Annotated in this window: 66 protein-coding genes (2 of these 66 running past the window's edge); 16 read left to right on the plus strand and 50 right to left on the minus strand. The window is 57.1% G+C overall.

Annotated features, from left to right (window positions below; translation table 11 throughout):
- From QBL02_RS12895 to QBL02_RS12915, 5 genes are all read right to left on the minus strand, one after another.
- Nucleotides 1-158, minus strand: the beginning of a protein-coding gene (locus tag QBL02_RS12895; RefSeq protein WP_282726831.1) for a YebC/PmpR family DNA-binding transcriptional regulator. It extends 607 nt beyond the left edge of the window; only the first 158 of its 765 coding nucleotides appear in the window; the start codon lies at nt 156-158; the stop codon falls past the left edge of the window.
- A gap of 49 nt (nt 159-207) precedes the next feature.
- Nucleotides 208-711 carry an HIT domain-containing protein gene (locus QBL02_RS12900; protein ID WP_282726940.1) on the minus strand — a complete coding sequence of 168 codons (504 nt, stop codon included), beginning with the start codon at nt 709-711 and terminating at the stop codon, nt 208-210.
- A gap of 41 nt (nt 712-752) precedes the next feature.
- Nucleotides 753-2,681, minus strand: a complete 1,929-nt coding sequence (gene thrS, locus QBL02_RS12905) for a threonine--tRNA ligase (protein ID WP_282726941.1) — start codon at nt 2,679-2,681, stop codon at nt 753-755.
- Nucleotides 2,682-2,886: 205 nt separating this feature from the next.
- Nucleotides 2,887-4,530: an AMP-binding protein gene (locus QBL02_RS12910; RefSeq protein ID WP_282726832.1), complete on the minus strand. Its 1,644-nt coding sequence runs from the start codon at nt 4,528-4,530 to the stop codon at nt 2,887-2,889.
- A 61-nt stretch (nt 4,531-4,591) separates the two neighbouring features.
- A complete protein-coding gene (locus QBL02_RS12915; protein WP_282726833.1) occupies nt 4,592-5,731 on the minus strand; it encodes an acyl-CoA dehydrogenase family protein in 1,140 nt (379 codons plus the stop codon).
- Nucleotides 5,732-5,883: 152 nt separating this feature from the next.
- Between QBL02_RS12915 and QBL02_RS12920 the strand changes: the two genes are divergently transcribed.
- The 5 genes from QBL02_RS12920 to QBL02_RS12940 are packed head-to-tail and all read left to right on the plus strand — an operon-like array spanning nt 5,884 to nt 13,060.
- Nucleotides 5,884-7,842 carry an acyclic terpene utilization AtuA family protein gene (locus QBL02_RS12920; protein ID WP_282726834.1) on the plus strand — a complete coding sequence of 653 codons (1,959 nt, stop codon included), beginning with the start codon at nt 5,884-5,886 and terminating at the stop codon, nt 7,840-7,842.
- The gene (locus tag QBL02_RS12925; protein WP_282726835.1) at nt 7,839-9,434 is read left to right on the plus strand and encodes a carboxyl transferase domain-containing protein; all 1,596 of its coding nucleotides are present in this window, start codon (nt 7,839-7,841) and stop codon (nt 9,432-9,434) included. Before QBL02_RS12920 ends, QBL02_RS12925 begins: the two co-directional genes overlap by 4 nt.
- 7 nt (nt 9,435-9,441) lie before the next feature.
- Nucleotides 9,442-11,619, plus strand: coding sequence for a biotin carboxylase N-terminal domain-containing protein (locus tag QBL02_RS12930; RefSeq protein ID WP_282726836.1), 2,178 nt, complete (start codon nt 9,442-9,444; stop codon nt 11,617-11,619).
- A complete protein-coding gene (locus tag QBL02_RS12935) occupies nt 11,616-12,404 on the plus strand; it encodes an enoyl-CoA hydratase-related protein (protein WP_282726837.1) in 789 nt (262 codons plus the stop codon). Before QBL02_RS12930 ends, QBL02_RS12935 begins: the two co-directional genes overlap by 4 nt.
- A 32-nt stretch (nt 12,405-12,436) precedes the next feature.
- Nucleotides 12,437-13,060: a TetR/AcrR family transcriptional regulator gene (locus tag QBL02_RS12940; protein ID WP_282726838.1), complete on the plus strand. Its 624-nt coding sequence runs from the start codon at nt 12,437-12,439 to the stop codon at nt 13,058-13,060.
- Nucleotides 13,061-13,184: 124 nt separating this feature from the next.
- On the opposite strand, the gene QBL02_RS12945 is transcribed toward QBL02_RS12940, so the two are convergent.
- Nucleotides 13,185-14,714, minus strand: coding sequence for a BspA family leucine-rich repeat surface protein (locus QBL02_RS12945; RefSeq protein WP_282726839.1), 1,530 nt, complete (start codon nt 14,712-14,714; stop codon nt 13,185-13,187).
- A 307-nt stretch (nt 14,715-15,021) separates the two neighbouring features.
- Nucleotides 15,022-15,558, minus strand: coding sequence for a hypothetical protein (locus QBL02_RS12950; RefSeq protein ID WP_282726840.1), 537 nt, complete (start codon nt 15,556-15,558; stop codon nt 15,022-15,024).
- 476 nt (nt 15,559-16,034) lie between these two features.
- Between QBL02_RS12950 and QBL02_RS12955 the strand changes: the two genes are divergently transcribed.
- From QBL02_RS12955 to QBL02_RS12970, 4 genes are all read left to right on the plus strand, one after another.
- Nucleotides 16,035-16,334 (plus strand): hypothetical protein, encoded by a 300-nt coding sequence (locus QBL02_RS12955; RefSeq protein ID WP_282726841.1) that lies wholly within the window; start codon nt 16,035-16,037, stop codon nt 16,332-16,334.
- Between the two features lie 132 nt (nt 16,335-16,466).
- A complete protein-coding gene (locus tag QBL02_RS12960; protein ID WP_282726842.1) occupies nt 16,467-16,682 on the plus strand; it encodes a hypothetical protein in 216 nt (71 codons plus the stop codon).
- A gap of 363 nt (nt 16,683-17,045) precedes the next feature.
- Complete coding sequence (locus QBL02_RS12965; RefSeq protein WP_282726843.1) at nt 17,046-17,360, plus strand: helix-turn-helix transcriptional regulator; 315 nt, start codon at nt 17,046-17,048, stop codon at nt 17,358-17,360.
- A 141-nt stretch (nt 17,361-17,501) separates the two neighbouring features.
- Nucleotides 17,502-18,722, plus strand: a complete 1,221-nt coding sequence (locus tag QBL02_RS12970) for an Ig-like domain repeat protein (RefSeq protein ID WP_282726844.1) — start codon at nt 17,502-17,504, stop codon at nt 18,720-18,722.
- A gap of 361 nt (nt 18,723-19,083) precedes the next feature.
- On the opposite strand, the gene QBL02_RS12975 is transcribed toward QBL02_RS12970, so the two are convergent.
- The 20 genes from QBL02_RS12975 to QBL02_RS13070 form a co-directional block, all read right to left on the minus strand.
- Nucleotides 19,084-19,620: a hypothetical protein gene (locus tag QBL02_RS12975; protein WP_282726845.1), complete on the minus strand. Its 537-nt coding sequence runs from the start codon at nt 19,618-19,620 to the stop codon at nt 19,084-19,086.
- 94 nt (nt 19,621-19,714) lie between these two features.
- Nucleotides 19,715-19,960, minus strand: coding sequence for a hypothetical protein (locus tag QBL02_RS12980; RefSeq protein ID WP_282726846.1), 246 nt, complete (start codon nt 19,958-19,960; stop codon nt 19,715-19,717).
- Nucleotides 19,961-19,970: 10 nt separating this feature from the next.
- Entirely contained in the window at nt 19,971-20,267 is a 297-nt protein-coding gene (locus QBL02_RS12985) for a hypothetical protein (RefSeq protein WP_282726847.1), read from the minus strand.
- Nucleotides 20,264-21,031, minus strand: a complete 768-nt coding sequence (locus QBL02_RS12990) for a M23 family metallopeptidase (protein WP_282726848.1) — start codon at nt 21,029-21,031, stop codon at nt 20,264-20,266. Before QBL02_RS12990 ends, QBL02_RS12985 begins: the two co-directional genes overlap by 4 nt.
- An 8-nt stretch (nt 21,032-21,039) precedes the next feature.
- Nucleotides 21,040-22,026: a hypothetical protein gene (locus QBL02_RS12995; protein ID WP_282726849.1), complete on the minus strand. Its 987-nt coding sequence runs from the start codon at nt 22,024-22,026 to the stop codon at nt 21,040-21,042.
- A 3-nt stretch (nt 22,027-22,029) separates the two neighbouring features.
- Nucleotides 22,030-23,511: a hypothetical protein gene (locus tag QBL02_RS13000; RefSeq protein ID WP_282726850.1), complete on the minus strand. Its 1,482-nt coding sequence runs from the start codon at nt 23,509-23,511 to the stop codon at nt 22,030-22,032.
- A complete protein-coding gene (locus QBL02_RS13005) occupies nt 23,511-24,452 on the minus strand; it encodes a hypothetical protein (protein WP_282726851.1) in 942 nt (313 codons plus the stop codon). The genes QBL02_RS13000 and QBL02_RS13005 overlap by 1 nt, the downstream gene beginning before the upstream one ends.
- On the minus strand, nt 24,449-26,767 hold the full coding sequence (locus QBL02_RS13010) for a tape measure protein (RefSeq protein ID WP_282726852.1): 2,319 nt from the start codon (nt 26,765-26,767) through the stop codon (nt 24,449-24,451). The genes QBL02_RS13005 and QBL02_RS13010 overlap by 4 nt, the downstream gene beginning before the upstream one ends.
- A 423-nt stretch (nt 26,768-27,190) precedes the next feature.
- On the minus strand, nt 27,191-27,529 hold the full coding sequence (locus QBL02_RS13015) for a hypothetical protein (protein WP_282726853.1): 339 nt from the start codon (nt 27,527-27,529) through the stop codon (nt 27,191-27,193).
- Between the two features lie 75 nt (nt 27,530-27,604).
- The gene (locus QBL02_RS13020; protein WP_282726854.1) at nt 27,605-28,459 is read right to left on the minus strand and encodes a hypothetical protein; all 855 of its coding nucleotides are present in this window, start codon (nt 28,457-28,459) and stop codon (nt 27,605-27,607) included.
- A gap of 61 nt (nt 28,460-28,520) precedes the next feature.
- Nucleotides 28,521-28,910, minus strand: a complete 390-nt coding sequence (locus QBL02_RS13025; protein WP_282726855.1) for a hypothetical protein — start codon at nt 28,908-28,910, stop codon at nt 28,521-28,523.
- A gap of 310 nt (nt 28,911-29,220) precedes the next feature.
- Nucleotides 29,221-29,550: a hypothetical protein gene (locus QBL02_RS13030; protein WP_282726856.1), complete on the minus strand. Its 330-nt coding sequence runs from the start codon at nt 29,548-29,550 to the stop codon at nt 29,221-29,223.
- Complete coding sequence (locus tag QBL02_RS13035) at nt 29,547-30,116, minus strand: hypothetical protein (protein WP_282726857.1); 570 nt, start codon at nt 30,114-30,116, stop codon at nt 29,547-29,549. The genes QBL02_RS13030 and QBL02_RS13035 overlap by 4 nt, the downstream gene beginning before the upstream one ends.
- Before the next feature lie 14 nt (nt 30,117-30,130).
- On the minus strand, nt 30,131-30,361 hold the full coding sequence (locus QBL02_RS13040) for a hypothetical protein (protein ID WP_282726858.1): 231 nt from the start codon (nt 30,359-30,361) through the stop codon (nt 30,131-30,133).
- Nucleotides 30,362-30,363: 2 nt separating this feature from the next.
- Nucleotides 30,364-31,320 carry a major capsid protein gene (locus QBL02_RS13045; protein ID WP_282726859.1) on the minus strand — a complete coding sequence of 319 codons (957 nt, stop codon included), beginning with the start codon at nt 31,318-31,320 and terminating at the stop codon, nt 30,364-30,366.
- 3 nt (nt 31,321-31,323) lie between these two features.
- Nucleotides 31,324-31,818 carry a hypothetical protein gene (locus tag QBL02_RS13050; protein WP_282726860.1) on the minus strand — a complete coding sequence of 165 codons (495 nt, stop codon included), beginning with the start codon at nt 31,816-31,818 and terminating at the stop codon, nt 31,324-31,326.
- 74 nt (nt 31,819-31,892) lie between these two features.
- Nucleotides 31,893-32,714, minus strand: coding sequence for a hypothetical protein (locus QBL02_RS13055; protein ID WP_282726861.1), 822 nt, complete (start codon nt 32,712-32,714; stop codon nt 31,893-31,895).
- Nucleotides 32,714-34,210: a phage portal protein gene (locus tag QBL02_RS13060; RefSeq protein ID WP_282726862.1), complete on the minus strand. Its 1,497-nt coding sequence runs from the start codon at nt 34,208-34,210 to the stop codon at nt 32,714-32,716. Before QBL02_RS13060 ends, QBL02_RS13055 begins: the two co-directional genes overlap by 1 nt.
- A gap of 10 nt (nt 34,211-34,220) precedes the next feature.
- Nucleotides 34,221-35,891 carry a hypothetical protein gene (locus QBL02_RS13065; RefSeq protein ID WP_282726863.1) on the minus strand — a complete coding sequence of 557 codons (1,671 nt, stop codon included), beginning with the start codon at nt 35,889-35,891 and terminating at the stop codon, nt 34,221-34,223.
- Nucleotides 35,891-36,370 carry a hypothetical protein gene (locus QBL02_RS13070; RefSeq protein ID WP_282726864.1) on the minus strand — a complete coding sequence of 160 codons (480 nt, stop codon included), beginning with the start codon at nt 36,368-36,370 and terminating at the stop codon, nt 35,891-35,893. The genes QBL02_RS13065 and QBL02_RS13070 overlap by 1 nt, the downstream gene beginning before the upstream one ends.
- Nucleotides 36,371-36,455: 85 nt before the next feature.
- Here QBL02_RS13070 and QBL02_RS13075 point away from each other — a divergent pair, with 85 nt between their 5' ends.
- A complete protein-coding gene (locus QBL02_RS13075) occupies nt 36,456-36,995 on the plus strand; it encodes a hypothetical protein (RefSeq protein WP_282726865.1) in 540 nt (179 codons plus the stop codon).
- Between the two features lie 593 nt (nt 36,996-37,588).
- Here QBL02_RS13075 and QBL02_RS13080 read toward each other — a convergent pair.
- The gene (locus QBL02_RS13080; protein WP_282726866.1) at nt 37,589-38,032 is read right to left on the minus strand and encodes a hypothetical protein; all 444 of its coding nucleotides are present in this window, start codon (nt 38,030-38,032) and stop codon (nt 37,589-37,591) included.
- 235 nt (nt 38,033-38,267) lie between these two features.
- On the opposite strand from QBL02_RS13080, the gene QBL02_RS13085 reads away from it, so the two are divergent.
- Together QBL02_RS13085 and QBL02_RS13090 are read left to right on the plus strand one after the other, a co-directional pair.
- Nucleotides 38,268-38,459: a helix-hairpin-helix domain-containing protein gene (locus QBL02_RS13085; protein WP_282726867.1), complete on the plus strand. Its 192-nt coding sequence runs from the start codon at nt 38,268-38,270 to the stop codon at nt 38,457-38,459.
- Between the two features lie 194 nt (nt 38,460-38,653).
- Nucleotides 38,654-39,460 (plus strand): hypothetical protein, encoded by an 807-nt coding sequence (locus QBL02_RS13090; RefSeq protein WP_282726868.1) that lies wholly within the window; start codon nt 38,654-38,656, stop codon nt 39,458-39,460.
- A 350-nt stretch (nt 39,461-39,810) separates the two neighbouring features.
- On the opposite strand, the gene QBL02_RS13095 is transcribed toward QBL02_RS13090, so the two are convergent.
- The 10 genes from QBL02_RS13095 to QBL02_RS13140 all read right to left on the minus strand — a co-directional run bounded on the left by QBL02_RS13095 (nt 39,811) and on the right by QBL02_RS13140 (nt 44,151).
- The gene (locus QBL02_RS13095; RefSeq protein WP_282726869.1) at nt 39,811-40,494 is read right to left on the minus strand and encodes a hypothetical protein; all 684 of its coding nucleotides are present in this window, start codon (nt 40,492-40,494) and stop codon (nt 39,811-39,813) included.
- Nucleotides 40,481-40,639: a hypothetical protein gene (locus tag QBL02_RS13100; RefSeq protein ID WP_282726870.1), complete on the minus strand. Its 159-nt coding sequence runs from the start codon at nt 40,637-40,639 to the stop codon at nt 40,481-40,483. Before QBL02_RS13100 ends, QBL02_RS13095 begins: the two co-directional genes overlap by 14 nt.
- The gene (locus QBL02_RS13105; RefSeq protein WP_282726871.1) at nt 40,636-40,893 is read right to left on the minus strand and encodes a hypothetical protein; all 258 of its coding nucleotides are present in this window, start codon (nt 40,891-40,893) and stop codon (nt 40,636-40,638) included. Before QBL02_RS13105 ends, QBL02_RS13100 begins: the two co-directional genes overlap by 4 nt.
- Before the next feature lie 275 nt (nt 40,894-41,168).
- Complete coding sequence (locus QBL02_RS13110) at nt 41,169-41,348, minus strand: hypothetical protein (protein WP_282726872.1); 180 nt, start codon at nt 41,346-41,348, stop codon at nt 41,169-41,171.
- Complete coding sequence (locus tag QBL02_RS13115; protein WP_282726873.1) at nt 41,345-41,515, minus strand: hypothetical protein; 171 nt, start codon at nt 41,513-41,515, stop codon at nt 41,345-41,347. Before QBL02_RS13115 ends, QBL02_RS13110 begins: the two co-directional genes overlap by 4 nt.
- Complete coding sequence (locus QBL02_RS13120) at nt 41,512-41,811, minus strand: hypothetical protein (RefSeq protein WP_282726874.1); 300 nt, start codon at nt 41,809-41,811, stop codon at nt 41,512-41,514. The genes QBL02_RS13115 and QBL02_RS13120 overlap by 4 nt, the downstream gene beginning before the upstream one ends.
- A 193-nt stretch (nt 41,812-42,004) precedes the next feature.
- Entirely contained in the window at nt 42,005-42,454 is a 450-nt protein-coding gene (locus QBL02_RS13125; RefSeq protein WP_282726875.1) for a hypothetical protein, read from the minus strand.
- A complete protein-coding gene (locus tag QBL02_RS13130; RefSeq protein ID WP_282726876.1) occupies nt 42,451-42,840 on the minus strand; it encodes a hypothetical protein in 390 nt (129 codons plus the stop codon). Before QBL02_RS13130 ends, QBL02_RS13125 begins: the two co-directional genes overlap by 4 nt.
- Nucleotides 42,837-43,601, minus strand: a complete 765-nt coding sequence (locus tag QBL02_RS13135) for a hypothetical protein (protein ID WP_282726877.1) — start codon at nt 43,599-43,601, stop codon at nt 42,837-42,839. Before QBL02_RS13135 ends, QBL02_RS13130 begins: the two co-directional genes overlap by 4 nt.
- On the minus strand, nt 43,516-44,151 hold the full coding sequence (locus tag QBL02_RS13140) for a DNA cytosine methyltransferase (RefSeq protein WP_282726878.1): 636 nt from the start codon (nt 44,149-44,151) through the stop codon (nt 43,516-43,518). Before QBL02_RS13140 ends, QBL02_RS13135 begins: the two co-directional genes overlap by 86 nt.
- A 31-nt stretch (nt 44,152-44,182) precedes the next feature.
- Here QBL02_RS13140 and QBL02_RS13145 point away from each other — a divergent pair, with 31 nt between their 5' ends.
- Nucleotides 44,183-44,776, plus strand: a complete 594-nt coding sequence (locus QBL02_RS13145; protein WP_282726879.1) for a hypothetical protein — start codon at nt 44,183-44,185, stop codon at nt 44,774-44,776.
- A 116-nt stretch (nt 44,777-44,892) separates the two neighbouring features.
- On the opposite strand, the gene QBL02_RS13150 is transcribed toward QBL02_RS13145, so the two are convergent.
- The 10 genes from QBL02_RS13150 to QBL02_RS13195 all read right to left on the minus strand — a co-directional run bounded on the left by QBL02_RS13150 (nt 44,893) and on the right by QBL02_RS13195 (nt 51,812).
- Nucleotides 44,893-45,585, minus strand: coding sequence for a hypothetical protein (locus QBL02_RS13150; protein ID WP_282726880.1), 693 nt, complete (start codon nt 45,583-45,585; stop codon nt 44,893-44,895).
- 7 nt (nt 45,586-45,592) lie between these two features.
- A complete protein-coding gene (locus tag QBL02_RS13155; RefSeq protein WP_282726881.1) occupies nt 45,593-46,087 on the minus strand; it encodes a single-stranded DNA-binding protein in 495 nt (164 codons plus the stop codon).
- Entirely contained in the window at nt 46,087-46,368 is a 282-nt protein-coding gene (locus QBL02_RS13160; protein WP_282726882.1) for a hypothetical protein, read from the minus strand. The genes QBL02_RS13155 and QBL02_RS13160 overlap by 1 nt, the downstream gene beginning before the upstream one ends.
- Nucleotides 46,368-46,733, minus strand: a complete 366-nt coding sequence (locus tag QBL02_RS13165; protein WP_282726883.1) for a hypothetical protein — start codon at nt 46,731-46,733, stop codon at nt 46,368-46,370. The genes QBL02_RS13160 and QBL02_RS13165 overlap by 1 nt, the downstream gene beginning before the upstream one ends.
- The gene (locus QBL02_RS13170; RefSeq protein ID WP_282726884.1) at nt 46,730-47,053 is read right to left on the minus strand and encodes a hypothetical protein; all 324 of its coding nucleotides are present in this window, start codon (nt 47,051-47,053) and stop codon (nt 46,730-46,732) included. Before QBL02_RS13170 ends, QBL02_RS13165 begins: the two co-directional genes overlap by 4 nt.
- Before the next feature lie 1,231 nt (nt 47,054-48,284).
- Nucleotides 48,285-48,812 (minus strand): hypothetical protein, encoded by a 528-nt coding sequence (locus QBL02_RS13175; RefSeq protein WP_282726885.1) that lies wholly within the window; start codon nt 48,810-48,812, stop codon nt 48,285-48,287.
- Between the two features lie 108 nt (nt 48,813-48,920).
- Nucleotides 48,921-49,685, minus strand: coding sequence for a hypothetical protein (locus QBL02_RS13180; protein ID WP_282726886.1), 765 nt, complete (start codon nt 49,683-49,685; stop codon nt 48,921-48,923).
- Entirely contained in the window at nt 49,682-50,536 is an 855-nt protein-coding gene (locus QBL02_RS13185; protein WP_349238645.1) for a PD-(D/E)XK nuclease-like domain-containing protein, read from the minus strand. The genes QBL02_RS13180 and QBL02_RS13185 overlap by 4 nt, the downstream gene beginning before the upstream one ends.
- A 517-nt stretch (nt 50,537-51,053) precedes the next feature.
- Entirely contained in the window at nt 51,054-51,215 is a 162-nt protein-coding gene (locus QBL02_RS13190; protein WP_282726887.1) for a hypothetical protein, read from the minus strand.
- 201 nt (nt 51,216-51,416) lie between these two features.
- Nucleotides 51,417-51,812, minus strand: a complete 396-nt coding sequence (locus QBL02_RS13195) for a hypothetical protein (protein ID WP_282726888.1) — start codon at nt 51,810-51,812, stop codon at nt 51,417-51,419.
- Between the two features lie 469 nt (nt 51,813-52,281).
- Here QBL02_RS13195 and QBL02_RS13200 point away from each other — a divergent pair, with 469 nt between their 5' ends.
- Nucleotides 52,282-52,722 carry a hypothetical protein gene (locus QBL02_RS13200; RefSeq protein WP_282726889.1) on the plus strand — a complete coding sequence of 147 codons (441 nt, stop codon included), beginning with the start codon at nt 52,282-52,284 and terminating at the stop codon, nt 52,720-52,722.
- Nucleotides 52,723-52,794: 72 nt separating this feature from the next.
- Here QBL02_RS13200 and QBL02_RS13205 read toward each other — a convergent pair whose 3' ends face one another.
- Together QBL02_RS13205 and QBL02_RS13210 are read right to left on the minus strand one after the other, a co-directional pair.
- Complete coding sequence (locus QBL02_RS13205) at nt 52,795-53,580, minus strand: Rha family transcriptional regulator (protein ID WP_282726890.1); 786 nt, start codon at nt 53,578-53,580, stop codon at nt 52,795-52,797.
- A 302-nt stretch (nt 53,581-53,882) separates the two neighbouring features.
- Complete coding sequence (locus QBL02_RS13210; RefSeq protein WP_282726891.1) at nt 53,883-54,143, minus strand: helix-turn-helix transcriptional regulator; 261 nt, start codon at nt 54,141-54,143, stop codon at nt 53,883-53,885.
- A 96-nt stretch (nt 54,144-54,239) separates the two neighbouring features.
- Here QBL02_RS13210 and QBL02_RS13215 point away from each other — a divergent pair, with 96 nt between their 5' ends.
- Together QBL02_RS13215 and QBL02_RS13220 are read left to right on the plus strand one after the other, a co-directional pair.
- The gene (locus QBL02_RS13215; protein ID WP_282726892.1) at nt 54,240-54,578 is read left to right on the plus strand and encodes a helix-turn-helix transcriptional regulator; all 339 of its coding nucleotides are present in this window, start codon (nt 54,240-54,242) and stop codon (nt 54,576-54,578) included.
- Between the two features lie 3 nt (nt 54,579-54,581).
- Nucleotides 54,582-55,514, plus strand: partial view of a tyrosine-type recombinase/integrase gene (locus QBL02_RS13220; RefSeq protein WP_282726893.1) — the 5' portion only. The gene runs 261 nt beyond the window's last position; 933 of the gene's 1,194 nt are visible here — the first part of the coding sequence; it begins with the start codon at nt 54,582-54,584; the stop codon falls past the right edge of the window.

Here is a 55,514-nt window from a genome sequence, read left to right on the forward strand (position 1 = left end):
ACGGCATCGGCGAGAGCCGGGTTGCCTGCGAGGTCGGGTCCACCGATACGGGCGGCGACCTCAATCACCTTGATGTACTTCGCAAATGCCTTTGCACGACGCGAGTCGAGAATTGCCTTCTTGTGCTTAGTGGTTGCCCACTTGGAGTGTCCGGCCACGGGTGCTCCTCTTTCTTCTGTCTCTTGTGTAGATAAGTATGCGTGTCTGTCAGCTTGCTGGTCCAGGATCAACCGGCCAGGCGGCCGCGACCCTTTCACGAACATCACCAAGCAGCTGCGGCATTGACTTCGTCTTCGCAATAATCGGGAAGAAATTGGCGTCGGCCCGCCAACGTGGCACAACGTGCTGATGCAAGTGCGCAGCAATGCCGGCGCCCGCAACCTCACCCTGATTCATACCAATGTTAAATCCATGACAACCCATCACATCTTTCAGAACCCGCATCGCGGTCTGAGTGATCTCACCGATTTCGGCCACCTCTTCGGCGCTGGCTTCATCGTAGGTAGAGATGTGGCGGTAGGGGCACACCAGCAGGTGGCCGTTGTTGTAAGGAAAAAGATTCAACAGCGCGTATGCCGTTTTGCCACGGTAAACAATGAGTGCTTTCTCGTCACTCAGTTCTGGTGCATGGCAAAACGGGCAGTCGTGCTCGTCAGGCTGATGCGTATCGGCGACGTAGACCATGCGGTGCGGAGTCCACAACCGCTGCATCTCGTCTGGATCGCCGACCAGCCCGCTCTCGGCGAGGTGCTCTACTCGGTCCACGCGCTCAGCACCTGCTCGTGCGTTTCAATCGAGTTGAGAATGCGCTGGATCGCTTCAGCAACGGGCACACCGTTCATCTGGGTGCCATCGCGGAAGCGGAAGCTCACCGCACCAGCCTCTCGGTCTTCCTCCCCAGCGATCAGCTGGAACGGAACCTTTGCCTTCGTGTGCGTACGAATCTTCTTCGGCATACGATCATCGCTGTGATCAACCTCGGCACGAACGCCCTTGGCACGAAGCTGATCAATCACGCCATCAAGGTACTCACCGTACTGCTCGGCGACGGGGATGCCGACCACCTGCACCGGTGAAAGCCACACTGGGAACACACCCGCGTAATGCTCAAGCAGAATAGCGAAGAATCGCTCGATCGAGCCGAAGAGTGCGCGGTGAATCATAATCGGGCGGTGTTTTTCACCGTCTGCACCAGTGAATTCAAGACCAAAGCGCTCTGGCAAGTTTGGATCAACCTGCACCGTCGAAAGCTGCCAGACACGACCGATCGCGTCGCGAGTCTTCAGATCGATCTTCGGTCCGTAGAAAGCAGCCTCGCCGGGTACTTCGGTGAGCTTGAGACCGGAAGCAAGCGCTACCTGACGCAGTGCGTCGGTCGAACTCTCCCAGAACTCGTCTGAGCCGATCCACTTGTCTTTCTCGTTGTCTTTCATCGAAAGTTCAAGCTCGAAGTCTTCGAGACCAAAGTCACGAAGCATCGAAATAATGAATTCGAGCACCTTACCGGCTTCGGCCTGAAGCTGATCCGGGGCGACAAAGAGGTGCGAGTCGTCTTGGGTGAAGCCGCGAACTCGGGTGAGACCGTGAAGAGCTCCCGATAGTTCGTATCGGTAGACGGTGCCGTTCTCTGCAAAACGCAGTGGTAGGTCACGGTAGCTGCGTGCGCGCTCCTTGTAGATAAGGATGTGCATTGGGCAGTTCATTGGCTTGAGGTAGTAATCAACACCCTTTTTGGTGATGTTGCCCTCGGCGTCTACCTCTTCGTCGATACGAATCGGAGGGAACATGTCGTCTTTATAGTTGACGAGGTGATTCGACTGCCAGAACAGGTCTTCTTTTGAAATATGCGGGGTGTACACATAGGTGTATCCACCCTCAATATGGCGGCGCCGAGCGTGCTGCTCCATCTCGCCACGGATAATGCCGCCCTTTGGGTGCCAGACAGACATGCCTGAGCCGATCTCTTCTGGGAAAGAGAACAGGTCAAGCTCTTTGCCGAGCTTGCGGTGATCACGCTTTGCCGCTTCTTCAAGTCGAACCTGGTACTCGCGCAGCTCATCTTTGCTTGGCCAAGCGGTGCCATAGATGCGTTGCAGCATCGGGTTCTTCTCGCTCCCACGCCAGTAAGCACCCGAGGCGCGAGTAAGCGCCCAGCCGTTACCGATCATGCGGGTACTTGGCACGTGAGGGCCACGGCACAGGTCTTTCCAGCACAGCTCGCCGGTTTTTGGGTCGACATTGTCGTAGATAGTGAGCTCAGCGCCGCCAACCTCAACGTTTTCGTTGTCGTTACCCGAGTCTGCCCCACCCTTGAGGCCGATCAGTTCAAGCTTGTACGGCTCGTTCGCAAGCTCGGCGCGTGCCTCTTCTTCGGTCACGACGCGGCGAACAAACCGCTGCCCCTGCTTCACAATCTTCTGCATCTCAGATGAGATTGCCTTCAGATCTTCTGGCGTGAACGGCTCAGCAGGATCAAAGTCGTAGTAAAAACCGTCGGTGATCGGCGGGCCAATGCCCAGCTTCGCCTCTGGATTGATGCGCTGCACGGCCTGCGCGAGCACGTGAGCTGCCGAGTGACGCAGAATGTTCAGGCCGTCGACACTGTCAATCGAAACGGCCTCGACAGTATCTGTCTCTGTCACCTCTGCTGCAAGATCGCGCAATTCGCCGTTCACGCGCATTGCGACGATAGAACGGTCGGTGAACAGGCTGAAACCATCTGCCACGGTTCGACTCCTTATGAGCTAATAGACCCATTTATCCTACCGGGTATAGGTGAGGAGAGCGTCGGTAGCGCTAACCGCGCGCCTCAAAAGAAGTGGCGGTCGCGCCCATCACCAGGTCATGATGGGCACGACCGCCACTGATCAGCTCGAGCTGGGGTCGTTAAATCATTTCTCTCAGCACGTTCTTCCGAACCTTCCCGGTTGAAGTTTTTGGCAGTTCGACGACAAACTCAACTCGTTTCGGCACCTCAAATTTGCCGAGTGATCCTCGTGCATATTCAAGAATCTCGACCTCGAATTCGCTACGCAGCCGCTGATGCTCCTCCGCACCAATCTCTTCGAGGCCGGGAAGGTGCTCGGTGACGACCACAACGGTCACTGCTTCGCCCCAGTGCTCGTGAGGTGTGCCGATCACTGAGCATTCTTTGACGCGAGGAGCCCCAGACATGATTCGCTCGACCTTCATGGAAGAGACGTTTTCGCCGCCACTCTTGATGACGTCTTTCGCGCGATCAGAGAACCAGAGCACGCCTTCATCGTCCATGTACCCTATGTCACCGCTATGGAACCAACCGTACTTAAACGCCTCTTCGTTTGCGTCGGGGCGATTCCAATACCCAGCTGTGACGTGTGAACCGCGATAAACGATTTCGCCGATTTCGCCCCGCGGTAATAGTTCGCCGTTCTCACCCATAATCGCGGTGCGCACTGTGGTAGCCGGTAGACCCCAGGCAGGATTCTTCGTAAAGCGGTGTTCTGGCAGTTGCACGGTGGTTGCTGGCACGACTTCGGTTTGGCCGGAGCCCATTACTTTGCGCGCGTTTGGCATCATTTCGTCAAGGCTTTCAAGCACCCGCTCGGGCATTTGGGCCATTGCATAGAGGGCAGTTTCAATTGAACTCAGGTCACGGGGTTTCGCCTTGAACTCAGCACTCATGGCTGCCCACATCATCGGCAGGCCGGTGAAAAGAGTGACACGTTCACGTTCAATAGTGTCTAGAACCGCAGCGGGGTTGAATCCGTTATGCAAAATCGCGGTGCCGCTCGCGAGAATAATCGGGTTCGCGAGCGCGTTGAGCGCGGTCACGTGAAAAAGCGGCAACACGATCAACACTTTGCCTGGTGTGCGACGCCAGGTTTCACCGATCAAGATGGTGTTTGAAAGCGCTCCCGTCACGACCGCTGAATGGGTGGTGAGCGCGCCCTTTGGCATTGCGGTCGTGCCTGAGGTGTACAGGCACTGTGCAATATCCTCGCTGTGAATAATGAGACGCAATTCTTCACCGACTGCCGTAGCCGCCAGATCACTGAGCCTGTGAACCCTTGCGCCTGGAATCTCAATCTCAGCATCGCTTCGGCGGTGAATAATGACGTGGTCAAGAGTTGCGCCTGCGGCCAGAGCGGCCTGAAGCACCGGCAGCAGCCCCTCGTCGACGATGGCCGTGCGTGCGTTTGCGTCGCCAAGCATCCAGGCAATATCCGCTGGCGCAAAACCATAGTTGATGGGCATGACGATCCGCCCGGACTTTGCGATACCAAAATAGGCCGGCATGAACTCATAACAGTTGGGCATGATCAGTGCGATCGGTTCGGCCTGTGCAGCCCCGCCCTCGATTGCGATGATTCCTCTAGCAATTGCTTCAGCTTCGTGCTCAAGCGTGGTGTAACTTATACGACGATCGCCATCAACAACGGCAATATTGTCGGGTGCGCGTTCGGCCGCTCTGGTGAGTGCATCACCGAGCGTGTTGCGCCTGGCAAGGTTCAGGTCGAATGGATCGACCAAACTGGTGTCCGCTTTCACGGTTCCTCCTATTGGTGTGGGTACCGGTCATGCCTCATTGCGCGACCGGGCTGGGGTCTAGTTAGACGTCAAAACCGTCAAGCCGCGCGAGAACCTGCAGCATGACTTCATCGGCGCCGCCGCCGATCGAGCCAAGGCGCACGTCGCGTGAGAATCGGCCTGTCCAGTTCTCTTCGAGATAGCCGAGGCCACCATGAAACTGCACAACAGCGTCTGCAACCTCTCGGGCGAGTCTGCCCGACGCAAGCTTTGCCACGGTGGCCTCACGGGTGATGTCCTCGCCGTCTTCGATCATGCGGCACATCTTCTCGTTGAGAGCGCGCAGCATGTCGGCTTGGGCCGAGAGCTCGGTCAACCGAAAGACCGGGTACTGCCGTTCTGAAAGCGGCGTGCCGAATACGGTACGAATGCGCAGGTAATCTCGGGTTTTTTGCAGAGCCCAGTCAATCGAGCCGAGCATACTGAAGGCCGCGGAAAGCCGTTCTACGACAAACTGCTGCATCTGCTGCTGGAAGCCTTTGCCTGCTTGTCCGATCGTGTTACTTACTGGCACTCGCACATTTTCAAGCCGAAGTTCTGCCGTGTCTGAAGATCGCTGGCCGAGCTTGTCGAGTGTGCGGACAATTTCAAAGCCGGGAAGCCCGCGCGGCACAATGATCTGTGACATGCCGCGGTAACCGCCCTCATCGGAAGTTCGAACGAGCATGCAGTACCAATCGGCCTGTGTGCCATTGGTTATAAACGTCTTCGTGCCAGAGATGACCCAATCGTCGCCGTCTTGATAGGCGCTGGTGGTGAGTCCGGCGACGTCCGATCCAGCGTCTGGCTCTGTTACCGCGATTGCGGCGACCTGGGTGCCCTGAAGTGCGGGGCGTAAGTACCGTTCTTTCAGCTCTGCGCTCCCGAAGCGCGCGAGTGAGGGGGTGGCCATGTGCATCTGCACGTTGATCGCAAGCGCGACTCCCCCGATGTTTGGCCGCCCGAGTTCTTCGGCAAACACCATCTGATATTCAAGCGGTGCCCCCTCGCCGCCGTCTTCGACTGGGTATGCCAGGCCAAGCAGCCCCTCTGCCGCGAGCTTTGGAAACAGCTCGTGTGCATCAAAGAACCCAGCTCGCTCCCACTCATCAATGTAGGGAGTGATCACTCGCTCAATGCAGGCCCGGGCACTGGCACGAAACTGTTCGATCTCGGTCGTCATCGTTGACTCCTTGCGCTTTTCACGGAGGGAAACCACCACTGCTGTGTGCGGCCTTGTAATGACTGTAGGCATGAAATCAGAAACAAGCAAGCATGATTGTTTTATTTTTAGATTCGTGCCATAGTTACCGATACATCGAGCCAACACCACGCTTGCAACAGCAAACGAGCGACAACAAGCAGCGCAAAGGCAACGACCCACTGAATACGCAACGCGGCGTATTCAGCGAGACACAACGAGGGAAGGGAAGCGACATTTTGCAGACCACCACCCCAAGCCCGAACACATCGGCCTCTCCCGCGGCGCCCTCCGCCGCTCGGCCAGTGCGAATCGGAAACGCTTCTGGCTTTTACGGCGACAGACTCTCAGCGTTCGCCGAGATGCTCGACGCCGGCGTCGACGTCATCACTGGCGACTACCTCGCAGAGCTCACCATGCTGATCCTCGCAAAACAACAGCAGAAAGACCCTGCCGCAGGCTACGCTCGAACTTTTCTACAGCAAGTGCGAGGATCACTCACCCAGCTAGCAGCAAGTAAAACAAGGGTGGTAGTAAACGCCGGAGGAATGAACCCCGAAGCGCTCGCCGCCGAAATCAATACAGCCTGCAAAGAGACTGGAGTGAGTCTCAACATTGCCCACATCGATGGCGACGACCTCACCGCACAATCCGCAGAGCTAGGTTTCGGCAACGCAATCGCGGCAAACGCCTATCTCGGCGGGCATGGAATCACCGAAGCATTGCGCCGAAACGCGCAGATAGTGGTCACCGGCCGGGTCACAGATGCAGCCCTCACCACCGGTGCGGCGGCCTGGTATCACGGCTGGACAGAAACCCAATACGACGAATTGGCCGGCGCCATGGCAGCCGGACACGTGATCGAATGCGGCATGCAAGCTACCGGCGGCAACTTCTCGTTTTTCGAAGAAATCAAAGACCTCACACGACCCGGATTTCCGATTGCCGAAATCAGCGCTGACGGCAGCAGTGTCATCACCAAACAAGCGGGAACCGGCGGTGCAGTCACCGCGGAGACAGTGCTCTCACAACTCCTGTACGAAGTGAATGGCGCCCGCTATGCCGGACCAGACGCCACACTACGCCTCGACTCCATCACTCTGCACGACCTTGGCGATGATCGGGTACAGATCAGCGGGGTGAAGGGCGAAGCCCCTCCCCCAGAGTTGAAAGTCTCTGTCACGAAGTTCGGCGGGTTTCGTCAGGAACTCGTCTTTCTACTCACCGGCCTCAACGCCGCGGCAAAGGCCGAGCTGATCCAGCGTCAATTCGAACAGGGAATGAAGCTTTCAGGGCTTCCCGCACCACAAGAAATCACCTGGACACTCGCCAGAACCGACCGAGCAAACGCACACAGCCAAGAAGAAGCCACGTCCCGGCTCACACTTGTCGCAAAAGACAGCAATCCAAAACTCGTCGGTCGCGCGTTTGTAGGCACCGCTATCGAGCTTGCACTCGGATCGGCGCCCGGCCTCTTTCTCGATGCCCCTCCGGCCGAAGCAGTGCCCTTTGCACGCTACCAACCCCAATATGTTGAACAAGAAGTACCAACGCAGACCGTGCATCTCGCAGACGGCACCAATGTGGTCATCGAATCGCCAAACAACTATCAAACCCTTGAAGCAACACCATTCGACAGCTTCGACGACCCAACGGGGAAAAACGATGCACAAGCGGCCGAAGTAATCACTGGCGGCAAAGAAATCGCGCTGGGCACGCTCTTTGGTGCGCGCAGCGGCGATAAAGGCGGAAACGCGAACATCGGGCTCTGGGCCCGAAACGAAACAAGCTGGCAATGGCTTCGTGACGAACTGACCACTGAGACACTGCGCACGCTCCTGCCAGAAATCACAGCACTCACAATTGATCGCACCGAACTGCCAAAACTGCGTGCCATCAACTTTGTGGTGCATCGCATGCTGGGAGAGGGCGTCGCATCAGGCTCACGATATGACGCCCAAGCAAAGGGTGTTGCCGAATGGCTACGCAGCAAAACGATCACTGTGCCCGCGAAGCTCGCCAACGCAAGCAAACTTGACGACCACTTCACCGCCACGGCAGCAGCAGACACAAGCGAAGGAATCGAATCATGACCGTACTCACCACCTCGCTCGATCCGGCTTCGACAGATTTCGCCCTCGCAGTGAACGCCATGAACGAACGACTCAGCGAGCTTGACGAAGTCTTCGCAGAACTCGCCGCTGCCGGTGGAGAATCGGCCGTCGCGCGCCACAAAAAACGCGGCAAACTGACCGCTCGCGAGCGGATCGAGCTACTTCTTGACCGCGACACTGCATTTCTTGAACTCTGCCCATTTGCCGGATGGGGCGGAAAGTTCAATGTCGGCGGCAGCATCGTTGGCGGAATCGGAGTGATCAGCGGAGTCGAGTGCATGATCGTCGCAAACGATCCAACGATTCAGGGCGGCACAATCAACCCCGCCTCCCTCAAAAAACAACTACGACTGATGGACATCGCCGAGAAAAATCGGCTTCCCCTAGTTACCCTCGCCGAATCCGGTGGCGCAAACCTCCCCACCCAAAGCCAAATCTTCATTCCAGGCGGCGAGACATTTAGGCGCCTCGCTGAGCTTTCAAAAGCTGGAATCCCAACCGTGACCGTGGTATTTGGCAACTCAACAGCCGGCGGCGCATACCTGCCCGGTATGAGCGACCACGTGATCATGATCGAGCGCCAATCGCAGGTGTTTCTTGGCGGTCCACCGCTCGTAAAAGCAGCAACCGGAGAGATAAGCGATGAGGAATCACTCGGTGGCGCAGACATGCACGCACGAGTAAGCGGCCTCGCCGATCATTTTGCCCGCGACGAACAAGACGCCCTAAGAATCTGCCGTCGAGTTGTTGCCCGTTTGAACCACGAAAAGCTTGGCGCCGCGCCCTGCGAAAGCATCGAACCCCGTTACCCCAACAATGAACTGCTCGGCGTAGTGCCACACGACCTAAAGTACGCATTCGACCCGCGCGAAGTCATCGCCCGAGTGGTCGACGACTCCGACTTTGACGAGTTCAAACCGCTCTACGGACGCAGCATCGCAACAGGCTGGGCGCGAATACACGGATACCCGGTAGGCATTATCGCCAACTCAAACGGAATCATCTTTAGCGAAGAAGCGCAAAAAGTCACCCAATTCATACAGATCGCAAACCGGCAACAAACACCCCTGATCTTCCTGCACAACACCACCGGATACATGGTCGGCCGCAGATACGAAGAGGGCGGCATCATCAAACACGGATCAATGATGGTCAATGCCGTCTCGACCTCGACCGTGCCCCACATTTCCCTACTCATCGGAGCCTCCTACGGCGCCGGCCACTACGGCATGTGTGGGCGTGCGTTCAACCCGCGCTTTCTTTTCGCTTGGCCATCGGCGAAATCAGCCGTGATGGGGGGTGCACAGCTCGCAGACGTCGTCACCTCGGTCGCTCAAGCCTCTGCAGAGGCACGAGGCTTGCCCTTTGACGAAGACGCCAACCAATTGCGCCGAGCCGCAATAGAACAACAGATCGAAGCTGAATCGCTGCCGCTATTTCTCTCGGGAATGGTGTACGACGATGGCATCATCGATCCTCGCGATAGTCGTACCGTGCTCGGCCTTGCACTCTCGGCCATCGCTTCGCAAACAATCGACTCAGACCGCGCCTACGGCATTTTCAGAATGTGAGACGAGCATGATGAACAACACTGAAACCTCTCCCGACGCACGGATCAAAAGTGTGCTCGTCGCAAATCGTGGCGAAATCGCACGACGAGTCTTCGCAACCTGCCGAGAACGCGGCATCGACACGGTAGCCGTCTACTCAGACGCCGATGCCAACGCAGCATTCGTGCACGAAGCAGACTCAGCCGTGCACCTGCCAGGCGTGCATCCTGGTGACACCTACCTTCGCGGAGACCTCATCATCGATGCTGCACTGCGCGCAGGAGCAAATGCGATTCACCCCGGATACGGATTTCTCTCGGAAAACGCAGACTTTGCCCAAGCAGTAAACGACGCAGGCCTCATCTGGATCGGCCCCAGCCCCGACTCAATCGCCCAAATGGGCTCAAAAGTTGAGTCAAAAGCACTCATGAGAGCCGCAGGCGTGCCCGTGCTTGAACAACTCGACCCCGCAGAAATCACCGAGGCCGAGCTACCGGTGCTCGTAAAAGCATCGGCAGGCGGCGGCGGGCGTGGCATGCGAGTAGTACACGCGCTTGATCAGCTTGAAGATACGATCGCTGCGGCTGCACGCGAGGCAGCAAGCGCGTTCGGCGATCCAACGGTATTTTGCGAACGTTATATTCCAACCGGGCATCACATTGAAGTGCAGGTCTTTGGCGACAGCCACGGAAACGTTTGGGCAATTGGCGAACGCGAATGCTCGCTCCAGCGCCGCCACCAAAAGGTGATTGAAGAGGCCCCATCGCCACTTGTCGAACGCCACGGTGAAGCCATGCGCGCGCGACTTTATGAAGCAGCTCGCGCCGCGGCAGCGCAGATAGGCTACCTCGGCGCAGGCACGGTGGAATTTCTTGCCGATGACAGCGGTGAGTTCTTCTTTCTCGAAATGAACACCCGGCTTCAGGTCGAGCACCCAGTGACCGAGTGCACCAGCGGACTCGACCTAGTAGCGCTGCAACTTGATATCGCCAGCGGAAAGGCACTCACCGGTGCCGCCCCCAGCACTGTGGGTCACGCAATCGAGGTGCGGCTCTACGCCGAGGACCCAGTCGCTGATTGGCAGCCACAATCTGGGCCCGTACGTGAATTCAGCATGCCGAGCGCAAACGTCGAGTTCGCAGTCGCACAGCCAGGAACAGCACAGTTGCGCCTCGACTCTGGCATCTCGGCCGGCGAACAAATCAGCACCTTCTACGACCCCATGATCGCCAAAGTCATCGGTGTTGGTGCGAACAGAAGCGAGGCAGCAGCAGTGCTCGCGGATGGTCTCGATGAAATGCGCTGGGACGGTCCGCGGACAAACGCCGCGCTGCTCGTGCAAACACTCCGAGAGCCCGCGTTTCTTGAAGGCGACACCACAACCGCGTACTTCGACGAGCATCCCGAGGTATTTGCGCCCGCCTTTAACCAAATCGAAGTGCGAGTCGCTGCAATCGCTGCAGCCATCGCAAGCGCCTCTGCCGTCGCAACAGGCGCTGCCGCCGGACCAAACGATGTCCTGGTACATGCAAACAAGATGGGCACGTTGGATCGCGCCGTAGCTCACGACGCCGATACCGCTTTAGGGCTGGCAAATGCTGCAGCACACCCCCGCCCCAAAATCGGCGGGTGGCGGCTATTTCAAGCAGACTGGCGACTGCGCAGCTTTATTCACGACGGAATTGAGCACCATATCGAATACCGCAGCACTCGCGACGGCTGGGAAATCTCCGCCGGCACACTCAGCATTGGGCTCGACAGCCCGATCGACCTCAGCATTGTTACCGCAGATGCCTACAGCGTACGAGTGCGCGTAGCTGGTGTAGAGCGCAACATCGCAGTCACGCGGGCAGCGCAGCGTGCCATCGTTACAACACGCAAACGCACGCTCACTCTGCTCGAAGCACCAAGATATCTCGACCCGAGCACCGTCGCAGCGCCCGGCAGCCTACTCGCGCCAATGCCAGGAGCCGTCATCAGAGTAGGCGCAAAACTCAGCGAAACCGTTGCCGCAGGTCAACCCATTATTTGGCTCGAAGCGATGAAAATGGAGCACGTGATTCAAGCACCCGCCGACGGAGTACTCGCCGAGCTTCGGGTCAACCTGGGCGACCAGGTGGAGTTCGGTGCAGCCCTCGCAGTAATTGCGGAGGCAGCAAAACCCGGCGATCCAGCGCAGAAAAGCACAGAAGGAGCGGTCGCGTGAACGCAATCAACTACGAAGTCATCGGCTCGACAGCCTGGATCACACTCGATTCCCCCGAGCGGCGAAACGCCATCACCGCAGAGCTGCTCGAACAATTTGCCGCTGCCCTAGGCACGGCAAATGCCGACCAAGGTGTACGCGCGATCGTGCTGGGCCATACCGGCTCAACTTTCTGCGCCGGAGCAGACCTGAGCGGAGCACCCAACGAAGGAACAGACCCCCGCGAACGACAAATGCAACTCAGCAAAATGGCCTCCGCGGCATTTTGCTCACTACTCGAATCACCCAAACCCGTGATCGGCGCCATTAACGGGCACGTGCGCGCCGGAGGTATGGGCTTCGCAGCAGGCTGCGATTTTGTGGTCGCCGGGCCGCAGGCAACCTTCGGTCTCAGCGAAGTACGCCTCGGCCTCGTCGCCGCCATGATCGCACCACCCGTGCTCGCCAGACTTAACGATCGACATGCCGCCGACTGGATGTTGCGCGGGCGGACTGTGAGCGCAAAAGAGGCAGCAGCAGCCGGATTCATTACCCAAGCAGTCGATGGCGTCGACACAACGGTTGAGCAAGCAGTAGCCGCGATCCTCGCCGATCTCAGATTGAGTGCGCCCGCAGCACTCGCCGCGTCGAAACAGCTACTCAATGCCCGAGTGCTCAGACGTTGGGAGCGCGAAGCCGACAACATGATCGAGCTCTCAGCCCACTTCTTTACAGCACCCGATGCGGCGGCCGGTATGCGAGCATTTCGCGAAAAAACTGCCGCACCTTGGGTTCTAGATGCTTGATCAAGAACAAAAGCGTCGTAGCATCGATAATTATGACCCTGCCCGCACCGGCGCGTGAGCCGAAACAAGATCGCAGCCGTGAAACCCGAGCCCGGATTCTCGAGTCAACCGTGGACTGCCTCGCCGAGCGCGGCTGGCAAGGCACCACAATGGCCGTTGTCGCAGCACGCAGCGGAGTGAGTCGCGGAGCGCTGCAACACCACTTCCCGACCAGAGAAGACCTCGTACTCGCCGCAATGAGCGAGATGTTCGAGCAGCGAATCAGCGCCGAAGAGCTGATCGACTCTGCACCGGCGAGTGCGAGTGAAGGCGATCAATTTGACCACCTCGTCGAGCGAGTGCTTGATTTCTACGCCTCACCACTCTTCGCAGCCGCCCTGCACATCTGGACAGCGGCGGCCACCGATCCAGCGTTGCGCGATCGGCTACTCGTGCAAGAAGATGTCTTTGCACGCGGAACCTACGATCGCGCAGTGCGGGCGCTGCACGCCGACGTCAGCGATGAACGCACACACCGTCTGATTCAGACAACTCTCGATTTGGCTCGCGGACTTGGCCTGGCGCAAGTGCTCAGTGACGACTCGAAACGGCGCAAATCAATTGCGAAATTCTGGGCCAGCGAATTGCGGTCCATTCGAACGATACCGGCAAGCTAGCGCGAGGATTACTCGCCGCGCTAACTCTTGTTCGCTTGGAGTTGTGCGCACGTCGCCTTGCGCTGATGATGTAGCCGCTGCTGGCGCTGTTCTAGCGAAGCTTACGCACTAATTCATTGCGGGCCTAGGCGCGCTTCTGGCGGCGTGAGGCAGCAGTCGCGGCAGCCCCAGCTCCGAGCAGAGCAAGTGCCGCGCCAGCGACAATTCCAACCATCGGGCCTGATTCGCTGCCTGTGTTGGCAAGTTTGCCGCCGGTCACGGGAGGCTTCACCGGTGGGGTCACCCCACCGTCATCGTTTTTCTTCCACTGCGCAAAAAGCGTGGATACACCGTTTGCGAGGTACGCTTCGGTGCTTGCCTCGTAGCTGACGCCAGAACCGTCGGCAGCGGTATTCCAAGCAACAAAGGTGTAACCGGGGCGAGTGAAGCCGTTTGCGGGCAGCGCCAATAGCTCACCGGTGGAACCGGCAACTCCGCCGACAGCGCCCGTGACGTCGCCACCGTTGCCGTCAAAAGCCACACTGAGCTGCTGCTGGAAGACGTAGCTCCCGGCGGCGCTACCATTGCGTGAATGCGCGACGAGTTCGCTCGCCGAACCCGACCACGGCCCCTGCGGAGCCACCGCGGTACCGTCGCCAATCAGCACCCATTTACCCGTGTACGGAGCGGTCTGCGGAGCCTCACCTAAACCACTATCGTCGGCAAGATTCGTATTCGAACCAATGGTGAATTGGCTGAGTGCCAAGGTGCCAGCCAACATGTCAATGGTTCGAGTAGCGTTGCTGGTATTCCAGTGAGTAAGGTCAAGCGATTCAAGAGCGCTCACGTTTACGAAGGTTGCCGCGAAGTCAGTGCCAGCGCTGGTATCCCAATTAGAAACTTTGAGCTCTGTAAGCGAACTTGCTCCCTGAAACACTGCGACAAAGCCCTGTACCTTCGAGGTATCCCAGGCGTTCAAGTCGAGAGAAGACAAACTTGAGGCATCAGCAAACATGCCATCGAGCCTTGTCGCGTTGCCGGTATCCCAGGTGCTCGGGTCGAGGCTCGTTAAGGCACTTGCACCGAAGAACATACCCTCAAAGTTTTGCACTTTGGTGGTGTTCCATCCGCTCACGTCAATTGACTCAAGAGCCTCGTTACCCTGCATGAATCGGGCAAAGTTGGTGACCTGACTGGTGTCTACTTCTCCTGCATTCTCTACAGTTCGAAGATTTGGAAGATCTCGAAACAGCCCCGAAGAGTTCGCTGGGAATACGGTAGCCGCTGGATCAAGGAACACAATCTTCGAGACGCTCTGGCTCAGAAACCGCCAATATGCAAATGATCCTTCGGGAGAGAGCGTGCCAGGGCCGAACTCAAGTGTGCCGTCTTCGTAGAGGATCCACTGTGCGGTGCCATCGACGCCCGTGACGCCGCCGGGTGCTGCGGGTGGCTCCGAGTCTTCTGCAGGCGTGGCCGTTGCAAGCGAAGCTTGGTTCGGCGAATGCGTCGGGCCCGATGGAACAGTCTGCTCTTGCCCGTCTTTCGCGATTGTATTCGTGTCTGTTGGGGTGGGAATACCGAATGGGCCCTCTGTCGAATCGGTCGCAGCAGCGGCGCCGACCCCGGCTCCGCACAGCATGGTCACCGAAAGCACTGCACCTGAAACTGTCAATACCGCTTTTTTACGCACCGCGAACCCTCCCCGATTCAGCGTTTTGGGCGCAGCGTTGAGATTCCAACGCTGATCGCCCACAACCGTCGATAATTTTCACACGGAGATATATCTCTGCGCAATGCAATAGGTGACAGTTGTTGATAATTGAGTGCGTTGCCCGCGCTCCCCTAGCCCTCTGCGACGCGGCGATACTTCTCCACGCGAGTCACTGAACCCTGCCGCCAGGCACCAAGCACCAAGCACCAAGCACCGCTGAGATCATCTGCTGGCTCGGCGCTCGCAGTTGCAGTTGCTATTGCTATTGCTATTGCTCGAATGAGTCGAGAGCAATGCCCATGTCGACCAGGCGGCCGAGCGCCTCATCACGATGCCGCCAGGATGGGTACAGACCCTCGTCAGCAGTGAGAAGCTGCCAAACACGGAGGCCTCGCCGCCCCTCAGCCAAAACGCCGGGCGAAAGCCTGCCAGTGATTTTCACTTGACCGAGCGCCGTGGCTACCCGCGTGCAAGCTTCGAAGAGAAGAGCCGACTCGTTCATGTCATCAGCACGAGCCCAGACCAATAGTTCCTCATCGGGCGCATCGGTGAGGCCCTCTGGAATAGAAAATCCAGATTCGGCAAGGGATTGAATCAGATAGTCGAGAGGGTCGGCGGTTGACCCGTGTTCGTTGAGCCAGTCTTCAAGACCACGGAGCGCATCGCTACCGTCGTCGCTCCCGAACGGTGCAAAGTCGTACATCTCTTCGTAAAACCAGTCAGGGGCGACGGCCACAAATCGAGGGTGGCTTGTGCTCGGCGACGTGCCTTCCCCATCCATGTCGTCAATGTAAAGCGATGTCATGAGGTTCTCCCATAGTCGTGACCGGCAGAGACATCGAACAACTCAAGCAAGACTTTCATCCGTTCGAAAAGCTCCGTGAAGCCTATTATCTCGACGCTCGTCCATTTATATCCTGAACGATAGAAACACTGCGATCAAAGCATCACCGAAATATCAAATGTAAAACACCACGTTGCCAAGCAAGGTCACGTCACTGGCCCCAAACAAACAGCACAAAAACAAAAATCCCCAGCGCTGCTGGGGATTTATCTAGAGTGCGCGATACTGGGATCGAACCAGTGACCTCTTCCGTGTCAGGGAGTTAACGGGGTGAAACGCCGCGAACAAGGTGAAACAATTTGGCGTAATTTCAACGATTTTGCGAACACTGCGAACGTGATGAAACACCGTAAAACACAAGTTTGCCAAGCATTTGCCAAGCAAGACTGTCAGTGGGCTGGCGTATCCTCTCCCCCATATAGAGGAAGGATCGACCGATGCCCAAGGACAACGAGCGTGAACGCATGCCCTACGTTCAGATCGACTCCGACCTATGGGCCATCATGCGCGAAGACGTAACCAAACCGCGCGCGATGATCAAACGCGTCACCGCATACGACGGCGTCGAACAATACTTCCTCATGACCTGGCACCCCGACCCCACACAACGGAGACTCGTGCGCATCCACGCCAGTCTCGAAGAGGCGAACCGTTCAGTGAAATGGCGGACTGCCAAACCAAAGATCCCAGGCAGACCGACGCCAGCGAACATGCGCGAAAACAAAGATGGCCCGTAACCGGCGAGGATTACGGGCCAGAACATAACCAATAGGGGTTGAAAATGTTCACGACGAAAATAACACCACCACACAGCCTCCGCTAAGGGCTGTTTTTTACAGTGATCCTGTGTTAGCGAAAGGACCCAGGTTTTGAAGATCCGTGAGAACAGCGACTTCAACCGAGCACAAGGCTCCTACGATGCCGACCACGCTGCCGCAGCAATCGAAGAACTCGACCAGCAACGAGCAGCCGGCGAAATCGAACCACACGCCTACCTCATCAAAAAGCGATCCCTCGTGCGCTTGTATTTGAAAGCCACCACGACACCACGCCGCAAGCAATACGACGAGGGTTTCGACTTGTAAATCACTTGTTCGTCAAACAAAAAGAAATGCCCGCAACCGGGGGGTTGCGGGCCGGCGTCTGGACCTTGGGGATCAATACGCCACGAAGAACGATACCGGCTCTGGTCGGCACAACGCAATTCTGCTCGGCGAGAATGCCCCTGCCCCCCAGGGCAGGGACACGGCCACATTTAAGGGGATGCGGCCTCGCCAATCAGATGGCCCAAAACAGGGAAGCTTCTTCCGGCAAGAATGAGCGGGTGAATCTCCCTTATCGAAGCTTATACGGGTGTCCAAAAAATGCAAAGCAAAGCTACTCGCCCAAACCAACGACCGGATTTAAACTAGACCCCACCAGAAAGAAAGGCCACCGTGAAGCCCACAATGACCGCGGCACAAATCGCTGCAACGCTCCACCTTACCGGCCTCACGCAACGAGCGTTTGGCGACGCAATCGGGGTATCAAAAATGTCGGTAAGTAACTGGTTAAGCGGTACATACGCGGCAAGCGCAAATGCAGTAGCTAACATTCATCGACTGCGCGCCGAACACGATGCCGACCTTGCACGAATAATCCAACTCGCAAACGATGGCGCGCCAATGATTCTCGGTGCCCATGCTCGCGGACGCGACTGGTCAATCGGATTGGCAGCAAGACTGATCGACAGACTGCCAGACGCCGAAATCGTGTGGGATTAACTCACCGCGCCACGAGAATGCCCCCGCCCGACTCCTTTGCTGAGCGAACGGGTGCATCTTGGTATACACAATTCGCGCACCATCTATTTCAGTTCGCGCAAAGAGTCTTGCACCCGCCCGTGGTTCACTATTTTTGGATTCATGCGTCTTCCTTTCAAGAGTGCCCTCACAGTCGTAGCACTCGCAGCAGCCAGCCTGCTCTTCGCCACACCAGCACACGCCAACGTCACAGTCGCAGTGGACTACACGCTCACCAGCCAAAGCCCAAGGCTGACTTCCTTCCCAGGGACCGGGACATGCAATACCCCAGCCAATTGGTATCCGGTTACATCTTCCTATGCGCAAGCTGAGCTAATCGTCCCCGTCTCCGGTGAGTATCGTTTCACTGACAAAGCATCCCTGAACATGTTTTTAGTTCCAGACGGGCGTCTTGTCATCATGGATGGCGCCCTTGACGTAAACGATGTCAGCAACTGTGTCGAGAGCGTGGACGACCAGTCAGATATCACGCTCGCGGCTGGCACCTACCAGATGTATCTCACCAGCTATGCTTGGACTCCCTTGTATGGGAATTTCGGGTATGAGATTTCGGGGCCAGGTGAGGTAACAGTCAACCTACTGGGTTCTTCCACAGTGTCTGTCGATGCCCCGACAGTAGATACAGACACTGCCGCAACAATCACCGCAACTCCAGCAAGTGACACCCCTGGCGCTGACCTCTCTGGCACAGTCACGTTCCTGCTCGACGGTTCTGAGCTTGTCACAGCCTCTATCGATCCTGCGACTGGGTCAGCATCGTTTATTGCGAACAACATCGCCGTTGGCACACACACGATCACTGCACGCTACAGCGGAGTCCCTGGGGCAACTGAACCGTCCACTGGCACTGGCACTCTCACCGTGGTTCGAACGCAAACCACCACCACTCTCGATATCTCTCCCACGGAAATCGTTGACGGCGACCAAACCACCTACACCGCGACCGTTAGCGGACTCTACCCAAGCGGCAACGTCGAGTTCTACAACGGGACCACGCTCGTGGGAATCAGTCCTATCGTTGACGGGGTAGCAAGCGTTACCGTGTCACCTTCCGTAGGAACATACAACATCACCGCATACTATTTCGGCGATGCGAACTACACGGCGTCAGACTCACAAGTAAAAACACTGCTCGTGAAACTCGCCGGAAACCCGAGCACAGGCTCAGATCCAAAGACTGGGCAGCCCACACAAACGGTTACACCCAAGCGGCTGCCCAACACTGGCACTGACGCACCAAACCTTGTACCGCCTATCGCTGCCAGTGTCGCACTTGTCGCGGGCTTGGCACTCATGCTGACCCGCCGTAAGCAAGCGAAGTAGATACACACACAAAGAATGCCCCTGCCGGCTCGAAAGAGCGGCGGGGGCATTTGGCAGCTGTGGTCGTGATACTCGCAGCTGAGCACCCCGGCAACCTGCCAAGAATATTAATTGAACCGACTTCAAATGAAAACCCAGGCGGCCAGACAAAGAAAACCCCCGCCAACGCTGAACGCGGACAGGGGCAGGCAGAAACCGGAAACTGAACTCACGTTCGCCTCGGAAACCGAAAGAAAGCCTAAAACGCCAACACCACTTTGTAGCACTGTTCACGGGAGAAGAAACAGGCGAATGTCGGTGGCCACAAAACGTCAATCCATGCGCTCGCGCCGGACGGGTGGCAGATGCTTTACGTCGTGCGCTAGTCAATTTCGGTTTTCGCCAGAACTTGATCAGCGGCGGTTCCACGGCGTGCGCCGAATATCATTAGCAAAAGCACAATTACAAGGAGCAGGACAAAGAGACCGCCAATGAGCAGTTGCCGCTCTCCGTATGCTGTCTCCGTGGTGGCACGCAGGTTCAGACCGATCTGCTCGCCTCGCATAGTAGCGAGTTCACCGTTTAGTTCCAGAAGCCGAGCAGATCTGTCAATTGATTCTTGAGTCAAATGCCCGAGCTCACGTTCTTTGAATGGTCTGAGCTGCCAGTCGGCATTCGATAACTCGTTTGTCACACGCAAAATATCTTGGTCCGTTTTTTTCTTGGCTGTTTCGTGAAACCCGATGTACTCGGTAGCGTCAGCTATTTCACTGTCCATACCAGCAGCTTGCGCGGTCAGGTCGCTCGCTGTGGAAAAGGCGATCACAGCCGTTGAGCCAAAGTATCCACCAACCGCAATGCTAGAAATAACAGAGACGGATATGCCGATAAGCCAGCCGGTGCGACGCTTTTTCACCATCCGCCCAGCATGCCACAGGGATTCCAAACGGCAAAGCAAAAATGCCCCCGCTCAACTCCATCACGGAGCGAGCGGAGGCATTCTTTGTATTCAGTTATTCGGCAGCGTACTTGCCGTGCTTGGTATTCGCTACGGCAAGACCGCCAATAGGCACGCCCAGATAGAGGGCGACCTGTTGAGCGATGATCAGCCATTGTGGTGCACCAGCTTCAGCGCCAGCATAGGCAACCTGTGCCGCGCCGATCAGCAACACAGCGATCACATAGGCCGAGTAGATGAGCCGGCGTGCGAAATCAGAAGTGATGACGTTGCCGAGGTCGTTTGGTGTTGGTGCAGACATGCACTCTCCTTTACTTCAAAACAGTAATGAGGGTGATCGCAAGGCCCAGGAGCGAGCCGAGCCCAACGATCGCGGAAAGAGCGAATCCGGCGATAGTCCACCCGGACACCTTCGCTGGCTTCGTGTTCTCCTTGAGCTCCTTGATTTCACGGTCATACGAGGTCTGCCATGCAGCAAGCTCCGCTCGAGTGACAAACGTTGCACCGAGCGCATGCACCTCGCCGCGAAGATCACGCATATCGTCCGAGAGCCCTTTAAGAAGCCGAACAATCTCGGCCTGCGAATAGGACTCTGCGTCTTCGCTCATACGGCTGCCTTCAGGGTGAGGCCGGAAAGCGCGCCAGCGACACCAGCATCAATCTGGTCACGCAAACGCTTCAAATCCGCCTCGGAGAGTGCGCCGCCGATAATCTCCACCTTGGGCGCGAGGATACCGAGCATCGCCAAAAGGTTCTTGTACCGGCCAGTGCCCTTGTCTGGATCCTTCGAAAAGTCTTTCTTCGTTGGACCCATATACCCAGCTACCCAGTTCGCCTCCGCCTGCGTATGGCACGCGAACACTCGCCCGGTCGCCCAGTTGATCCAGCACCAAGACTGAACACCGTCGACAACGGCATACATCGAATCAGGCATATCTTCGTCTTCTTCCTCCGCCCGAGCGGATCTGTTCGTGGTGGCCTGAATCAACGGCCAAGGATCTTGCAGGTTCGCCATTGACGCACCAAACACTGCGCCCCGATGATTCCCCGCCGTGGTGTGTAAATGTGGGCCCAGCGATTCCGTACCGGTATTCCCGACATACCCGATCACATCCCAGAGACCAACAACTGTGCCAACGGGAAGGCCTTGCCTAATGAGGTGGCAATAGCCGGGAAACACGGAGCCACTATCGGTCTCAACCACCCAGCCAAGTCCGGAATGATATTCAGAGGTCACGACGACGCCTGCAGCCCATGCAGGCACCGGCACACCCTCACGCTTGGGAAAGTCAAGACCACGATGCGGGCGAGCACGACCTGCAGTCGCAGCGAAACCATCATTAAGATCAGGATTGGAATAGAAGTCGTTCATCTTCCACCTCACAATGCTTCGATGAGTTCGAGCGAGAAAGTGCTGCCGCTTGTCCACACCGTTCCTGCCGTCGCGGCGGTCGAGACGACATACACTTCGAGATAGTCACCAGCGTTTAGCGAATACACGCCGCCACCGCCCAGGGTCACTGCAGCGCCAGCAACTCCTGAGGCACCGTTATCAAGTCCACCCGGGTTGATAATCACGCCGTTGCGGTATAGCAGTGACGTCGAGGTAGTTACGCCGTTTTGCCGAATGTTGTAGGCAACCCGGTAGATGCCTTTTACCGGGGCGATGATGCGCGTGTTTTGCGCTGGGTTCAGATAGCCACCCTTGTTGAGTGGCGCATTCGGGATGTCCCAGGTCATAGCCGTTGTGGCCGTCGTAATTGCGCGCTGCAATCCGTACACGGATACGTAGCTTTTACTTACACCTGGCCTCCAAGCGGAACCAGACCAAGAGTATTCTGCGCCATCAGTTTCGGAATATGCGCGATAGATGCCTTGCTCGTTCGGATCAAACAGGGCCCACAGCCCGGGTACGCGCCCGTCCCGTTTTACCGACATTTGCCACAAACTGAGCGTGGTCACTGAAGCCCGCGCATGCACCCAAGCGATCGGTTCGTCATCAGTCAGCCCGACAGTCTTATTGCGGGCGGCGGGGAGGGTTGCCGGCGGCGCGGTCTGTGCCGCGTCAGCTGTCACGTTCCCCGCAACCAGCACATACGATGCTGTTCGGGACGACCATACGCGCCGAGCAACAAGCAAATGCCACTGCCCTGTCGCCGGGGTCGGGACTGTCACAGTTTTGACTGCATCATGCTCATACAGCACACCGCACCCGATTTGTGCACGCGGGTCGATAGACACTACCCGCCCGCTCGCACGCACCGGATCGCCAGCAACGAGCGTGTACTTCTGGCCGATACCAGCCATCAACGCAGCCCACTGCACCTCGTCCACGGTGCCTTGGAACCCAACAAATTTGTCAGCCATCATTTACCTTTCAGACGTGGTGCGTCGTTGATGAGAGGCAAGTGCACGCATCGCGCGAGCGGCAGCCTCATCATTTGTTGCGACCTCGGAACCGACATACGGGAGCACCCTCAACCCCTCGGTCTTCGAGAGTGAGATAGTGACGCGCTCCACACGTTTTTCGAACTCGATCCAGCCAAGATCGATTGTGACTTTCTGCCCCAACCGATACCCGGCCTCGCCGCCGTAGTAAATCTCCCCAGATTCGCGGAGCGTCACCGAGATGGAGGTCTCCGGGCCGGACTCGTTCAGATAGCGGGCGCCTTGCTGGTCGAAGTAGCGGCGTGCGGTCTGCTTGTAACCGTCTGGCACCTGATCGTCCACGAAGTATTCACGTGGAGCACCGTCATAGCCGGTGTTGTTGATCGCGGTGAGTTTCGCACCGGTCGCATCCTTGAACGTTTCAATAACACGGCCATACGATTCGCGGTCCGCGTTTCGGCGTTCCTGGAAGAGACGCGCATGCTGTTCGCCCGGCCCGCCGAGGATGATCCTCGATCCGGAATGCTCACTCACTGACCAGTCGCCGTCAACGACCGTGCCAGCAGTCACCGACAACGGAACCGGATAGGGTGTTTCGCCCATCCGGTAGCCGAGCCTCACCCCATATGAGCCGATACCGATGTCGCCGTCGGCATAGAAGTTGAATGAACGATCGTCATGCTCGTCAGCCCAGTCCTGAAACGCGTTCGCGACCTCCCGCAACGTTTGAAACCTTGGCGATATGCCAGGGAAACTCTCCACCCAAGGAACAGGGTCTACCGGACGCTCCCACGATGCCGCAGCTTCGTCAGACACCACCTTGAATGGGGCACCAAACGAAGAAGACACCATGTTCATGTGTGAATCCGCAGAGAACAAAGTCGCGCGCTTGTAGCCGACCCGAGCAAGGTTCAGTTGCATGAGGGTCCCGATGAACGCCCCCACCGTTTGTGGTTTCGTGATCCCCCACGCAAGCGGATCATCAGCATAGAAGAACGGGATCGTCCACATATAGTGGCCAGGGTCAAGCCAAGGGTCCGGGAAAGCTTGCGCGTAATCCTTCACCGTCCCGGCAGGTTCGATACTGCCGCTCGAATAGATGCCGCCAAAACTTCCCGCCAGCGTGATCGGCTTTGGTGCCACCCATGCGAGCGTATGGTCAAGCACCTCGGTTTCCTCGCGAGCGAACACCGTCACCGGTGAGTCCTCGGCAACACCGCCCTGACGCAAATACACATGCCCCATGAACTCAACACGGCCACGGAACATCACCCGCACCGCACACCCGTCACGCATCAGCAACTCACGGACAGGTGAATCCGCGGCGACCGACATTTCGAAAAGGCCAGCCTGCTTCCGGTAGCGATCCAATGTCGCATAGATCGGGTCACCAACCGTTCCCCAATCCTCCTGATAGTCAGGAGACGCCAACTGAATCACCAACGAGTCATTCAAAATAGCCATCAGATAGCCCTCCAATAACGAGGCCGATACGTGAGCGTCGCGCGGCCTGCACCGATCATCGACAAGAGCACGACCATGCTCTGAGTTGAAACGTTCGCTGCCACAGGGAAAAACTTCCGTGTAGCCAACTGCGCGGTCACGTTCGTGCCACCAGAAGTGGCAGAAGATGCGCGAAGCATCGCCGCCTGCGATCGGGGGTCGAAATCAATCACCAGTTTCTGCGCGGCAGACACGTTCACCGCGCCAGTCACCTCGCCCGGATCAAACAACGGCGCTACACGGAAACCAGACGCCGGCCCCTGCACAGTAAGCACCGGCCACACGTCCACGTCACCGGCCACCGTCAACGCAGTCGAACCGTCCTGGCTGCCAGCAGAAATATTGAACGAAGGTGCACCATTCCCAAAGAACAGCGCACCAGACGGTTCAGCAGCAGTCGCCGCGACTTGCTCTGGCCCCAACCAGAACGGATCATCCGCAACCAGGCCGATACCAAGAGCAGATGCGAACTCTGTCGGGTCGAGGCGGTACACCGAATCTGATGGGTCTAGAAAGACAGCGAGTTCACGCCAGGAGCCGTCTGGAGCATGCACGCGCCAGAAGGCTTCCCGATCCGGGCTCAAGCATGACCACAAGAACCCCTGAATAGTTGTCCATTCCGCCCCTCGCGCATTGATGACCACTGGAAGAAAGGCGGACCTTTCAACCGCTTTCGTTCCGGTTCGTCGCCTGCCCGGGCTGCGCGGTGTCTCGCTTGCAAACACCTCAGCTTTCGGGTGTCCCATGCCCTCAATGCCGCGATCAAGCACTGTCGCGCCAGCGGTTGTCTCTACCGTCACTCCAGCCGCGTTTTCGATGCGGCAGATGCCATCGGTGAGATCCCACACAACAAATCGAGATTGTTGAAATGGGTGCGGCATTCGCAACTCGTGACGGATCATTTGATATTCCTCGTTCCGTAAGCTGCTTGGGCGCGCCGAGCCTTATGGGTGATTACTTCGCCAACATGGTCTGGATCGCCGTAGACGTTTCCTTGAACGACAACTTGCACACCTGCCGCGGCAGCTTGTGCACCCTCTCCTGGCACACTCACTAGATGATCAACTGCGGTATCGATCCGTGCAGAAATTGCTTGGTCTTCGATGCCTGCGAGCAGGCCCAGCCCAACCATTTTTCCGACCTGATCACGAAACACACGCGACGGCGAGTGAATACCCAGAAATGACTTCACTCCATCGAGCATCTTCCCGCCGACGTCTTGTACCGCGTTTACTGCGTTGGAGACCATGGAAGAGACGCCATCGATGAGTCCCTGGATAATGTTCTTGCCGAAATCGGCCATCTTCCCAGGTATCGCCTTGATGGAGTTCCAGATACCAGGCCAGACCTCGCCGAGCTTGTGAAATAGTTTCGGCAGTACCGTCCCGAGCCCGATAACCAGGCCCATGAATAGTTGCACTGCAGCTGATACAAGTGTCGAGACGAGACCAATGAGTGCTTGCACAATAACCGGGATCATGCCGATGAGCGCCATGATGAGGTCAGGCAGAATCACTGGTATCGCCTCGATAAGAGACGTGAATAGCGTGATCGCTGCATCCAATATCAACGGGATGGATTCAACAAGCGCACCTACAACGGCGAGCAAAGTGTCAAAGATCCCGGTAATGAGCTGCGGCAAGATCACCGGCAACGCTTGGAGCAGGCCGGTAAACAGTTGCACAGCGCCTTCAACGAGAACGGGGATCATCCCGATGAGAGTGGTGATGAGCACTGGAATCAGTCCCACAACAGCCGTCACGATTTCCGGTATTGCCTGAGCGATTCCCAGGACAAGTCCAAGGAAAAGCTGAAGGGCGCCATCAATGATTTGCGGGAGCGCATTGGCGAGCGCCGCAACGACAAGCGGGATCGCCGTCACGATTGCATCGATGATCTGCGGAATCGCTTCAACCAGAGCGTTGATGATCTGTGGAAGGACTGTGCTGAGAGACTGCACCAGCCCCATAAACAGCTGCACTCCTCCCTCGATGAGTGCCGGAAGCATCCCAATGAGTGCAGTCAGCAGCATTGGGATAAGCCCGAGGACTGATTCAACGATTCCTGGCAACGCTTCAAGGAGCCCTGTGGCGAGTCCGAGGAATAGTGTCGCGGCGCCAGCGATCAGGGCTGGCGCATGTTGTTGAAGCGCCCCAACGATCTGTTCCACAAGGCCGGTAGCGGATTCCACAATCTGTGGCACTCCGGCAATCATTCCCTCGATGAGCGATGTCGCAATACCGAGGCCGGCCTCAACCATCGACCCTTTGTTGGAGAAGGCTTGGCCGATAACATCGCCGATATTCAGCGAGTCAATGAAGGAGAGGAACCGTTCGCCCATTCCTTCGATCTGGAACATGCCGCCGAGCTTTTCTTGCACCCAATCGACGACTGGTCCGATTCGCTCAGCAATTCCGTCGAAGATGGTTGTCATCTCGTTGAAGAATGTTTTCGCTCCGTCTAGTCCATCTCCGATAAACACCAACCCGAGTCGCGACAGTGAAGCCATGAGATTGGCGAGGGCGCCACGTGTCGTGTTCCCGGATTCGAGCGCAGCGCCGCCCAGGTTCTTCTCCAGTGCTGCGCGGAAACGCTCTGCATCTACCTCTCCGCGGGACACCATTTTGGACATCTCTTCCGCGGTCACGCCGTATTCGTCAGCGAGCATCTGCATGATCGGAATGCCACGTTCAGTGAGCCGGTTGAGGTCCTCCATTTGGGCTTTGCCCTTGGCCTGGACCTTGTTGATGATGGAGCCCATCTCCTCCATCGAAACGCCAGCGATCGTCGCTGCGTCGGCAGTGAGCCGCAAATACTTCTCAAGCTCCTGGCCAGGTTTGATCCCGGATGCAACCGCTGCTGCAGCGGTGGTAGCTGCAGCATCCAGACCAAACGCGGTGCCTTTCACCGAAGCAAGCGCGTCTTTCATAATCGTTTCGACTGATTGGGTGTCGTGGCCGAGACCCTTGAGCTTTGCTTGCGCGTCTTCAATGTTCAGTGCGCGAGAAATGCCCCCGCCAACGGCAAGAGCGCCAACCGCGGCGACCATTCCGGTAACGGCAAGCGCCCCGGCTTTTGCCCAACCGCCAATCTTCTTGAAAAAGGAGGTGCCGGTTTTTTCCGCCCCAGCAAATGCGGCACTCGCGTCATTCTCGACCGCTTTTCCGATGCCCTTGGTGGATGGCATGATTTCTACATAAAGAACGCCTTCGCTCATCGCGGCTCCTTATCTCGGGCGGCAACAAGCTCGCGGTTTATGTGGCAGGTATGCCAAGTCGCATCTGCAGCCGCTCAAGGCGCGCCTGATGCTCAGGGTCTTGCCGGACAGGCGCGTTCTCCCGCGGTTGTTCCCATGGACGTTTCACTGGCTGCGGGGACGGCTGGTTCTTGCCCCGATTCATCAGCGCTTTCACGTCCAGCTCGTTGTAAAAGAAAAATTCCTCGGCAGACGGGACGTAGGACCAGCCTTGAGTTGACGCGAAGGTATGCGACATGTGATCGTTCATCAGCCCCGTTACAAGTGAGGCGAGCTGCTGCCATGTGAGTTCTTGACGGTCAATACGCTCGACCCCAAAACCAAACCGCGCCCGAAAGTCATATTCGAGCGCGGCACGGTGATGGAAATAGATAGCGGTAACCGTCAGTGCTGTTTTGGGTCGTAGCCCGCAATCTCCTGAGATTTCTGCACCCAGTGTTCAAGCACTCCCTTGAACTGGTTCCGGTCGAGCCGCGCCAGCTGGCGGGTCGCGTCTGGGTAGGAGTCAGCGAGCGTTTGAATGAAGAACGACCAGGCAGAAGCAACTTCACTCTCTGTAAGGTCTCGGGCTTGCTGGAACTTGTCCCAGAAGATCCCAAATGCCGACATAATGCCCATCGGCACTCCGTCGTCGCCGAGTACAGGAAGCTGGAACAGCACTTTGCCTTTGCTGCCAAAGTCGATGAACCGAGTTTCAAGCTCGGAATTGTCTAGTTCAAACATGGTGCAACCTTTCGTGTGCAACCTTTGGGTAGAACCCTGGGGCAAGGAGGTTGCGCCTCGCCCCAGGGGGTTTAACTAGAGCTTCGTAACAACCACGCCTGGCGTTGTGCCACCTGTCAGTGCAGAAGTGGCCTGCACGTTAACGGCGTTCGTGAAAGTCAGAGTCTTGGTCGCGGTGCCAGTGACGGCGGCGGTCGATCCGGTCACTCCGGAGAGTCCGTTCACCGCTGCAGTGATGGTCGCGTTGTCGGCATCATGCGCAATTTCAGGGGTGGCGAAGCCGTCGACGATGAGGCGGTAGGTGCCGCCACTTGGAGAACCTGACACCGCCACCGTCCACCCGGTAGCGTCCGAGTTCTCGCCGGCAGAAGCCAAGCCCCATGCTTTGAACATGTACGGTGCTGCGGCACTTCCCTTAAACGTGCGGAACGTCATGCCGAGCGCGAGCAGGGTTGTCCGGTTAAACGTCACGCCTTCCCGCTCGCTGATCTGAACATTTGGGTAGTGAATGACAATCGGACGGTCAAGCTGGTCTACACCGACAGTGACAATGTCGTATCGCTTGTTCGCGGCCGCAGTAGTAACTGTGATCGAACCATCAGCGGCTACAGCGACGTCAAAGTAAGTTTCCGTGGTTGTCTTGTTCCCCTCAAGCGCGGCAAACGCAAGCGCCCAGAAACCCGGCGCAGACTCTGCAACAATCGGGTCACCGTTGTGCCCGGTGAGCTCAGTCGTATCGCCAGCGTTTGGGGTGAGGCTAAAGCCGTCGTCGGAGTAGTAGCCAACGATCGATGCGACGCTTTGCGGCACCCAGGTTGCGCTCGTTGGAATATCGGTCGTGCCGGATTCGCGAACAAAGATCGCGCCGGTCTTGATGAGTCTTGCCATTGCGGCATCGTTGTTTGTGTCAACATACGAGGGCTTGCTCATGGTGAGCCTCCTGCAAAAGGAAAAGCCCCCGCATCTGCGAGGGCGAATGGATAAATATGGGTTAGGAAGTAACCACCCAGATGAGTGATCCTTCGTGGTACTCGAACCCTGAATCGTCTTTTACGACACGAGGCCCGATAGGCGATTCGAAACCAACCACACTCGTCAACTCGATGGGTGCGCGCTGAAGCTCATAGAGCACAAGCGACATGATTCGGAACGATTCAGGCGTGTCAGCGGTGCCGTTCTCGCGTTCACACCAGGACTCCAAGAGCACTGTGCAAGCACGCGATATTGGTGTCTCGAGACGCTGGTATTCAGTGTCGATTACGACCTGAAGCGGTTTGCCTGACTGCTTTGTGCGAGTGAAAACAATTCCGGCAAGCGAGGGACGTGAACGCAGATACTGGAGCGCTTGAAGCGTTTGATCTGGCCAGTTAACTGGGATCATACGCGGAACCTCGCAAGCGTTGCCTGTAGCGCCTTACGCCGATCCATTCTGGTTCCAGACCCTGTTTTCGAGCCTTTGTCCCCGTCCTGGTTTCGTCTGGAGTCTCGGTCCTCTGCGATGACCACTGCGAAGCGTCCGGCTGGGCCATATGAGCGCGTCACATAGGCTTTCTGCCCGTCTGAAGCAGCGGACTCGGCCGCAGCGAAGATTTTGTCTTCAAACGAGTTACCAGTGGTGTCCAGGAGAACCGCTTCACGGATTGCTTTGTGGTTCCTGCTGCCCCGAGCAGTCGGGAACTTTACTCTGATTTTCATCTGGCCTCCTTCGCCAGTTTCACCACAAAATGGATTGCCCATGACGACGACCGCGCCCAGACGTTAACTTCTCCATCAATCTCATATTCCACCCCACGGACAATTGCGCGATCAGTCGGACGCAGATCAGGGCGTACTGGTAGGTCTCGGACATAAACCGCGCCACCAGCGATGACCTTGTTGCGGCCAACTTCGCTTGGTTCTGACGGATTGTTTGGAGAAAACTTCCCAAACCAAGTGATGTGGTCGGAAAACACACCGGGAATCGGGTCGCCGTACACATCGGCTTCATCCGCTGCGCGCTGAATCGTGATCTGTTCGCTCATGCCGATTGCACCCACACATTCGGGATCTTCACCTTGAACGACTGAGCTACCGCAAGATCATCCGGCGCAAGCCTGGTAGAACCTCCCTGCGCCCAAGTCGCGTACGTGTATTGATCCGTGAACGGCCCGGTTGTTTCGCTGTACTGGGTGACACCCTCGGCAGCATTGGGGTTGATACTCAACACCTGCCGCGCAACGTCAGCGATCGTCAACCGCACAAGATCAGGCACGTCGCCGCCATGCGAGTAATCGACAATCACGAAACTGTGCGAGCGTCGTGGAACGGTCAACCATTGGCCAAGCAGCGTGTGTGGCACGGTCCGCCCGGTATCATCTCGCACCGAATGCACTTCGGCCACTTTGCGTTGCCGGAGGTACACACGGCCGCCATTAACTTTCAGACGAACCGTAGACCGCCCCTCGGTGAATTGCTGCCCGGAAGCGGAGCGGAACAACTCTGAAGCTTTGTCCAGAATTGCTCCGACCCGCGCTTCTTCGTCCGGGGTGAGGTCACGACCGAAGATCTTCTTTACGTCTTCTTTATCGGCAAGCGTCTCTAAAGTCATGCCCTCACCTCAATTCACTGTTTCTCGGTAACGGTCTGCTCGCCGGTATCGAGGTTGCGGCAAATCTCCACGACCGTGCCATCTGGCCGAGTCGCTTCGAACGTTTCGTAACGGGACTGATCCTCGCCTTCAGTTGCGGGCTCCACCTCGGGAGCCTCAACCTCGGGTGTCGGTTCAGTAGCTGGCACTTCCGCAACCTCTTCAGTTGCGGGCTCCACCTCGGGAGCCTTCTTCGGGCGAGCCACGATCAGCCGTTCAGAACGCCGGTGAGTCGAGCCGCAGCCTTGCCGCCAAACACGGCGACACCGGTGTAGAACTCGATACGGGTACGGTAAGCAGGCTTGGTCTCAAGCTCGCCCAGATCGGTCACCTGGACGCCACCGTTGGTGAGGCCGGTCACAGCCTGATCGCCCTCGTCCTGGCCGAACTTCACCGCGTAGATCGAAGATGCCAGCGAAGAGCTACCCTGGGTTTCGTTCTGCGGAATGATCGCAGCACCAGCAGCGGTTGAGCCTGCATCGAGGATCGGGATACCGTTCCAGACCACGGTGCGCTTGCCGTTCGCGTCCTTCTCCACAAACACATCAGCCGAGATGTGTCGTGCAGCTGACTTGATCTTGCCGATCAGAGTCGAGTTTGCGTACAGGGCACCGTTCCCGCCGTCGAGGCCTGGCACCGCGGCCACGAGCTCATCAAGCTTGTCGAAGAATGCGTGGATGTCCTTGGCGGAGTCTCCAACGATCGGGAGACCGTTGGCCGCGCCGGTGATGACCTGTGCGCCGGTGAGGCGCTTCTTCAGCCCGTCGAAGCTCTTTGGGTCGACATCGGTATCGCCGTTGAAGAAGGTCTCCTGGAACTTGTATGAAGCAGCTTTAGTCTTCATCGCTGTCTGCACTGCGCGCTGGTCGTTCAGGTCACCGCGAGTCTTCACGATGAACTTGTCGACGTCCGCATCGCCGCCCAGAATCACGAGCGATTCGGTCTTCTGATTGACCGTACCGGTGGACTCCTGGTAGCCCTCGTTCACGCCACGGAACGCGACGCCTGGAAGAGTGCCCTCTTCGTTGTAGGCGTATGCGTTGCCCTGGATGGTGAGGAACGGGATACGGTCCAGCACTGGTGAGGACTGCACGAACGTCTCGATGACGCCGCGCTGCAGGTAGGTCTGAGACAGCTTGGCTGCCTCTGGAAGTGTGATAGCCATGAGCTACCCCTTTCGTTGTGGTTCGTAGCCGGCACGGAGCGACCCCATACCGGGCAAGGTTTCTTCGAGTTCGTCAGCAGCGTCGATGTCTTCACCACGGTTCCCGCCGCTGGCGTCGGTGGCGACCTTGGGCTTAGCTGGGATGAGCGCAAGGAGCTCGTCCGCGTGGGACTCGAGTTCTTCCTTTGTGCTTCCCCGGAGGGCAGACGCTGGTACACCCTTGGCGTTAGCAATCTCGGCGACGAGTTTGGCGGCAGTGTCCTGCGCTTCGCGCTCTGACTTCCACTTCTCAGCGGCCTCAGCGCGCGCAATCGCCTTCTCGAGTTCAGTCTTCTGAGCCTCTTCATATTCATCGAGGCGAGTGGCCTTCTCGCGAAGTTCAGCGTTCTTTGCCTTGGTCGCTTCGTATGCTTTGACCAACGGGTGATCGGCTGGCAGCTGCACAGGATCGGTGACCTGTTCGGTTTCGGTCTGTGTCTGCTGTTGTTGCTCTGACATTTCAGTTACTCCCAGTTCGGGTATAAAAAAACCTCCACGTTTGTGGAGGCCGTTCCTGCAGGAGTGCAGGTGGTTTAGTTGAGCGCGTCGATTTCTGATCGGCGCGTGAATTTATGGTCACGCCAGGAAAGCGTGGGCCCGTATTCGCTGCGCTCTCGGCTAATAATCAGATCGGTGTAATCCGAAAGCAGGTTTCCTCTGGAGTCGGTCTTGCCGATTCCCAAGTCGCGCGCTGCGGCTTCTGATTTACCGACATGCAAAGCGATCGCATCATGTGTCAGATCCAGAAGGGCAGGATCAATCACCTGCACGTCTGGGTTCCAGCCGGCGGGCAACGTGTCTACGGAACAATCGCAGCCAGGATGGATCGGCATCAGATCGCCTCGGTGATACCGCTGCGTGGAAGCAATCACACAGAGTGCGCAATTCTCTCGCCCAGTGAGCACCCGCCTGTACGCTTCCACGCCAGCCGAAGCCAACGAGCGGTCAGCTTGCCGAACCTTCGCCATTTGCAGGTCAGTGGATACGAGTGACCCCAGCCGGTCGAGTCCAGCGGATACCGCCTCTGCGAGGGGTTTACCTTCGGAGAGTTTCGTATAGACCGTGTGCGCTGGGCGCCGGTATACCTCGTCTGCTGCGATTCCGCGACCGCCAGTAACCAGACGTTGGTCCACCGCAGCGGTCGCACCGACGTATCGGAAATGGGCGGCAGTGAGGTTCGCAACCTGGATCTGTCCGGCTTGAACACGAGGAACGACCATCTTCACGAGCTGCTCGATTTCACGGTCGCGGTAGGAACCTAGAGAGTTCCAAGCCGTATTCGTGAACATCAATAGCCGGCTACGCACCTGTTCGGTGGCAGCTTGATAAGCGAGCAGCCTTGCGCTCTCGCTCACTACCGTTCCTCCATGCCTAGCGCTTCACGCTCTGGCAACCGCAGAGCCACCGGTGTTGCGCCGGTGAATTCGATGTCCTCCAACCCAAGTTTCTGCGCGGCAGACTCTGGCGAGACACCGGAACGTACGGCTTTGCCGAGCGCGTCAAATGTCTGGTTCATCGCCGCCTGATCTTGGCCTGGCTTTTCACTTTCACCACCGGTGAGCGTGAGAACTTCCAAGCGTTCGGCGGCAAGATCGGTTTCCATCTCGCGGAACTGATCCTCGGACATGCCCCAAATATTTCGTGCGATCCACCGACGGGAGAGTGTGCCGCTGGCCTGAGACGATGCTTGCGCTTTCTCGTTCCAAGACACATACGCTGGCGGTGCGAAATCTATCTCCACCGTGTCCGAAGTGTCGACACCGTATTCGCGGAGCGCGTCAACGATTGCGCCTTCCATCGCGGGACGGAACAAACTGATTCGTTTTTCTGCCTTCGCGATTTCACCCTCTTTCGCGTTCATCGCGCCCTCGGCCGACTGATTTTGCGAGTCCGACATGAACGCTGACATCGGGGTGCCAGTCACGCCGCAGTATTCGCGCACATCATTCTCTTCGCCTTTGAGCATCGCCATGATGCCAGCAGAGCCGTCAGAGAGTTCTTTGATGGTCACGCCAGGTGGAAGTTCCCAGATCGCGCCCGGGGCGGCCTCGAAAGTCGTGGAGTAATCGATCGCATTGCCGTCAAAGTCTTCTTCTGGCAGGTCACCCTCGATGACTCGTTGACGCCACGCTTGCATTGCTTCAGTCGCGAGACGTTGCAACTTCTTCGTGTTGATGCGATCTATCACGTCTCGATTAGCGGTGACCTCTGCTTCGCGATGCTCATTCTCGAGCACCTGAACCGGAACGCCACCATGAATTTCCGTGATGCCGAGCGATACCCACCCATGTTCCTGCAACGAGCGCAGACGATTGTATTGATCCTTCGACGGACGGGAAAAACGTTGCTCAAGTCCAGGCACCCAGACAGTGGCATAGTCCATCCCGATTACAGGATCGCGCCACGCTTTGAGCGCCGCAATCGCCCGCCACGGCTGCAACGGGTCAGCAAGAGTGATCATCTGCTCAGGGCGTTCAGAAGTAGGAACTGGGCGGCCACTCGTCGTTTGAGTCAAAATGTACCCATAGCCGGTTGCGATGGAGTTCCAGATCGCGTCTTCGAACACCATGCCAAGCCGATTATCACGCCAGTAACGGCGGGCCACATCCGCGACAGACTCATTCGCAATTCGAATACCTACTGGCCGAATGCGACCCACGAGCGACTGACAAGTGCGGCCGCCGTAGTTTGTGCGGGCCTTCTTCTGGAAAGCGACCCACGATTCGCGAAGGTTGTCACCCATCTCAGGAAGCGGAGCATCACCGTTCACATACCGGCGAGAGAGCTTCACCTCTGGAAGCCGTTTGTTGAGCCGTTTCATGAGAATCGGAAGGTACTCTTCTGGTGTCACAGCACACCTCCTATCTGATGCGTCTTGGAGCTCTACGGCTCGTCCTACCGACACCCTTACCGACAGCGTCTAGGCCGGCAGCGAGTGCGAGCATCGACCCCCAAGTGAGGTCGATCTTTGAGAAATCTTGATCATCGTCGGGCTTTTTCAGCACGTAGCCTGCACGGCGCGGGTCACGCCTAGCATTCAAGAAGTGTTTAACCATCGCGGGGTCACCATCGAACGTGACTTCTTTCGCGGCGATCTGTTGATACAACGTGTCGAACGTTTCGCACGTGCGAGACACGTTCTTCTGGTTCCAACGGATCGGTTCAGAAACACTCATCTTTGCTTTTAGTTTCTGGTGATGCGTGGCTTCCCACTGCTTCACTTCGCCCGCCCATCCGTCTGACGGGTCAGCATAGAACCCGACCACGTTGTAATCGCGGAACGCTTTCGTGACTGCCTGTTCAACTTCAAGCTTTGAGGGTTTCCAGCCTTCACCCTTCGGGCCTTCCGGCTGTTCCCAAATGTCGATCTTGAAGAAGTGCTTCTGCGTAACCGAGTACCCGACCAACACGGTCGAGTCGGCGATGCCGCGTTTGCGTCCGGATGAACCATCAAACCCGAGCGTCACAGGTTCGATCTTCGAAATCGTTTTGTCGGCCATGATCGCTCGAAGCTCCGGCTCCGAAACAAACGCATCACGTGCCGAGTCGACCTGGTTCAAGAAGTCAGCACGCATCTGCGCAGGATCATTCGAGGTGTCCAGGAAGTCATCAGCGATACGTTCAAGATCTGACCAGCCGGGCTCGCAAGGTGGGTCATGCAGCACGCAACCGCGCGGGTCTTTAGCTGAGTCGCCGTACGCGATGCGCAAACCCTGAATCAAAGACTCGCGATCGCCAATATCCGTGGCCGGAGTAACGCGATGGTCAAAGTAGATCGACTTCACGTTTTCAAGCGCGGCATGCTTGCCAGACTTGATCTTGTCCCAGAACTCGAACGACGACTCAGCCACCGACCGTTCGCCAAGCGTGTACGCGTTCGGAGTCTCGATCGTGACACCGCCGAGCTTCGTCGCATTGTTCCGCAAAGTTTGAGCAAGCTTCACACCACTGTTCGACCTCAGCCATGTCTCTGTCTGATCCAGTGAAGCGGCAACGGCCTTAGCGCCCTTGATTGATGTTGCCGAAGCAGTCATCGGGGAAATGCGGCCACGCTCAAGAGACACAAACGAATCCATCGGATCACAGTTGAACTCATCAGGCGCAGAACCATTGCGAAGCATTTCAAGCAGCGGTTCCCACGTGAACTTCGTCTGTTCTTCGGTCACCGCGGCGATATACACATATGGCGTGCGAACGCTTGACCACGGTTTACCCACAGGCTGACCGGAAGAATCCCACCCATCCGGGACCACATCAAATAGCGCTTCGGCGATCATGATGCCGCCAACGAATGGTGACTTGCCCCAACCGCGTGGGCGCATCAGCACCGACCGGTGAATGATCCGCTTCCCAGTCACCGGGTCAAGCCGGTAGAGCTCGTTCAAATAGTCCTGCTGCTCACGGGTCACCATGAACGGATCAGCCTGCTCGTCATCACCAGAGTCAGGGCGGCCAAGATACTCGGCCATCTGATCAGCTACCAGCCAGCCAAGCGTGGGGAAATCGTTTTCAAACTGAGGCACCCAAGGCATTACGAATCAAGCCTCCGAACCTCTCCATAACGGTCACGCGAGGACTTCACCTTCGCGACCGCTGCAGCAGCTTTCACTTCACCCTCAACCGCGCCAGCGGAGAAGATTCGCAGCTTCGCCCGATCCTCGGGAGTGAACCCGTACTTCGCTTCACGCAGACGAATCTCGCCAGCAAGCTTCAGGTCACCCTTCCAAAACGCGGCATGAATGAGCGCCGTATCAAGCAGATAAGACCAATCCGCCGCGAAGAACTCGTCAACCAACGGATGGTGCGCAAGCATCGCCCACCAATCACGAGTCGCCGCCGGCCACGAGAACGGCACCATGTACGGTTCGCCATCTTTCGACGCCCGCTCGACCTCAAATTCAGGGAGTTCGGGTTGAACGACTGCCTGCGCTGGCGCGATATAACGCACTGGCGCAACGTCCTTATTTCGACGTGCACGCTTTGCCGGATCTTTGGGTACAGGGCTTGCCATGCACAGCCTCCTTCCCAGTTCGGGAGTGCCAAGTTTTCGGCAGGAAACCTTATGTTTACGCGGCAAAAACCGTTACAATAGAGTCATGAGAAAGTGTGAATTCTGCGGCAAATCAATCGTCGCGAAGAACGCACAAGCGAAGTTCTGCTCTAGCAAGTGCCGCGTCTACGCGCACCGAGCAGCAAAGAAACTGCCACTTGAACTCATCACCCGAGACCGATGGGTGCGCTACGACCAGACCAAACGCCCACTCGATGCGATCACCGGCGAAAACGCCTCAAGTACCGATCCAGGCACATGGGCCAGCCACGCAGAAACAGTGAACTCAAGACACGGAATCGGAAACGGGTACGTCCTCGGAAACGGGATCGGGTGCATCGACCTCGATCACGTCATTAACGACGGCGTACTCTGCGATGCCGCAGTGGAACTCGTAGCGAAATACCCCGGCAACTACATTGAAGTTTCGCCCAGCGGCGAAGGCCTCCATATCTGGGGAACGTCACCAGAAGGCAAAGGCAGCCGAACGATCGAAAACGGCATCAGCGTCGAACGATACTCAACTGGCCGCTACATCACCATCACCGGGAACATCTACCAGCCCGGAACACTCCTGCCGCTGTAACGCTTTTTCACGCCTGCGCCGATCTAAGCAATCGAAGAAACCCAGGGCGCTCAGGCTTCAAAAGACGCCCGAAGCGTCGGCCCATGGCGGCAGCACGCCGCGCACAGGGGCAAATTCCCCAGGGTCGTACAGGAGATTTTCCACAGCACCTCCCCGCCTCGGCTGAGGGGGTGGAGGGGGTGGTAGGCCGGGGTCTATCTAAACGCTGGGTGGGTCTCTCGTGGGTGTGTGGTTGAGGGGAGGCGTGCGGCGTTGGCTTTGCGTGCTTTGGCTGCTTCGGCTTGTGTTTCACGGTTGTGGTGCCAGTGGCATAGGGTGCGGACCATGTTCACTGTGGTTGTCTCGCCTTGTTGCCATTGTGTTTTGTGTGCGGCTTCGAGTCTTGTGGTTTCGGGGCAGCGTTTGCCGTTGTGTTGGATGGCTACGCATCTGTGTCCGTCGCGTTGTAGGCAGGCTTCGCGTACTCGTGTTGGTACATGGTCTGGTCTGTTGTTCTCCCATGCCATGGAAACTCCTGACCTGCCCCGGATACAGCTACACCCCCTGCTGTTCTGGGTCGCAGGGGGTGTGTAGTGGTGGCGTATTGGCTAGTGTTACTTCTTTTCTAGGCGGACGGTGATGGTCGTCCCCATTGCTGTCACTTCGTAGCTGATGACACCGTTGTCGTAGCTAAACTCTTTCGTGCTGTCTTGTGATGCGAGGAGTGCCGTCGACATTGTTTCGATGTCGCCCTCGGAAGTCCAGGTGAAGTTTTCGCTGTCTGCGGTGACAGGTGCGTTGCCAACCCAGTAGATGGACTTGGCGTCTGGCGCTACCCAGTTGACCGTGATGGCGCCATCTTGAATCGTGGCAGCTTGGTAGTTGTTTTCATCGTTCTTGTTGGACTGTTCCCACTCGCCGTCGAGGTTGACGGTGATTGGCTGAGCTTCTTCAGCTGGCGATTCGGTATTGCCTGCAGAGCTCTCGGATGCAGGAGCCGTGCAGCCGGTGAGAGCAATGAGAGAAATGAATGCTACTGCGAGTAGTTTTTTGGTCATGTGCCCATCGTGGCATGCGTCGCTAGTGCAGGATGCGCGCGTAACCAATTAGTTACGAACTACTCCCATATCTTCTACCGCTTACCCCGACCACGTACCTGTTGCCGTGCGTGTAGATCCTGTACCCGGTCATCCTCGCCACAAGTCTCGGCAGCGAGGGGTGACGGATACTCGCCACCACATACAGGGCAGGTGTAGCTAGGCATCGTTGCCTCCTGCATGAAATACTGAGCCGATGAGCGAACAGGATGATCTGCCAAAGATCGGTGCCCCTGCGACAAGGGCTCTCGCTAACGTTGGCGTGACTTCGCTTGATCAGGTCGCGGAATGGTCAGAAACGGACCTGCTCGCACTACATGGTGTCGGACCGAAAGCGGTACGCATACTGAAGGAATCACTTTCAGCGCGAGGAATGGCCCTCAAGTAGCCGCACAGCGTTGTCGCCTCCATAGGTTGTTCCCCACTCACACCCGATAGTTAACGCATTGGCTGCAGGTAAGTGTTGACGGTGTGGCGGGGAAGTCTGTAAGTGATGAATCCAGTGATGCTCACCAGTCAATCTCTCGACGGGACACCTGTCCCGATAGATGCATTTGGGCTAAACGGCTAGCCTCTTATGTCATGGGTAACAATGATGACGCCATCGCTGAATGGGAGAAAGTCGACAAGAATGTTTACAGCGATGACTGGCGGTGTGCTATCGCTATCCATAAAGCAACAGGGATACTGCCGTTCCTTGAAGACACCGGCGGTAAACAAGGCGCCGTGGACCTTAGAATCTGGGAGCCAGGCCAAGAAGCCCTAATCGAAGTCACCACCACCACGATCGACCCGATTCGCAAACAGAATAACTTTCTTTACGATTTCATCGAGAAGGTGCGATTCCACTACACGGGCAATAGTCGATGGGTTCTCAGCTTCGGCCACGGGTGGCACTTAGCCCCCAAGAAGCAGCAGAAACCAGAGGAGCTTGCAATTCACCTCAAGTCTCTCGAGTCGACGATGCTCCCCCCTAACGAGGGGAAGTTTTTGATTGATGAAGTTTTCGGCGTTCGCGTATTGTCAGCCTTATTGATTAGCCGCAACTCGGGCCAGCCTTGGATCTCTTCCAGCCTGTCCACTAATGCAGAGCATTCCTCGAACTACGCTCTGAATCTCCAGCGGTATCTCCACAACGATACCGTAGTCCGTCGAAAGCGTGAAAAACTTGCGTCCCAGTCACTGGCTCATGGTGTCGATCAGAAGCATCTTTTCCTGCTAGTAGTCGCATTTGGACCCAATTCCAACCTTCTCCCCATCATCAGTCCTTATTCACCCTGGGAGGACTTGGAACTGCCACTGGAAATTGACACAGTCTGGCTGGAAGGGGGAACGGGAACTCTGGCATGTTTCAGCAGAGGCGAAGGCTGGAAATTCTTCGAGATATAGCAGGTCGAAACGCAAGAGACTCCAGCTGCCAACGGTGTTGTCCGCCGCGCATCCGTTGTGCCGCAGACTCAATGAAGAAGCGTCCGTCGCTGCATATTTCTATCCGCGAGCGTACAGGCGTCAGTGTCGTGAGTAGGTACGTTCTTGCGCCACCGCTGCCGTCGACGAATCGCCCCGGCCTTAACATCCGGGCTCACTTCATCGTTGCGCGTCCCTGTCACGCCAGGGAAGTTGTGTGGGGCGAGCCGTTGCGACCCGCCCCTAGAAACACGAAAAGCCCCGCGGAGTGATCCGTGAGGCCTAGATTTTCAGACACTTCTGCCTGACCTGCTACCAAGGTAGCAGACTTTTCAGTTTGCGTGCAATGTTGCCGTGATCGTGTCGCCGAGGTCGATGCCGCATGCTTGCAGGATTTCGAGGTTCTGTTCAGCACCGAGGGTGAACCCGAGGCGTGCAACGTCTGCCCAACCGACCCAGAACCCGCCACACTCTGCCGCACGGCATTCAGCGGTAGGTGCACGCCCTTCGGCGTATTCCACGATGATTGCTGATTGTCGTTTCTCGCCGCCGGCGGTGTCTTCTTCGAGGATCCAGCGTTCACCACAGGATGGGCATGGGACGGTGACTTCCATGATTCTGGTTCGGTCGTCCCATTCCTGTTCGATTTCGGCGACCCAGGCGGGGAATGCCTCAGTGATGCGCTCCCATTGCTGGTCATCGAGCTCTCCCCTAGCGCGGTAGGTTTTCGCGTTACGCCAGGTGTCTACTATCGCGGTGACGATTTCCCGCTGCGGGCCAAGGTAGAGGGCTTCGCGCATCTGCTTCACACCGTGTTCGATGCGTTGCAGTAGCGCGAGCGCGTTCATATCGATCGGCGAACCCGTTCCGCCCGATCCGGCGCCACCTCGTTTCACTTGCTCTGTCACGGCGTTGTCCAGCCATGAAAGAAGCGGAGGCCATTCGACAGCCCCCGCTTCGGTCATTTCCGTGTGTGCTTCTGTGAGTCGCACCACAGCACGCTCAGTTGATTCCATCGGCTTCGCACTCCATTCGTTCGATCTTGATCAGTAGTTCGCGTTCGACCCGGCGCAACCGTTCCACCTCTGATGCAAGGTCAGCGTTGCGTTGTTCCAGGTCGTAGATGATGCGGTCGGCCTTGTCGCCGTAGCCGCCACTCACTGGATGCCCTTTGCGTATCGTTTCGCGGATTCTCTTGCTTCGTCTTCGCAAGCGCCCACCGTGGCCCACATCTCGCCCATTACCCAGACCTCATCTGGGTCGTAGCCAAGAGCTCTGGCGCGGCGACCGTAAATGTCTTCTCGCAGTTTGATCTCTCCGTTGCGACGTTCGATCAGCTTTACGGTCAGGACTGCGAATGCAGCCCCTACAAGCGGCATGACAGCGAGCGCCGCCCAGAAATCGTTTGGTTGCATGTTGTTCCCCTTCCTGTGGGTAATAGAAAAGCCACTCGAACCCGTATAGGTTGAGTGGCATGTTTGATGTAGTTGCAATCCTTATTCAGTTGGTTTTCGCGGCGGTCTTCCTCTACGTTCTGTGGGGTGTGATTAGAAGCGCCGTACTGTCAGCTCTGCGCAAGCATGCAGCAGAACAAGCAGAGGTTTCAAGGCACAGTGGAAACGTAGACGCGTCGTAACTTTCTGCAACTGTTCGTTTCGTTGACTGGCATTCGACTGGAATACACCGAGTCCTACCCTGTGGTGAGAGCTTCTGCGATCTGTTCGCGTGTTGGTGTGACATACGCGGCACCCCACACAGCACCGTCGATGAACGCTTCAGCTAGGGATTCATTCTCAGGCGCGAATGGAGTTTCCGGGAATCGCTCATCCGCTTCTGTCTGTGCTGCGGTACGCACATCAGGGGCAGTCATTTTTTGTCACCAGCGCCTTGCATCATAAGCGCGTAGACCATGCGTTCAGCGTTGTGTTCGTTCCAACCTGAGTCCACGAACTGTTTCTTGATGCCGGTGAGTGCAGCAACTGCGCTCGCAGCTTGTCCTACGGCATCAAGCAAGTTTGCCGCTTCATCTTTCTTCATTGTTTCTCTCCGTCGTTTAGCCGGTACGGGTTGCTTTGTGCCCCCAACTTCGCGAGCGGCCCCATCAGCTTTTGCGTATCCGCACCCGCCAGGAGCACCGCCTCCGCTGCCTCGTAGAGCGGGTAAACGATGTTCGCCAGCCGCTTCCACGCTTTCTCTGCTGCGGCACGCTCAACCTCAGCGATAACCCGGTCGAACTCTTCTCGAAGCTTCTCCTGCGGAACCTCTGCACGGGCATGCTCACACGCCCAAGAATCTCTGATGTCATCCAACGCGGGTGGCGTGTAGTCGCTCACTGCGCACCACCCAATCCGTAGTGTGCTCTCGCGGCCGCCCATGCGAACTCGGCCGCGTTCCTGCGTTGTGAATCATGCACTGCACTTCTCGCCTCGGCCCCGCACTTCTGTGAGCAATACGTTCGACGTTCAAAGGCATAGTTCGATTCGGCTTTCCGCTGCCTGAATCGTGCATTGCATCTTGCGCATCGCTTCATCGCGCTCCACCCCGCAGCCACTCATCCTGCCGCTCAACGGCCCTGCGGGCGGCACCTGCCGCGATGCCCTCGCCCGGACGCCGTTCAGTGAACGCTTCGCTGATCACCTCGGCGAGCTTCGTTTCGTCTACCTGCGCGGTGGAAACAAAATTTTGGGAACTTTTTGCTTCCGTTGCGATAACCGGCCAGTCGCCATAAGACTCGTGTTTCTGCTCGTGCTTCTGCTCCGTGTAATCTGAGCCGCGATTGTCTGGGTCGCACCACGGGCAAGCAGATCCGAAGTTCCACTGTTCCTCGCTTGGTGCGCCCGAGACAAGCAGGCCAGCCTCGCGCAGGGCGGCAACCACAGCACCGACTTGAATGTCGTGGGTCGAATATGCCCGGTTCCCACCGCTCATCGCCGTAGCCACGATCTGCTCGGCGGTTTTGGTTGGTGAATCAGTCATGGTTTGACTCCTTCGTTTGTGTTCTGAGCTTCCAGTTGAGCTCGCCAAGCAGCCACCTCAGTTTTTAGGTTCGGGCCGTAATCATCGGTGAATTCTGCACTGTCGGCATCGCCGCTATGACTCCATTGCAACCAGCACGCGTAGCATCGCCAGGAATCGCCGTCTGAATCGAGGTCGTTGTCGCAGCGCGGGCATGAGGGCGGCGGAAAATACAGATCTTCATTCGGTAGTTCGCCGTGCCCGTTCGCCTCGCGGCGTCGCTTTGAGCAGTGGCACAGGTAGTAGCCGCGAGTGTCGTATTCGCACTCGTCATCGTGCTCCCCGCGCTCTACGGCGGCGTGATAGCGCTTGACTATCTCCTGGTTCCAAGGGGTCTGGTCTTTCATCGGTTGTCCTTTCGTTCCGCGCCACGCATCACACGCAACGCCCTGATCGCTTGTTGAGTGACGACCCCGTTGCCGAGCATCTTCAACTGCTGCACCCGCGACAGTCCAAGCTCTGGTGCGGTCACCCACCTTTCGGGTAGTCCCATCAAGAACTCAACGAAGGCCGCCGATAGACGCTTGCCGCCCTTAGTGCCTTCCTCAGTCGGTTTAGGTGCGGGCCGCCCGAGCACTTGTTCCCAACGAGTGATCGCGGCAGCGTAAGGCCCCCACGACGGCTCCGGCTTCGTAAACCCGAGGCGTGTAACCAGATGCGTTGACTTCTCCGGTGGCCGCCCCAATGTGCGCGGCATACCGAAATCAGCGTCACCCGCTTTCGGTGTCGGCAGCAGCCCACCTTTTTCGATCACGTCATGCAGCGCGACCGAATGACCGCCAGCGCGACGCTTCGCCGGGTCTTGCGCGCCGCCACGAGAACCCGCATACGCGTCAGGCGTTGGCAGTAGCGAGATAGTAGTTCGCAGATCCTGGCCGCCAGTGCCGTGGATGCCGATACCGGTGGCCTCGTTCGCGCGCGGTGTCGGTAGCAATTTGCCGCCGCTTTCGATCAGATCGTTTTCCACGATGATCGCCAGATCGGTGACGATGCCTCGGCCTGGTTTCTTCCGCAGGTGATCCTCAGGCGTATTGCCCGATGGTTGCGCTACCGGTGTTGGCAGGATCTTCCCGCCGAGTTGCGAGAACAAAGACCCTGAATCTGCCATGTGGTGCGCCGATTTCTGAGGCAGGTAGAGAATGTTGTTCCGCATCGTAGCCGAGGCTGGCCAAGTCTCCGAGAACACGACCGGCAGCCCTGAGAGTAGGTCTACTTCGCTCGTCTCCCAGCAGTCCCGTTCCGAATTCCATCTCGCGATTTCTTGCATGTTCGTCTTCCTCGCTTACTGCTGGTGCTGAGAGTGCGCCGCGCACGTTTTCCCATACGACGTATTGGGGTTTCAGGATCGCGATTGCCTCGCGCATGTTCACCCACAAGTTCGAGCGGGTGCCTTCGGTCATGCCTGCACGACGACCTGCGGCACTCAGGTCTTGGCATGGGCTGCCGCCGTCGATAATGTCCACGGGCGGCACGGTCGCCCAGTCGATCTTCGTAATGTCGCCAAGATTCGGGACACCAGGCCAGTGATGCGCCATCACCTTGCTTGGCGCATCATCAAACTCGCTGTACCAGGCGAGCTCCGCCCCGAACACGTGCTCGACCGCGAGACTCAGGCCACCGTAACCGGCGAAAAGAGAACCAACTTTTAGAGTCGCCACAACGACCTCCTAACTGGATATAGTTCGAGGCATGCTCGAACTCATCAAAGAAATACCCGTCACTTTTGGGCCACACATCGCCGACTGGTGGATGGTCGGGGTGACTGCTACCTCGGCTGTTGCGTCCCTAGTACTCGGAATCGCCGCAATCTGTAATGGTCGACGTGCGACCAGCATCGCGAAGAGAGCTGCCGAAAACGATCTGGCTCAAAGGAAGCTAGAGATGCTTCAAAAATCAGCTACGAGCAGACGTCATTTCGCACACATATTGGAAAGTGATGCCGCAAAAATCATTTTTGCGCTCTCAACTTCATCTTCGCTTCAAGAGAAAGATCCGCCTCGCCATAAAGACTTCGCGTCGTTGCAGGCTGAAGTGAACGACGCGAATGTCAAAGACTTGTCCGATTACATCATCGCCCGATCGTATTCATTGGTGAAAGGGGTAAGCGGAGACTACGAACCGTTCCGGACAATACTGGACCTCAGAAGAATCATTGATGCCTGGGCAGCTGATCCATCTACCTTCACCAAGACAAGAGCCGACGCCAAGCAGGATCAAATTGACTTCATAGGTTCTTTAGACAACTCATCCGAAGTTGCAAAAATCTTCGAAGAATTGGACTAGAACGAGTGTCCGACATTGCGCAATACCCAGAGGGGCCAGTTGCCCGGCCCCTCTGGGTATAAAAATGCGCCCCACTCGGGAGCGCGTTTGTCTAAGTCTTAGACTTTCGGGTCAGATCACTGGCACCCCGGCCTCTCGCATTTCTGCAGATCCCCGTAAGCAATGAAGCACTGCCGGAATCCGCGATGTTGTTTGTCGCTGCCGGGGCATTGAGCGTTGGTGCATTCCATACCGCCGTCTTGGTGGCGGGTTTGCATTCCTATACAGGAGAGAGCCGGCTGCCGATCATGTAGGCGCGCCAGTTCCGCGTCGTAGTGCACTACATCAGGCCAGCACTTTTTGCGTTGGTGGAATACCACTGGCGGACCGAGAAGAGCGCGAATGTTCTCTTCGAACCGGTAAGACTTCTGCCGCGCCGTGACCGGTTCCTCGCAAGCTGGGCATATCCCTTCGACTTCGAACCTGGCTGCTCGCTCAGCCTCTTCAGATGCGACTCGTTCAGACCACACTTCAGCGCACGGCTGCAGGTCGCCGCATTTACCGCACACCGAATAGTGTTCGTTCAGCACAGGAATGAATAGCCGTTTGCCAGCTGCAATCGGTTTGTTGTACTCAGCCAGGTCATATTGAGCGCCGACTGGGCGCAGATACAAGCGCACCCGATCTTCATCCTGTTCACGCACCTCGTGCACTCGCCACGGCTTATGACGGAACCCGGCATAATCGATCGCCACGATCATGCCGGGTTCAATGTCCTTCGCTGGTTTGCTGCGTGCACCGATGGGTCGCCAAGTGTCAGTGCGGATCATGAGTCACCTAGAAAGGCTGCTCGTCGTTGAACCCGCCACCGAATCCGCCAGGCTCGCTGCCGCCGTTTTGAGGCGCGTTCCCCCACTGTGGTGACTGTTGCCCCGCGATAGCGCCGAAACCGCCGCCAGAGCCTTGCTGCTGTGCGCGTGTGACCTGTGCGGTCGCGTACCGGAGCGACGGACCAATCTCGTCAATGTCGAGTTCGTAGCTTGTGCGGCGTTGCCCGTCTTTGTCGTCGTAGCTGCGTTGGCGCAGGTTGCCGCGCGCGATCACACGCATACCCTTCGTCAACGAGTTCGCGCACTGTTCAGCGAACTCACGCCACACCGTAGCGCGCAAAAACAGGCCCTCGCCGTCCTTCCACTCATTCGACTGCTTATCGAACGTGCGCGGTGTAGACGCGATCGTGAACGACGCAAACGGCACACCACTATTCGTGTACCTCATTTCCGGCGCAGCTGTCAGATTGCCGACCACGCAGATAACTGTCTCGCCCGCCATTAGATGACCTCCTCATAGGTCTGTTCGAAAATGTCTGGCTTGCACGGGTAAAACTCACCCTGCACGCCCTTAATGATGTAATCGCCGAGCTGGGCGCGCATATCTCCTTCGAGAGTGTGAATCACAAGCTGGGAGTCAAACGCGGTGAGCGACACTGGTATTTCTGTGCCATCTGGGGTGTGCGCTGACGCCCAATCCCGAATCTGCAAGTGCACTCGAACATCATCAAGAACCTGCATCGCTTCAACTTCGACCGGCTTCTTGCGGTATTTCTTGACCATTAGTGATCCTCTCTGATGACGAGTTCGAGGCTCGCCTGTCGTTCTGTTCTTGCCCGGTACTCGATACGCACCGGGAGTTTGTGCATGTATTCGGGAGTGTCGTCCGGCACGACTTCCGCGTCTACGAGCCCGTCACACAATGCTTTGAGCGTGAGTACCGGGTTGTCGATGTCTCGGCGGCGTTTGTCGTTGACGTACCAGACGAGTTCGACGCTGCATTTCTGCAGGTCTGGGATCCCGCGCGCTTTCACTTTCGCGACCAGTCGCACTTCTTTCGTGAGGCGCGACTTCACCGCCCAATGCATGCGCTGGTTCAACGACAGCGGTGGTGTTTTCCACGGCAAGTGGATTGTCCACGACCTCATAGGTTTTCCTTTCGTTGTTTGGCGATGTACAGGTCGCCTTGTAGCCGGGTGATCGTTGCGAGTGCCGCGTGTGCTTGCTGGTCGGATTCCGTTTTGAGTCGTTCCGCCGAGACAGCCCGGAGTTCAGCACGCCGCACTTCAACGTTCAGTGCGTCGATCTGGTTAAGCAGATCCCCAACCCATCCCGCAGCGAGCACGGCAAGCAGCATCGGATGAGTGTGGAGGATCGCCGCATGAACCACGTCAGGGTCGCGCGCGTTCACGGCGTCAACGAACTCGCGTAATGCGGGGAGCTTCTCGAACAGTTCTTCGTCGGTCATGGCTGGTCCTCCTTTCGTTCGGTGCATCCCATGCAGGTGTCGTCTTTGAGCCATCGGTGTACGTGTGGCTTTGCTGGTTTGGGTTTCTTCGCCTCTGCCGCCTCCCACTCTTCGAAGGCTCGACGGTCTGCCCCGCAGGTGCGACAGTTGTCGTCGTGATCCCATGTCTGATGTTTTCGACATTTGGGGGGCGGCGGGTGCTCCCCCTCCCTTAATGAATCTTTAGATTTATTAAGGGGGTCGGGTCGGGTCGGGTCGGGTCGGGTCGGGGGTAGCGAACTCACACCGTTACTCACGCCCTCTGTCACGCGTGACTCACTCTGTGACTGCTCACGTTTCTTCTCGCGAGCTTCACGCGCACGACGCTGACGATCACGCGCATCATTCCGACGCTTCTTCACCGTCTCGCTCGTCTCCTGATACTCATCCCAGTCATGAAACTCATACCCGCCACCCGTGCGCAGCCACAACCCAGCCTCTTGTAACTCGACCGCGGCAGCATCAGACCCAAGCAACCTCAACACCGGCTCATGGATCACCCCATCAGTGAGGTGCTGACACGAATACGCGCCAGCCCGAACCCACAACGCCACAGCATCAGCAGACAACGCCAAAATCTTCGGGTGCGACCAAAAACCGTCATCCACTTTGAACCAAGCCAACGTCTTCCTCCTTCCCGTCTACGCATCTGATCGCCCACGCTTCACGCCACTGCCACGCAATACGCGGATCACGGGCATGCCACAACGCGGCCATTTCAAGTAGCTCTTCGTCGGTATACCAAGCGCTGGCGCGCGCACGGGCCATCAACTGATCACGCGTCAAGACATGAGTGCCGCGGCTTCTTCGTTCGTTATTGGTTTCCACCAGCACCCTCCTTCGTCTGGTTCATCGAGATACAGCACCCAGCCGACCCCGTAACGCCACGCTGGCCACTCGCTAGGTTCGGCTGTGCGGGGAACAGAAAACCCCGCCAGAATCGCTTCTGCGGGGTTCCCTGTTTTCCATGCGTGACAGCCACAACCAAACGCGCCACCAAGCAACTGCAAATTCGCTGGCGTCGTATTCCACGCCGTCCTGCCCTGCCGATGGTCACGATCACAAGGGCCAGTTATCCCGCACCGCTGACACTGGCCAACATTGTTGAACTCGTTCCCGTAGTCACGCAGCGTCGCAGCGGCGTAGGCTTCACGCTCCTGCTTGACCGTGAGCTTCGGACGCTTCTGGCCAATCACGGCACCAGCCGACCGTTACGCAGGTCAAAAATCTCCTGCATAGTAATCTCTGGTTTCCATGACCGGCATGTGCGCTCGAAAATCTGCACCAGCCGCTCATTCAGCTGACGCTGAAAATAGCCGTACTGGCCGAGCTTCCCGTGGTTTCCGCATACGCCATATTCGAGGCGCTCAAGGTCACGGTGAGCACGGTTCACGACCCGACCCATGACAACCTTGAGCCGGTTCTCAACAGTGTCAGGCATCGGCCCCAGATGAGTATCCGTCGAGTGATCCTCACACCACTGGCAGTAGCGTTCACCATCAGGGTCACTTACGAACCCATCCGGCGGGCATTCAATCTCGACCGTATGCGCCGAACAATACGCGCCACTGGTGTTGTCATCGGTGAACCAGCCGTCTTCGTGCGCTTCCGAAAGATCAGGCCCGTCAGCGAAGTAAGTGTACTCGTATCCTTCCCAAAGCTCCCCACATTCGGGGAAATCGCATTGCAGGGCGTAAAAAGTTTCAGCTTTTAGACTCATCAGCTTTCCTCCATTGGTTTACTTCGACACCAGCACGCATGAGAAAGGCCGGGCACGTCCATACGCCACCCGGCCTCACAATCATGCGAAATGATCGGCTCAAAATCGTCAGCCATCAATCTCGACCGGCTTTTGTGGGAAAAACTCGGTAGCCGGAATTCCGTCTTGAGTGATGGTCGCCCAGATTCGCGACATTCGCCCGACATCGGTTGCTTCCCATTTCGACCGCGGCTTCTCTAACCGCTGCTCGAGCTGCTTCTCCGTCACGTTCATCTCGCTGAATCTTGAAAGCGCATTCTCGATTCGCTGATCCAGCGGCTCGCCTTCTCCATGCCGGAGGGTCTGCCGGCACATCGCCACAGCTTCGCTTTTCAACCAGCCTGGAAGGGTCGCCAAAATGCACTCTCTCAAAGCCCTCGAGCCGGTGTTTTGATTCGATAGATAAATATCCCCCAGATCCTCGGTGTCAGCCCACCCACCGCCACGAACTGATTTTTTATGCGGCTGGATAAACGAGCGAGTGTTTCTGGTGTTCTTCTGTTGATCCCAGCACCATGCCTGCATCTCGGATTTACCACTCTCGCGGCTAAGCTCACGCACACCATAGTCAGTGTTCCCCCACACCCGAGCGAGTTCGCGAGCCAAATGAATCGAAACTCCGCCGCCCCGATTCGGCACCTCATAGAACGCTTGCTCCGCTACCGCAAGCGATCCGCACAGCTCACGAACTTCTGCTTTGATGCCCTCCAAATCGCGTGGAAATTGCAGCGCGACTTGGATTGCTGCAGCTACTTCAGCTACCGAGCGTGACTGTTCAATTAGCGTCGCCTGTGATGATGCAGCACCGTGCATCATCTTTTCAATGTCGGTCATTTGTTTCGCTCCCCATATCTGTCTTGATAGTCATAGACCGCCCAAACCGGCGGCTTCAAAAGATTCACTTCGACCGGATAGCCAGGCCATTCGCCGCTACCAACACATCTTTTGAGAATGTCTCTAGCTTCGAGAGCTTCGGCAACGCCCATATCCGCAAAGTCAGCGTCGAGTTGGTGCACTGTGACAAGGTGTGGCGCTTCTTTCTCGACCGTCACGAAAAGCATCTCGAGTTCACGCCCGGTCGCACGCTCAAGCACATCAAGGTAGTGACCTCGTTGAATGTGGTAGCCGTACCTCGCTGCAGAAGTAGCAAATCCGCGTGGAGAACCGTCCTCAGCTGTTTTGAGGTCAACGGCAATCCCACCCTCGTCTGGCAAGTAGTCAAACCTGGCGCGGTTCTTTACACCCAAATGTTCCGCGAACACCGAAACTTCAGCTTTGCCTTCACGCTCAAAGAGTTTCCTCGCTAGCGGATGCCCAAGCACTGCCTCTGCCATTGCGTTTACTTCAAGTAGCTCGCTGGCGCTGACCACTGGAACACCAGCTTCAAGTTGCTCTGCTTTCCAAGCGCGTGCCTCTTTCGTAGACATGGCTCCGTTAGAAGCAAGCAACTCCGGCGGGCAAGTAACTGGCACCGCGCCAGTCCCCAGCACCTTTGTGTGAACTGCTGTGCCAACGTCAAACGAAGCGCGATGTACTCGATTCCCGTCAAGGAACTGATGCTTAAACTTCGCCGGAGAAGCGAGTATCAACTTTGCTCCGCTAGATGAAAGTTCGTCCTTGGGCCCGTGGTATTCATCTTCCGGCATCCCATAAACGACACCTTCACGCTTCATCGCAACCTCCATTTTGGGTACAAAAAAGGCCACTCACTGGTGGCCATACTTACTTGCTTCCATCTGGCGTTCATACTCACGCCAACACGATTCATGCTCATCTTTAGGGCACATGAACGCGGGACACTTAGGTAAATTACTCACGCCGCATCACCCGGCCCGAACCCGGCTGCCGGGAGCTCAATCACTTCTGCCTCATACGGCACCGTTTGAGACTTCCGCCGGCACGGGCACACATCCGAATGCCCGTACGCGTTATTGCTGTTCGAGCACGATGTCTTGTGCGTAGGCGCCGGTGCGCCATAAAGACCGGCACCAGTGCCGCCAGTGAACCGTACTGGCGTATTCAAATCACTCATCGCGTTTTCGTCTCCTTCAAATACCAGGCGCACACAAGCGCCACCATCACGACATAACCAAGTAGCGACAACCCATTCACGAGGCCACCACCTTCACAACCAGGTACGCGGCCACTGCGAGCCCCATCGCGGCCGCCATCAGCACCGGCAGCCACGACCAATGCCACCGGTTACGCATCGAAATCACCGCGCAACAACTCGGTGGCGTTCGTGGAAATCACGTCCATAAGTTGGCCGGTGAACGATGTCTTCGGCATCTCAAGGAGAACGTTGCGAAGCTTCACTGCAAGATCCAACTCGTCTTCTTTGCTATCAATCACTTTCGTAGCCACCATCGGCTCCTTTCATCAGAAAACTTGAGCGGTGCGTGTGGCAGCGGGTCGTTCCATCCCGGCACCACTCGTCTAGCCCACCCATACGGGTGCGCCGTCAGCCCCACACCGAGGGCTCGCCAACCGCTAGCAGGCCGGACTTTCGTACCCCTGCCGGGTTCTACGCCCGGACAACCGATCACAGGCTCAGGGGCTCGCCCGCTACTTCTTACCGACCGAAAGATCGAAGTCAGGCAAGATGTTCTGCGGCTTCAAGATGATGCGCGTGTGGTAGACGCTCACATCGATCCCTTCAAGCTGTGTGGACACATAGGTGACGTTGTCGGACAAACCTAAGTAGTGCTTTCGGTAGTCACCTTCGCCGTGTTTGCAAGTCACGACAAGATCACCATCACGCTCCATCGAGCAGCGGCCCTCCACCGAGAACAGCACCTCGTCAGTGATCCCGTTGATCCCCACGATCATCCGCTGCACCTCAAAGTTGTCTGCCGCGGTACTCAGGTTCGTTGACGCCTTCTGCGCATCGCTCGAGCACCCAACAAGCACAAGACCCAAAACAGCCGCGCCAGCGATTGCAACCAAAACTCTCTTTTTCATATGACTCCCTTTCATCTACAAGTCGTGACGGGCAGAGGTTCGAACTCTGCGTGTGACCGGGTATCCCAGACATCACACGGCACCATGCACCGCCGAACGCCGCCAACGTCCCTGCTCGATATCCCCCGAGTGTTTGGGTGCCCGCATAGGGCAGACAGGCTGAAAAACTTTGACCCCACCACGGAGTCATGTTTGCTGCCGGGACATACCGGCCAGACTTTCCTTCACCACACCCCTACGCCTCCACCACAGGGCGATCATCGGGATCAAGTTCTTATATGACACTCAACGTTCTGGAACCGGGCCTTGGTAGGCATCGGAATTCACGCGAGCTATGTAGATGTAGAGCCGAAGCCCCGTGCCCGTAACCGATCTGCGAGCGCATCACGGGCCGATTTTGGGTATGCGGCAGCCAGACCAGGGTCGAAACCGTGGTAAGAAACCGGAATAAGTTGGTTAAGGTCGGAGGATGGACTTATGGGAATGGCTGTGGAGCCATCGCAACGCGATCTTTGAAGCGTTGAAGATCGTGCTGACTGGTGTTATTGGCTTCGCCGGCGTACGGATTGGCGTATGGGCAGATCGCCGCCGTATTGAGAAAGCTGCGAAAGCCGAATGGACAGTAACTGAAATCGGTAAAGCCGCAGCAACCAGGGCGGGTGTGCGCGGTTGGCGCGTGACAAACACTGGCCAAAAGACGGCAACCGATGTGGAAATATCGATTCCCAATGGCGAGATCACGCTTGACCCAGAGTTCTCTTCAATACTCAAGCCAGGTGAAGCTGAAGGATTCTTCGTCAACCCGAGGATCGCATCGAACTCGAACATGTCGATGAAGGTGGTCATCGCTTGGACCGATCACCAGGGGAAGCGTCAGGAGACTTCTCGCCCTCTCGACTTTTCTTACTGATACACCTTCCGTAGAGATAGCCGCCCAAGAGAACGGCTGCCCATCCGATGAGGGAAGGTACTAACTCGCCCATCACGACACCGCCTCAACAGCGCGCAGGTGCTGCCCGTACATGCGCGCGATCGCTGCCGCGCCAGCCGGTGTCACCTTCAGCGTGTGCATCACTTCACCCTTGAACCGTGGCGCGTGATGATTCGGTACCGGCTCGAAATACTGCGTCTTGTGCGAGTAAGCCGAATAGCGGGTCACTGTCTCCTTGCACTGCTTCGACTCCGACCAGCGCGTAGTGTGCTCCGCGTAAATCCAATTACGCACCAACAGCTCACTACGCAGTTCACCCTCCGAAATGCTCAATGACTTCGCCACATTCCTGAGTAGCCGCAAGTCAGAATCCGCAACAAACGCATCCACATACTCAACCTTCGGTTCGTCAGCGATGATCTTCGCCTCCAATAAAGCGTTCTGCTCCACCGATGCTGCGAGCTCACGCAACGCCTCAGCATGCGTCTGAGGTAGAGCAAACTGCGGGGTGAGAGCCTGACGCATCCGGTAGAACTCAGCAACAAGCGCGAGCTTGAAGTTCTTCACGACCTCGCTGTTGCGCATGTATGTCATCAGCAAAGTCGCCTGCGGTTCGTTCAGGTGGGCAATCTCTCGGCGCTGAGTTCCGCCAGCGGTTTCAAAGGGTGCGATTTCAAATCCGACCCTTCCGAAGCTCTCGAAATCGGCCAGGTTGTCGCGGACGATCCGCAACACCGATGCGTGCTGGTTATCGGTGCGACCGGCGATGATCAACGACGAAACCCGAAGTTCGCCTTCCGCATCCTCAACGATGTTGATACTCTGAATCTCAGACATTTGATTTCCTATCTAGATGTTCTGGCCCGTAGTTACCGCTACGGGCTTCTTTCGTTTCGGGGGTCATGCTGACCTTCTGCGTTGGCCTAGCTGACGGACGTTTTGTTTGTGGACGCAAAGCTTTCCTGACTTGTAGGCCTGTAAGCACTGCTCTTCAATGAGCCAATGCCCTCCAGGAACCGGCTGACTTCCATGTAGTAGGCCTTCCCGACATGCCCTTCGAATTGATCCGGGGTGCCGCCTGATGCGCGGCCCAGCCTCGTTTGAAGTCCACTCGTGGTCTGCGGAAATCTCATCGGACATCATGCAGCCGTTTTCTCGTGCACAAGTTGAGCTGGCTTCGAAAATAGCGTTGGGGTGAACTTCCACGGAGGAACGCCGAGCGCTTCAGCAATCGCGAAAAGCTCAGTAAAGCTGAACTCGGTTTGAGCTTTGAGTTTCCGATTCAGCGTGGGGTACGGAATGCCTGTCTCGTCAGACAATGATCGCTTTGAGCGACCAGCGTCTTCAATGGCGGCTTGGACAAGTTTTGCGCTATCAGCGACGATGTTTCGGTTGATCACACAATCAACTTAATTAACGGATCGGTTAATTGTCAAGCTCGGTGAATTATCAGTTCCGTCAATCAGATTGACTAAAAGTGTGCTAACCTGCATTCCATGAGTAATCGGAAAAGGCCAGAAGAGTTCTCAAGATACGTGGCGCTTGAATTAAAGGGAGCCATCATTTCCAGGGGCTTCACCGCCAAAGCTGTCGCGGAAGGAATCGGAAGGCCAGCGCCCACCCTGAACCGCTGGCTGAACGCCAAGCTTCCACTCCCGCTAGCAATACTTTGTGAAGCGTGCGAGTTTATCGACATTGACCCACAGCAAATCGTCGCCAACGCCTACGATCGCGTCCTTGTTATGTACGGCGAGCGAAACGGAGTTACCTACACGCAAAAAGACCGCGACGAATCGGAACTCGACGTTCGCCGGCTGGAAGAATCAGAGGCGTAGCAAGTGGCCTGGGCAGAAAAGCAGCGCTCAGGTCGCTGGCTAGGGATTTATCGCACCAAGAAGGGTGATCGACGAACCACAGGCGAGACGTTTAAAAAGAAGTCAGATGCGGTGCGCGAGGCAGGAAGCCTCGAATCAGCCTCACGTAAACGCGGTTGGCACGATCCAAAGAACGGTGACATCACATGGGGCGAATGGCGTGAGCTGTGGGAAACAGCCCGCAACATTGAGGGCTCCACCACACGCAACGAGAAGTCGATGATTGACGTGTGGATTGCGCCGTTCTGGGAAGACGCTCCCCTGGCTGAAATCACCAATCAAGAAGTTCAAGAGTGGATGCAAGAGGTTCGGACCACGAACATCGCCAAAACAGAAGATGGCGATGTTGACGAAGAAAACCCGCGCTATCTATCCACCGCATCGGTTCGCCGCTATCTCAACCCGTTCGTGTCGTCGCTCACTGCGGCAGTCGACGCGGGTCGCATCCCAGCAAACCCCGCATATGGGGTGAAGCTGCCGCCGATCCCCGAGCCTGACAGGGTGCACCTCACGAAGGAAGAGTACCGAGCGCTATTCAATGCACTGCCAGACGACAAAGCGCGTGCAGAGATTGAGTTCCTTGTGACTACAGGTGTGCGGTTTGGTGAGTTCGCAGGCCTGCACGCACACCGAGTCATGGCAGAGCAGCATGTTGTGCAAGTCCAAGACGTCTGGGATGGCGCGCAGATCAAGCCGTACCCGAAGGGCAGACGCACACGGAATGTCCCACTGGTGGATCGCAGTCTTGAATATTGGACTCCACCCACGAGCGCACGCTGCGGACTTGAGCACAAAGAAGGAAAGTGCCGGTCTGCTCTTGCGTTCCCAGCCCGGCGAGGCGGCGCCTGGGATTCTCGGAACTACACAAGAAGCATCTTGAATCCAGCTTTGGAAAAG

The organism is Leucobacter sp. UT-8R-CII-1-4, from assembly GCF_030010235.1.
In the GTDB taxonomy this organism is placed as follows: domain Bacteria; phylum Actinomycetota; class Actinomycetes; order Actinomycetales; family Microbacteriaceae; genus Leucobacter.

Coding starts and splice junctions, on each gene's coding strand:
- QBL02_RS12900 (WP_282726940.1), bottom strand. CDS start 711: ATGCAGCGGTTGTGGACTCCGCACCGCATGGTCTACGTCGCCGATACG.
- thrS (WP_282726941.1), bottom strand. CDS start 2,681: ATGCGCGTGAACGGCGAATTGCGCGATCTTGCAGCAGAGGTGACAGAG.
- QBL02_RS12915 (WP_282726833.1), bottom strand. CDS start 5,731: ATGACGACCGAGATCGAACAGTTTCGTGCCAGTGCCCGGGCCTGCATT.
- QBL02_RS12925 (WP_282726835.1), top strand. CDS start 7,839: ATGACCGTACTCACCACCTCGCTCGATCCGGCTTCGACAGATTTCGCC.
- QBL02_RS12930 (WP_282726836.1), top strand. CDS start 9,442: ATGATGAACAACACTGAAACCTCTCCCGACGCACGGATCAAAAGTGTG.
- QBL02_RS12940 (WP_282726838.1), top strand. CDS start 12,437: ATGACCCTGCCCGCACCGGCGCGTGAGCCGAAACAAGATCGCAGCCGT.
- QBL02_RS12950 (WP_282726840.1), bottom strand. CDS start 15,558: ATGACATCGCTTTACATTGACGACATGGATGGGGAAGGCACGTCGCCG.
- QBL02_RS12955 (WP_282726841.1), top strand. CDS start 16,035: ATGCCCAAGGACAACGAGCGTGAACGCATGCCCTACGTTCAGATCGAC.
- QBL02_RS12965 (WP_282726843.1), top strand. CDS start 17,046: ATGACCGCGGCACAAATCGCTGCAACGCTCCACCTTACCGGCCTCACG.
- QBL02_RS12970 (WP_282726844.1), top strand. CDS start 17,502: ATGCGTCTTCCTTTCAAGAGTGCCCTCACAGTCGTAGCACTCGCAGCA.
- QBL02_RS12975 (WP_282726845.1), bottom strand. CDS start 19,620: ATGGTGAAAAAGCGTCGCACCGGCTGGCTTATCGGCATATCCGTCTCT.
- QBL02_RS12980 (WP_282726846.1), bottom strand. CDS start 19,960: ATGTCTGCACCAACACCAAACGACCTCGGCAACGTCATCACTTCTGAT.
- QBL02_RS12985 (WP_282726847.1), bottom strand. CDS start 20,267: ATGAGCGAAGACGCAGAGTCCTATTCGCAGGCCGAGATTGTTCGGCTT.
- QBL02_RS12990 (WP_282726848.1), bottom strand. CDS start 21,031: ATGAACGACTTCTATTCCAATCCTGATCTTAATGATGGTTTCGCTGCG.
- QBL02_RS12995 (WP_282726849.1), bottom strand. CDS start 22,026: ATGGCTGACAAATTTGTTGGGTTCCAAGGCACCGTGGACGAGGTGCAG.
- QBL02_RS13000 (WP_282726850.1), bottom strand. CDS start 23,511: ATGGCTATTTTGAATGACTCGTTGGTGATTCAGTTGGCGTCTCCTGAC.
- QBL02_RS13005 (WP_282726851.1), bottom strand. CDS start 24,452: ATGATCCGTCACGAGTTGCGAATGCCGCACCCATTTCAACAATCTCGA.
- QBL02_RS13010 (WP_282726852.1), bottom strand. CDS start 26,767: ATGAGCGAAGGCGTTCTTTATGTAGAAATCATGCCATCCACCAAGGGC.
- QBL02_RS13015 (WP_282726853.1), bottom strand. CDS start 27,529: ATGTTTGAACTAGACAATTCCGAGCTTGAAACTCGGTTCATCGACTTT.
- QBL02_RS13020 (WP_282726854.1), bottom strand. CDS start 28,459: ATGAGCAAGCCCTCGTATGTTGACACAAACAACGATGCCGCAATGGCA.
- QBL02_RS13025 (WP_282726855.1), bottom strand. CDS start 28,910: ATGATCCCAGTTAACTGGCCAGATCAAACGCTTCAAGCGCTCCAGTAT.
- QBL02_RS13030 (WP_282726856.1), bottom strand. CDS start 29,550: ATGAGCGAACAGATCACGATTCAGCGCGCAGCGGATGAAGCCGATGTG.
- QBL02_RS13035 (WP_282726857.1), bottom strand. CDS start 30,116: ATGACTTTAGAGACGCTTGCCGATAAAGAAGACGTAAAGAAGATCTTC.
- QBL02_RS13045 (WP_282726859.1), bottom strand. CDS start 31,320: ATGGCTATCACACTTCCAGAGGCAGCCAAGCTGTCTCAGACCTACCTG.
- QBL02_RS13050 (WP_282726860.1), bottom strand. CDS start 31,818: ATGTCAGAGCAACAACAGCAGACACAGACCGAAACCGAACAGGTCACC.
- QBL02_RS13065 (WP_282726863.1), bottom strand. CDS start 35,891: ATGCCTTGGGTGCCTCAGTTTGAAAACGATTTCCCCACGCTTGGCTGG.
- QBL02_RS13070 (WP_282726864.1), bottom strand. CDS start 36,370: ATGGCAAGCCCTGTACCCAAAGATCCGGCAAAGCGTGCACGTCGAAAT.
- QBL02_RS13075 (WP_282726865.1), top strand. CDS start 36,456: ATGAGAAAGTGTGAATTCTGCGGCAAATCAATCGTCGCGAAGAACGCA.
- QBL02_RS13080 (WP_282726866.1), bottom strand. CDS start 38,032: ATGACCAAAAAACTACTCGCAGTAGCATTCATTTCTCTCATTGCTCTC.
- QBL02_RS13085 (WP_282726867.1), top strand. CDS start 38,268: ATGAGCGAACAGGATGATCTGCCAAAGATCGGTGCCCCTGCGACAAGG.
- QBL02_RS13090 (WP_282726868.1), top strand. CDS start 38,654: ATGGGTAACAATGATGACGCCATCGCTGAATGGGAGAAAGTCGACAAG.
- QBL02_RS13095 (WP_282726869.1), bottom strand. CDS start 40,494: ATGGAATCAACTGAGCGTGCTGTGGTGCGACTCACAGAAGCACACACG.
- QBL02_RS13105 (WP_282726871.1), bottom strand. CDS start 40,893: ATGCAACCAAACGATTTCTGGGCGGCGCTCGCTGTCATGCCGCTTGTA.
- QBL02_RS13110 (WP_282726872.1), bottom strand. CDS start 41,348: ATGACTGCCCCTGATGTGCGTACCGCAGCACAGACAGAAGCGGATGAG.
- QBL02_RS13115 (WP_282726873.1), bottom strand. CDS start 41,515: ATGAAGAAAGATGAAGCGGCAAACTTGCTTGATGCCGTAGGACAAGCT.
- QBL02_RS13125 (WP_282726875.1), bottom strand. CDS start 42,454: ATGACTGATTCACCAACCAAAACCGCCGAGCAGATCGTGGCTACGGCG.
- QBL02_RS13130 (WP_282726876.1), bottom strand. CDS start 42,840: ATGAAAGACCAGACCCCTTGGAACCAGGAGATAGTCAAGCGCTATCAC.
- QBL02_RS13135 (WP_282726877.1), bottom strand. CDS start 43,601: ATGGCAGATTCAGGGTCTTTGTTCTCGCAACTCGGCGGGAAGATCCTG.
- QBL02_RS13145 (WP_282726879.1), top strand. CDS start 44,183: ATGCTCGAACTCATCAAAGAAATACCCGTCACTTTTGGGCCACACATC.
- QBL02_RS13150 (WP_282726880.1), bottom strand. CDS start 45,585: ATGATCCGCACTGACACTTGGCGACCCATCGGTGCACGCAGCAAACCA.
- QBL02_RS13155 (WP_282726881.1), bottom strand. CDS start 46,087: ATGGCGGGCGAGACAGTTATCTGCGTGGTCGGCAATCTGACAGCTGCG.
- QBL02_RS13160 (WP_282726882.1), bottom strand. CDS start 46,368: ATGGTCAAGAAATACCGCAAGAAGCCGGTCGAAGTTGAAGCGATGCAG.
- QBL02_RS13165 (WP_282726883.1), bottom strand. CDS start 46,733: ATGAGGTCGTGGACAATCCACTTGCCGTGGAAAACACCACCGCTGTCG.
- QBL02_RS13170 (WP_282726884.1), bottom strand. CDS start 47,053: ATGACCGACGAAGAACTGTTCGAGAAGCTCCCCGCATTACGCGAGTTC.
- QBL02_RS13175 (WP_282726885.1), bottom strand. CDS start 48,812: ATGAGTCTAAAAGCTGAAACTTTTTACGCCCTGCAATGCGATTTCCCC.
- QBL02_RS13180 (WP_282726886.1), bottom strand. CDS start 49,685: ATGACCGACATTGAAAAGATGATGCACGGTGCTGCATCATCACAGGCG.
- QBL02_RS13185 (WP_349238645.1), bottom strand. CDS start 50,536: ATGGAGGTTGCGATGAAGCGTGAAGGTGTCGTTTATGGGATGCCGGAA.
- QBL02_RS13195 (WP_282726888.1), bottom strand. CDS start 51,812: ATGAAAAAGAGAGTTTTGGTTGCAATCGCTGGCGCGGCTGTTTTGGGT.
- QBL02_RS13200 (WP_282726889.1), top strand. CDS start 52,282: ATGGACTTATGGGAATGGCTGTGGAGCCATCGCAACGCGATCTTTGAA.
- QBL02_RS13205 (WP_282726890.1), bottom strand. CDS start 53,580: ATGTCTGAGATTCAGAGTATCAACATCGTTGAGGATGCGGAAGGCGAA.
- QBL02_RS13215 (WP_282726892.1), top strand. CDS start 54,240: ATGAGTAATCGGAAAAGGCCAGAAGAGTTCTCAAGATACGTGGCGCTT.